The 56377-nt window shown below is 58.3% G+C and carries 53 protein-coding genes, 7 tRNA genes and 1 other RNA gene (2 of these 61 only partly in view); 27 read left to right on the forward strand and 34 right to left on the reverse strand.

From position 1 onward, the window contains the following. The 3 genes in view from eptA to pmrB are tightly spaced (at most 3 nt apart) and all read left to right on the forward strand, a layout consistent with a single transcriptional unit that may run on beyond the window. A protein-coding gene (eptA, locus tag IB144_RS18165) for a phosphoethanolamine transferase EptA (protein ID WP_040216950.1) crosses the window boundary here: on the forward strand, window positions 1-588 show its 3' portion. It extends 1053 nt beyond the left edge of the window; 588 of the gene's 1641 nt are visible here — the last part of the coding sequence; the start codon falls outside the window, past its left edge; its stop codon occupies window positions 586-588. After that, a complete protein-coding gene (gene pmrA / locus IB144_RS18170; protein WP_002895659.1) occupies window positions 588-1259 on the forward strand; it encodes a two-component system response regulator PmrA in 672 nt (223 codons plus the stop codon). Before eptA ends, pmrA begins: the two co-directional genes overlap by 1 nt. A 3-nt stretch (window positions 1260-1262) precedes the next feature. Further along, window positions 1263-2360 (forward strand): two-component system sensor histidine kinase PmrB, encoded by a 1098-nt coding sequence (gene pmrB / locus IB144_RS18175; RefSeq protein ID WP_004179093.1) that lies wholly within the window; start codon window positions 1263-1265, stop codon window positions 2358-2360. Window positions 2361-2608: 248 nt separating this feature from the next. Here the strand turns inward: pmrB and uvrB are convergent, their stop codons facing one another. Next, complete coding sequence (gene uvrB, locus IB144_RS18180; RefSeq protein ID WP_004147678.1) at window positions 2609-4630, reverse strand: excinuclease ABC subunit UvrB; 2022 nt, start codon at window positions 4628-4630, stop codon at window positions 2609-2611. Window positions 4631-5041: 411 nt separating this feature from the next. Between uvrB and IB144_RS18185 the strand changes: the two genes are divergently transcribed. Both IB144_RS18185 and IB144_RS18190 read left to right on the forward strand, forming a co-directional pair. After that, on the forward strand, window positions 5042-5254 hold the full coding sequence (locus IB144_RS18185; protein ID WP_032419759.1) for a hypothetical protein: 213 nt from the start codon (window positions 5042-5044) through the stop codon (window positions 5252-5254). A gap of 86 nt (window positions 5255-5340) precedes the next feature. Next, window positions 5341-6063 (forward strand): ATP-binding cassette domain-containing protein, encoded by a 723-nt coding sequence (locus tag IB144_RS18190; RefSeq protein WP_004152853.1) that lies wholly within the window; start codon window positions 5341-5343, stop codon window positions 6061-6063. On the opposite strand, the gene bioD is transcribed toward IB144_RS18190, so the two are convergent. From bioD to bioB, 4 genes are read right to left on the reverse strand one after another with little or no spacing between them, the layout of a single operon-like run. Further along, window positions 6005-6727 (reverse strand): dethiobiotin synthase, encoded by a 723-nt coding sequence (gene bioD, locus IB144_RS18195; RefSeq protein WP_040216955.1) that lies wholly within the window; start codon window positions 6725-6727, stop codon window positions 6005-6007. The genes IB144_RS18190 and bioD overlap by 59 nt on opposite strands. Beyond that, window positions 6720-7475, reverse strand: a complete 756-nt coding sequence (gene bioC / locus IB144_RS18200) for a malonyl-ACP O-methyltransferase BioC (RefSeq protein ID WP_004142100.1) — start codon at window positions 7473-7475, stop codon at window positions 6720-6722. The genes bioD and bioC overlap by 8 nt, the downstream gene beginning before the upstream one ends. Then, window positions 7459-8616 carry an 8-amino-7-oxononanoate synthase gene (gene bioF / locus IB144_RS18205; protein ID WP_040216957.1) on the reverse strand — a complete coding sequence of 386 codons (1158 nt, stop codon included), beginning with the start codon at window positions 8614-8616 and terminating at the stop codon, window positions 7459-7461. Before bioF ends, bioC begins: the two co-directional genes overlap by 17 nt. After that, window positions 8613-9653, reverse strand: a complete 1041-nt coding sequence (gene bioB, locus IB144_RS18210) for a biotin synthase BioB (RefSeq protein WP_002895580.1) — start codon at window positions 9651-9653, stop codon at window positions 8613-8615. The genes bioF and bioB overlap by 4 nt, the downstream gene beginning before the upstream one ends. 213 nt (window positions 9654-9866) lie before the next feature. On the opposite strand from bioB, the gene bioA reads away from it, so the two are divergent. Beyond that, complete coding sequence (gene bioA, locus IB144_RS18215) at window positions 9867-11156, forward strand: adenosylmethionine--8-amino-7-oxononanoate transaminase (RefSeq protein WP_149358932.1); 1290 nt, start codon at window positions 9867-9869, stop codon at window positions 11154-11156. A 70-nt stretch (window positions 11157-11226) separates the two neighbouring features. Next, window positions 11227-11703 carry a kinase inhibitor gene (locus IB144_RS18220; RefSeq protein ID WP_002895575.1) on the forward strand — a complete coding sequence of 159 codons (477 nt, stop codon included), beginning with the start codon at window positions 11227-11229 and terminating at the stop codon, window positions 11701-11703. Window positions 11704-12480: 777 nt separating this feature from the next. Here the strand turns inward: IB144_RS18220 and IB144_RS18225 are convergent. The 6 genes from IB144_RS18225 to hutI form a co-directional block, all read right to left on the reverse strand. Then, window positions 12481-13863, reverse strand: coding sequence for an amino acid permease (locus IB144_RS18225; RefSeq protein WP_004147672.1), 1383 nt, complete (start codon window positions 13861-13863; stop codon window positions 12481-12483). Between the two features lie 98 nt (window positions 13864-13961). Next, the gene (gene hutH, locus IB144_RS18230; RefSeq protein WP_040216961.1) at window positions 13962-15488 is read right to left on the reverse strand and encodes a histidine ammonia-lyase; all 1527 of its coding nucleotides are present in this window, start codon (window positions 15486-15488) and stop codon (window positions 13962-13964) included. Then, window positions 15485-17173, reverse strand: a complete 1689-nt coding sequence (hutU, locus tag IB144_RS18235; protein ID WP_004179087.1) for a urocanate hydratase — start codon at window positions 17171-17173, stop codon at window positions 15485-15487. Before hutU ends, hutH begins: the two co-directional genes overlap by 4 nt. Window positions 17174-17315: 142 nt before the next feature. Further along, on the reverse strand, window positions 17316-18041 hold the full coding sequence (locus tag IB144_RS18240) for a histidine utilization repressor (RefSeq protein ID WP_002895358.1): 726 nt from the start codon (window positions 18039-18041) through the stop codon (window positions 17316-17318). 61 nt (window positions 18042-18102) lie between these two features. Next, a complete protein-coding gene (gene hutG, locus IB144_RS18245; protein WP_065888899.1) occupies window positions 18103-19059 on the reverse strand; it encodes a formimidoylglutamase in 957 nt (318 codons plus the stop codon). Next, entirely contained in the window at window positions 19056-20375 is a 1320-nt protein-coding gene (gene hutI / locus IB144_RS18250) for an imidazolonepropionase (RefSeq protein ID WP_074440800.1), read from the reverse strand. The genes hutG and hutI overlap by 4 nt, the downstream gene beginning before the upstream one ends. A gap of 154 nt (window positions 20376-20529) precedes the next feature. On the opposite strand from hutI, the gene IB144_RS18255 reads away from it, so the two are divergent. After that, the gene (locus IB144_RS18255) at window positions 20530-21813 is read left to right on the forward strand and encodes a putative acyl-CoA thioester hydrolase (RefSeq protein ID WP_040216967.1); all 1284 of its coding nucleotides are present in this window, start codon (window positions 20530-20532) and stop codon (window positions 21811-21813) included. A 273-nt stretch (window positions 21814-22086) separates the two neighbouring features. Here IB144_RS18255 and IB144_RS18260 read toward each other — a convergent pair whose 3' ends face one another. Both IB144_RS18260 and IB144_RS18265 read right to left on the reverse strand, forming a co-directional pair. Continuing rightward, a complete protein-coding gene (locus IB144_RS18260; RefSeq protein ID WP_019705953.1) occupies window positions 22087-24774 on the reverse strand; it encodes a cation-transporting P-type ATPase in 2688 nt (895 codons plus the stop codon). Window positions 24775-24825: 51 nt separating this feature from the next. Further along, complete coding sequence (locus IB144_RS18265) at window positions 24826-25257, reverse strand: universal stress protein (protein WP_004183465.1); 432 nt, start codon at window positions 25255-25257, stop codon at window positions 24826-24828. Between the two features lie 533 nt (window positions 25258-25790). Between IB144_RS18265 and IB144_RS18270 the strand changes: the two genes are divergently transcribed. Genes IB144_RS18270 through IB144_RS18280 form a run of 3 tightly spaced genes read left to right on the forward strand, consistent with a single transcriptional unit; the run spans window position 25791 to window position 30904 of the window. Next, the gene (locus IB144_RS18270) at window positions 25791-26876 is read left to right on the forward strand and encodes an efflux RND transporter periplasmic adaptor subunit (RefSeq protein ID WP_004147662.1); all 1086 of its coding nucleotides are present in this window, start codon (window positions 25791-25793) and stop codon (window positions 26874-26876) included. Next, window positions 26877-29942, forward strand: coding sequence for an efflux RND transporter permease subunit (locus IB144_RS18275; protein ID WP_117057028.1), 3066 nt, complete (start codon window positions 26877-26879; stop codon window positions 29940-29942). 38 nt (window positions 29943-29980) lie between these two features. After that, a complete protein-coding gene (locus IB144_RS18280) occupies window positions 29981-30904 on the forward strand; it encodes an acyltransferase family protein (RefSeq protein ID WP_072157842.1) in 924 nt (307 codons plus the stop codon). A gap of 16 nt (window positions 30905-30920) precedes the next feature. Here the strand turns inward: IB144_RS18280 and IB144_RS18285 are convergent, their stop codons facing one another. Both IB144_RS18285 and IB144_RS18290 read right to left on the reverse strand, forming a co-directional pair. After that, window positions 30921-31427 carry a hypothetical protein gene (locus IB144_RS18285; RefSeq protein ID WP_004893330.1) on the reverse strand — a complete coding sequence of 169 codons (507 nt, stop codon included), beginning with the start codon at window positions 31425-31427 and terminating at the stop codon, window positions 30921-30923. A 204-nt stretch (window positions 31428-31631) separates the two neighbouring features. Next, complete coding sequence (locus IB144_RS18290; RefSeq protein ID WP_048270521.1) at window positions 31632-31778, reverse strand: hypothetical protein; 147 nt, start codon at window positions 31776-31778, stop codon at window positions 31632-31634. 384 nt (window positions 31779-32162) lie between these two features. Between IB144_RS18290 and IB144_RS18295 the strand changes: the two genes are divergently transcribed. Further along, window positions 32163-32375: a biofilm development regulator YmgB/AriR family protein gene (locus IB144_RS18295; RefSeq protein WP_002895280.1), complete on the forward strand. Its 213-nt coding sequence runs from the start codon at window positions 32163-32165 to the stop codon at window positions 32373-32375. Window positions 32376-32456: 81 nt separating this feature from the next. Next, entirely contained in the window at window positions 32457-33011 is a 555-nt protein-coding gene (locus IB144_RS18300; protein ID WP_149358931.1) for a helix-turn-helix transcriptional regulator, read from the forward strand. A gap of 41 nt (window positions 33012-33052) precedes the next feature. Here the strand turns inward: IB144_RS18300 and IB144_RS18305 are convergent, their stop codons facing one another. Continuing rightward, window positions 33053-33787, reverse strand: a complete 735-nt coding sequence (locus tag IB144_RS18305; protein WP_004176830.1) for a MerR family transcriptional regulator — start codon at window positions 33785-33787, stop codon at window positions 33053-33055. Between the two features lie 155 nt (window positions 33788-33942). Beyond that, window positions 33943-35154 carry a diguanylate phosphodiesterase gene (locus tag IB144_RS18310; RefSeq protein WP_023302151.1) on the reverse strand — a complete coding sequence of 404 codons (1212 nt, stop codon included), beginning with the start codon at window positions 35152-35154 and terminating at the stop codon, window positions 33943-33945. A 330-nt stretch (window positions 35155-35484) separates the two neighbouring features. Between IB144_RS18310 and ycgZ the strand changes: the two genes are divergently transcribed. From ycgZ to IB144_RS18325, 3 genes are all read left to right on the forward strand, one after another. Continuing rightward, a complete protein-coding gene (gene ycgZ / locus IB144_RS18315; protein WP_004151693.1) occupies window positions 35485-35730 on the forward strand; it encodes a regulatory protein YcgZ in 246 nt (81 codons plus the stop codon). Window positions 35731-35857: 127 nt separating this feature from the next. After that, window positions 35858-36163, forward strand: coding sequence for a hypothetical protein (locus IB144_RS18320; RefSeq protein ID WP_004147654.1), 306 nt, complete (start codon window positions 35858-35860; stop codon window positions 36161-36163). A gap of 51 nt (window positions 36164-36214) precedes the next feature. Next, complete coding sequence (locus IB144_RS18325; RefSeq protein WP_002895168.1) at window positions 36215-36481, forward strand: biofilm development regulator YmgB/AriR family protein; 267 nt, start codon at window positions 36215-36217, stop codon at window positions 36479-36481. A 110-nt stretch (window positions 36482-36591) separates the two neighbouring features. On the opposite strand, the gene pgl is transcribed toward IB144_RS18325, so the two are convergent. Next, window positions 36592-37587: a 6-phosphogluconolactonase gene (gene pgl, locus IB144_RS18330; RefSeq protein WP_004183458.1), complete on the reverse strand. Its 996-nt coding sequence runs from the start codon at window positions 37585-37587 to the stop codon at window positions 36592-36594. Window positions 37588-37815: 228 nt separating this feature from the next. On the opposite strand from pgl, the gene IB144_RS18335 reads away from it, so the two are divergent. After that, window positions 37816-38634: a pyridoxal phosphatase gene (locus tag IB144_RS18335; RefSeq protein ID WP_023279692.1), complete on the forward strand. Its 819-nt coding sequence runs from the start codon at window positions 37816-37818 to the stop codon at window positions 38632-38634. Here IB144_RS18335 and modC read toward each other — a convergent pair whose 3' ends face one another. The 4 genes from modC to IB144_RS18355 all read right to left on the reverse strand — a co-directional run bounded on the left by modC (window position 38635) and on the right by IB144_RS18355 (window position 41450). Next, a complete protein-coding gene (gene modC, locus IB144_RS18340) occupies window positions 38635-39693 on the reverse strand; it encodes a molybdenum ABC transporter ATP-binding protein ModC (RefSeq protein ID WP_032413389.1) in 1059 nt (352 codons plus the stop codon). 2 nt (window positions 39694-39695) lie between these two features. Then, a complete protein-coding gene (modB, locus tag IB144_RS18345; protein ID WP_002895159.1) occupies window positions 39696-40385 on the reverse strand; it encodes a molybdate ABC transporter permease subunit in 690 nt (229 codons plus the stop codon). Then, entirely contained in the window at window positions 40385-41158 is a 774-nt protein-coding gene (gene modA, locus IB144_RS18350; RefSeq protein WP_064184499.1) for a molybdate ABC transporter substrate-binding protein, read from the reverse strand. Before modA ends, modB begins: the two co-directional genes overlap by 1 nt. Window positions 41159-41300: 142 nt before the next feature. After that, on the reverse strand, window positions 41301-41450 hold the full coding sequence (locus IB144_RS18355) for an AcrZ family multidrug efflux pump-associated protein (RefSeq protein ID WP_002895156.1): 150 nt from the start codon (window positions 41448-41450) through the stop codon (window positions 41301-41303). Window positions 41451-41602: 152 nt separating this feature from the next. On the opposite strand from IB144_RS18355, the gene modE reads away from it, so the two are divergent. The 7 genes from modE to gpmA all read left to right on the forward strand — a co-directional run bounded on the left by modE (window position 41603) and on the right by gpmA (window position 49446). After that, window positions 41603-42391, forward strand: coding sequence for a molybdenum-dependent transcriptional regulator (gene modE, locus IB144_RS18360; protein ID WP_065888897.1), 789 nt, complete (start codon window positions 41603-41605; stop codon window positions 42389-42391). A gap of 67 nt (window positions 42392-42458) precedes the next feature. After that, complete coding sequence (gene modF / locus IB144_RS18365) at window positions 42459-43931, forward strand: molybdate ABC transporter ATP-binding protein ModF (RefSeq protein WP_004179072.1); 1473 nt, start codon at window positions 42459-42461, stop codon at window positions 43929-43931. Between the two features lie 210 nt (window positions 43932-44141). Continuing rightward, window positions 44142-45158: a UDP-glucose 4-epimerase GalE gene (galE, locus tag IB144_RS18370; protein ID WP_040215839.1), complete on the forward strand. Its 1017-nt coding sequence runs from the start codon at window positions 44142-44144 to the stop codon at window positions 45156-45158. A gap of 9 nt (window positions 45159-45167) precedes the next feature. Next, on the forward strand, window positions 45168-46214 hold the full coding sequence (gene galT / locus IB144_RS18375; protein ID WP_002895147.1) for a galactose-1-phosphate uridylyltransferase: 1047 nt from the start codon (window positions 45168-45170) through the stop codon (window positions 46212-46214). 2 nt (window positions 46215-46216) lie between these two features. After that, window positions 46217-47365 carry a galactokinase gene (gene galK, locus IB144_RS18380; protein ID WP_004176842.1) on the forward strand — a complete coding sequence of 383 codons (1149 nt, stop codon included), beginning with the start codon at window positions 46217-46219 and terminating at the stop codon, window positions 47363-47365. After that, on the forward strand, window positions 47359-48402 hold the full coding sequence (gene galM / locus IB144_RS18385; protein WP_004223707.1) for a galactose-1-epimerase: 1044 nt from the start codon (window positions 47359-47361) through the stop codon (window positions 48400-48402). Before galK ends, galM begins: the two co-directional genes overlap by 7 nt. Window positions 48403-48693: 291 nt before the next feature. Further along, window positions 48694-49446, forward strand: a complete 753-nt coding sequence (gene gpmA, locus IB144_RS18390) for a 2,3-diphosphoglycerate-dependent phosphoglycerate mutase (RefSeq protein ID WP_002895089.1) — start codon at window positions 48694-48696, stop codon at window positions 49444-49446. Between the two features lie 73 nt (window positions 49447-49519). Here gpmA and aroG read toward each other — a convergent pair whose 3' ends face one another. Beyond that, complete coding sequence (gene aroG, locus IB144_RS18395; protein WP_002895086.1) at window positions 49520-50572, reverse strand: 3-deoxy-7-phosphoheptulonate synthase AroG; 1053 nt, start codon at window positions 50570-50572, stop codon at window positions 49520-49522. A 314-nt stretch (window positions 50573-50886) separates the two neighbouring features. On the opposite strand from aroG, the gene IB144_RS18400 reads away from it, so the two are divergent. Together IB144_RS18400 and zitB are read left to right on the forward strand one after the other, a co-directional pair. Continuing rightward, window positions 50887-51252 (forward strand): YbgS-like family protein, encoded by a 366-nt coding sequence (locus IB144_RS18400; RefSeq protein WP_002895084.1) that lies wholly within the window; start codon window positions 50887-50889, stop codon window positions 51250-51252. A 117-nt stretch (window positions 51253-51369) separates the two neighbouring features. After that, entirely contained in the window at window positions 51370-52314 is a 945-nt protein-coding gene (gene zitB, locus IB144_RS18405; protein ID WP_004147641.1) for a CDF family zinc transporter ZitB, read from the forward strand. Here the strand turns inward: zitB and pnuC are convergent. Next, window positions 52311-53030: a nicotinamide riboside transporter PnuC gene (gene pnuC / locus IB144_RS18410; protein WP_004151689.1), complete on the reverse strand. Its 720-nt coding sequence runs from the start codon at window positions 53028-53030 to the stop codon at window positions 52311-52313. The two genes, zitB and pnuC, sit on opposite strands and share 4 nt — an antisense overlap. 35 nt (window positions 53031-53065) lie before the next feature. Further along, complete coding sequence (nadA, locus tag IB144_RS18415; protein ID WP_004214506.1) at window positions 53066-54109, reverse strand: quinolinate synthase NadA; 1044 nt, start codon at window positions 54107-54109, stop codon at window positions 53066-53068. Between the two features lie 69 nt (window positions 54110-54178). On the opposite strand from nadA, the gene IB144_RS18420 reads away from it, so the two are divergent. Continuing rightward, window positions 54179-54328 carry a hypothetical protein gene (locus IB144_RS18420; RefSeq protein WP_032424328.1) on the forward strand — a complete coding sequence of 50 codons (150 nt, stop codon included), beginning with the start codon at window positions 54179-54181 and terminating at the stop codon, window positions 54326-54328. 96 nt (window positions 54329-54424) lie between these two features. Here IB144_RS18420 and IB144_RS18425 read toward each other — a convergent pair. From IB144_RS18425 to cpoB, 9 genes are all read right to left on the reverse strand, one after another. Beyond that, window positions 54425-54530, reverse strand: a non-coding RNA gene (locus IB144_RS18425) — RtT sRNA. 130 nt (window positions 54531-54660) lie between these two features. Further along, a tRNA-Lys gene (locus IB144_RS18430) sits at window positions 54661-54736 on the reverse strand. 133 nt (window positions 54737-54869) lie between these two features. Next, window positions 54870-54945: transfer RNA gene (locus IB144_RS18435), tRNA-Lys, on the reverse strand. Window positions 54946-55091: 146 nt separating this feature from the next. Continuing rightward, window positions 55092-55167: transfer RNA gene (locus IB144_RS18440), tRNA-Lys, on the reverse strand. A gap of 3 nt (window positions 55168-55170) precedes the next feature. Then, window positions 55171-55246 (reverse strand) — tRNA-Val (locus IB144_RS18445). A gap of 149 nt (window positions 55247-55395) precedes the next feature. Continuing rightward, window positions 55396-55471 (reverse strand) — tRNA-Lys (locus IB144_RS18450). Between the two features lie 2 nt (window positions 55472-55473). After that, window positions 55474-55549, reverse strand: a tRNA-Val gene (locus IB144_RS18455). 125 nt (window positions 55550-55674) lie between these two features. Continuing rightward, a tRNA-Lys gene (locus tag IB144_RS18460) sits at window positions 55675-55750 on the reverse strand. Between the two features lie 161 nt (window positions 55751-55911). Next, window positions 55912-56377, reverse strand: the 3' portion of a protein-coding gene (gene cpoB / locus IB144_RS18465) for a cell division protein CpoB (RefSeq protein ID WP_002895071.1). It continues 329 nt past the right edge of the window; the window shows 466 of its 795 coding nt (coding positions 330-795); its start codon lies beyond the right edge, outside the window; it ends in the stop codon at window positions 55912-55914.

Raw genomic sequence — 56377 nt, forward strand, 5'->3', positions numbered from 1 at the left:
GATGGCGAGTGCTACGATGACGTCCTGTTCCATAATCTCGACAGCTATATCGATAACCTGCAACAGGATGGCATTATTGTGCTGCATACCATCGGCAGCCACGGTCCGACGTACTACAATCGCTATCCAGCGGCGTTTCGCAAATTCACGCCGACCTGCGACACCAATGAGATCCAGGGCTGTACCCGGGAGCAGTTGACCAATACCTATGACAACACCATCCTTTATGTCGACTATGTCGTTGATAAAGCGATAAAACTACTGCAATCTAAACAGGATAAATTTACCACTAGTCTGGTTTATTTGTCCGACCACGGCGAATCGCTGGGAGAAGATGGCGTCTATTTGCATGGTCTGCCGTATTCCATCGCGCCGGATACGCAGAAACATGTGCCGATGGCGCTGTGGCTCTCCGCCGACTACCAGCAGCGCTACGGTATTTCCGCGCACTGTCTGCAGCAGCGGGCGCAAAAAGAGAATTACTCGCAGGATAATCTGTTCTCCACCCTGCTCGGCCTGCTCGGCGTCAGCACCCGCGAGTACCAGGCGGCAGATGATATCTTAACGCCATGTAGAGAGGCTGGTTGATGAAAATCTTAGTCATTGAAGACGATGCGCTGCTGTTGCAGGGGTTAATTCTGGCGATGCAAAGTGAAGGATACGTGTGCGACGGCGTCTCCACCGCGCACGAAGCCGCGCTATCGCTGGCCAGCAATCACTACAGCCTGATCGTACTCGACCTCGGCCTGCCGGATGAAGACGGGCTGCATTTTCTCTCCCGCATGCGGCGGGAGAAAATGACCCAGCCGGTGCTGATCCTCACCGCCCGCGATACGCTTGAGGATCGCATTAGCGGTCTCGATACCGGGGCGGATGACTACCTGGTAAAACCCTTTGCCCTGGAGGAACTCAATGCGCGCATTCGCGCCCTGCTCCGCCGGCATAACAACCAGGGCGATAATGAAATCAGCGTCGGCAATCTGCGCCTTAACGTCACTCGCCGCCTGGTGTGGCTGGGTGAAACGGCGCTGGATCTTACGCCGAAAGAGTATGCCCTGCTGTCGCGGCTGATGATGAAAGCCGGTAGCCCGGTGCATCGCGAGATCCTCTACAACGACATTTACAGCTGGGACAACGAGCCGGCGACCAATACCCTGGAAGTGCATATTCACAACCTACGCGAAAAGATTGGCAAATCGCGGATCCGCACCGTCCGGGGCTTTGGCTATATGCTGGCTAACAACATCGACACGGAATAGACCATGGCTCTGTTTGCAACTGAAACCTGGACCATGCGCCACCGGCTGCTGCTGACCATCGGCGCCATCCTGGTGGTCTGCCAGCTGATAAGCGTCTTCTGGCTATGGCATGAGAGCAAAGAGCAGATCCAGCTGCTGGTGGCCAGCGCTATCGAAGGGCACAACAACCAGAAACATGTGGAGCATGAGGTACGGGAAGCGGTTGCCAGCCTGCTGGTGCCGAGCCTGCTGATCGTTGGCCTGGCGCTGTATATCAGCATGCTGGCGGTGCGCAAGATCACCCGCCCGCTTTCACGTCTGCAAAGCGAACTGGAGAACCGCACGCCGGACAACCTCACCCCTATCGTACTCAGCGAATCGGTGCCCGAAGTCACGGCGGTAACCACCGCCCTGAATCAGTTGGTTTCCCGCCTCAATCTGACCCTCGACCGCGAGCGGCTGTTTACCGCCGACGTGGCGCATGAGCTACGCACCCCGCTGGCCGGGCTGCGGCTGCACCTTGAGCTGCTGGCGAAAGTGCATGGCATGGGCGTCGACCCGCTGATCCAGCGTCTCGATCAGATGACCACCAGCATTTCCCAGCTGCTGCAGCTGGCGCGCGTCGGCCAGTCCTTTTCCGCCGGCAGCTACCAGCAGGTGCTGTTGCTGGATGACGTGGTAAAACCGCTGCAGGACGAACTGGAGGCTATGCTGGCGCAGCGTCAGCAGCGGCTGCTGCTGACGGATATCGAAAACGAGACCGTCGTCTCTGGCGATGCGACGTTAATCCGCGTGATCCTGCGCAATCTGGTGGAGAATGCTCACCGCTACAGCCCTGAAGGGTCGACGATCCGCGTGTCGGTGAAAGCAGGCCTGATGCCGGTGATGGCGGTGGAAGATGAAGGGCCGGGGATCGATGAGGCGAAAAGCGGCGAACTCAGTAAAGCCTTCGTGCGCATGGACAGTCGCTACGGCGGCATTGGCCTCGGACTGAGCATCGTCACGCGCATCGCTCAGCTGCATGACGCCCAGTTTTTTTTGCATAACCGACAGCCAGGGCCAGGGGTCCGCGCGTGGGTGCTATTCCCGCAGCGCGGGGGTCAGAACGTCAGCACCCATTGATGGAAGAAGGCAACAATAATGACCAGGGCGGTGGCGACCGCCAGATATTCACGGAAGTTAATTTTTTGCATGGGCGCTATCCTCATCAGGTTGAAGATAGTGTCGCCTGGCGAGATTAAGCAAACATTAAGAAGGCCGCAACGCGGCCTTTTTTCTTCTCAAATGTTTGTTATCTGGCAAGCAGGACGATAAGAGAAGCGCGCCTTCACTATACCCCGCACGTCCACTCCGCCAGTCTGCGCCCAGAATCAGGAGGCGGCGATAAACAGCTCGCGCAGCTGATGCAGCTGGTCGCGTATTTGCGCCGCCTCCTCAAACTCGAGGTTCTGCGCGTGCTGCATCATCTGCCCTTCCAGCTCGTGGATTTTCTGCTGCAGCGCTTTTGGCGTCATATCCACAGCGCTAAGCCCGGCAGGCTCAACGACCTTCGCTTTACCGCGCCCTTTGGCTTTGGTTTTCGCCAGGCCCTGGCCCAGCTGCAGGATATCCACCACTTTCTTATTGAGCCCCTGCGGCACGATGCCGTGCTCTTCGTTGTAGCGCTGCTGTTTCTCCCGTCGACGCTCGGTCTCGCCAATGGCTTTGGCCATGGAGGGGGTGATCTTATCGCCGTAGAGGATGGCCTTGCCGTTGACGTTGCGCGCCGCGCGGCCGATGGTCTGGATCAGCGAGCGTTCAGAACGCAGGAAGCCCTCTTTATCCGCATCCAGGATCGCCACCAACGACACCTCAGGCATATCCAGCCCCTCACGCAGCAGGTTGATCCCCACCAGCACGTCAAACTCGCCAAGACGCAGGTCGCGGATGATTTCCATGCGCTCGACGGTGTCGATATCCGAGTGCAGATAGCGCACGCGCTCGCCGTGCTCCTCAAGGTACTCGGTTAAGTCCTCCGCCATCCGCTTGGTGAGAGTGGTGACCAGCACGCGCTCGTTGATGGCCGTGCGCAGGCGGATCTCTGACAGCAGATCGTCGACCTGGGTCGCCACCGGGCGCACTTCGATGATTGGGTCAAGCAGACCGGTCGGCCGCACCACCTGATCCACAACCTCGCCGCCGGATTTATCCAGCTCATAGGCGCCCGGGGTCGCCGACACATAGATGGTTTGCGGTGCCAGCGCTTCGAATTCTTCAAACTTCATCGGTCGGTTATCCAGCGCCGACGGCAGGCGGAAACCGTATTCCACCAGCGTCTCTTTGCGCGCCCGGTCGCCCCGGTACATACCGCCGATCTGCGGCACCGTGACGTGGGATTCGTCAATCACCAGCAGGCCATCCGCCGGCAGATAGTCGAACAGGGTCGGCGGCGGCTCGCCGGGCCCGCGCCCGGAGAGAAAGCGCGAGTAGTTTTCAATGCCCGAGCAGTAACCCAGCTCGTTCATCATTTCGAGGTCAAACTGGGTACGCTGGGTTAAGCGCTGCTCTTCCAGCAGCTTGTTGTTGGCCAGCAGCACCTTGCGCCGCTCCGCCAGCTCCAGCTTGATCTCTTCCATCGCCTGGACGATGCGCTCCCGCGGCGTTACGTAGTGGGTCTTGGGATAAATGGTATAGCGCGGCACCGTCCCTTCGACGTGGCCGGTGAGCGGGTCGAACAGCGACAGACGCTCGACCTCTTCGTCAAACAGCTCAATGCGCAGGGCGATATCGTCGGATTCCGCTGGGAAGACGTCGATCACCTCGCCGCGCACGCGAAAAGTGCCGCGCTGGAAGGCCTGATCGTTGCGGGTATACTGCAGTTCGGCCAGACGACGCAGGATCGCTCGCTGGTCAATCAGCATACCGACCGTCAGATGCAACATCATTTTCAGATACAGGTCCGGGTCGCCGAGGCCGTAGATCGCCGAGACTGACGCCACCACCACTACGTCGCGCCGCTCGAGCAGCGCTTTGGTGGCCGACAGACGCATCTGCTCAATATGTTCGTTAACCGAGGCGTCCTTCTCAATGAAGGTATCTGAGCTGGGAACGTAGGCTTCCGGCTGATAGTAATCGTAGTAGGAGACGAAATACTCGACGGCATTCTCCGGGAAAAACTCTTTCATCTCGCCGTAGAGCTGAGCCGCCAGGGTTTTGTTTGGCGCCAGCACCATCGTCGGCCGCTGCAGGTCGGCAATCACGTTGGCGATGGTAAAGGTTTTACCGGAGCCGGTAACCCCCAGTAGCGTCTGATGCGCAAGCCCATCCTCCAGCCCCTCTTCCAGGCGGCGGATGGCTTCCGGTTGGTCTCCGGAGGGGCGAAAGGCGGAATGCAGTACAAACGATTTACTCATCAATCAGAACCTGAAAAAAGAATTAGCGGCCGGTGTTTAATTCTACCCCCCGGGCCGTTTTTTGCCAATAAATTATACTGGATATTTAAACAGTGCGTACTTATGATAACGCCACAAAAGGGTCTTATTGGCCGGCAAGCTGGGTGCAAAACGCGCGTCAGACGGAATAATCCTCCGGCCGCCAGGGTTATCCCCAGAAAATTTTACCTTTTAACATTTGTCAAGCGGACGGGTGAAACTTTTATGGCAGCAGATGACGCTTTTCTTACACCCATTGATTTTATCTAACAAGCTGATATTAAAGTGCTTTAACGAAAAGACGCCTTTCGCGCCAATTCAGCCGCAAGCCGCGTACGCTCTAGCTTACCGCAGGTTTTCTAACTCTAATACACAAGGTTATCCACAGGAATAGTGGATAACTGTCCGCAGCCCAAGACCACCGCCGCCCGGCGCCTGCCGCCTTTTGCGGTCAACCGCGTGGCGAAAAATTTTTATCGAACTATTTTTGATAACTATCCGCTTAAAGCCGCTCGATTTTTGCTGCTTTTTGCACCACCCTTTAGCGTCGGGCACCGGAAAAGTGCAGCCCCGGCGCTGACGAGGCCCGATGGTATCGGCGTTTAGCGCTTTTTTCCGAGCGTTCTTTTTCCTGGCAAGAGTTTTGCAGCATCTTTCTGTCGCCCTGACGCCAGGATAAGGAGAAAACGTCCATGTTGAATTTACAGGCAGTAAATCACTTTTACGGCAACCAGCATTCGCTGTGGAATGTCGATCTTGTACTACGCCCGGGAGAGTGCATTGGCGTACTGGGACGCGAGGGCATGGGAAAAACCACCCTGGTTAACTGCATTGCTGGCCACCTGCCGGTGGCCAGCGGCCGGATGACCTGGCATGACATTGGCGCCCCGCCGCAGGATCTCACCCCCCTGTCCGCTCAATCGCGCAGCGCCATTGGTATCGGCTACGTGCCACAAGATAAACGCATTTTTTCCCAACTCAGCGTGGAAGAGAACCTGCACATCGCCCTGGCGGCCGGGAAACCCGGGGCTAACGCCAGCGGCGGCGAGATTTATGAGCATTTTCCCGAGCTCTATGCCCTACGGCAGCGCAAAGGCGCCTCGCTGAGCGACGACGATCAGTACCAGCTGGCGCTGGCCAGGGCGCTGATCGTCCAGCCGCGGCTGCTGATCCTTGATGAACCCTCGCGCGGCAGAGGGCCGCGCTGCCTGCAAAAGCTGGCGGATCTGCTGTTGCGGTTAAATCGCGATATCGGCCTGACGGTGCTGCTCGCCGAGCAGCACCTGCCCTTTATCCGCCGGGTGGCGGATCGCTTCTGTGTCTTGCACCGGGGCCGTAACGTCGCCGAAGGCGATATTATGGCGCTGGATGAGCCGCTGCTGGCGCAGTGGATAACGCCGGATCCAGCGCCCTGAGGTCCAGATACTGGCCGAGATCGTCGCGCTGCGCGATGTCGGCAAGCCACGGTATTTCGCCGAGGAACGGCGCGGCCAGTCGGTTTTTCAGCGTCGCCAGATATTCGGCGTGGCGCTTGCCCGGCGGATGTACGTCATTGGCGATCCACCCCGCCAGCGGTAGTCCCGCCTGGCGTACCGCCTGAGCGGTAAGCATTGCGTGGTTGATACAGCCGAGCTTAACGCCCACCACCAGAATGACCGGCAGCTGTTCCGCCTGCGCCCAGTCGGCGAAGGTCAGGGAATCCGAGAGCGGCGTAAACCAGCCGCCGGCGCCTTCCACCAACACCCAGTCGGCGAGACCTTCCAGCTCACGCAGCCCGCTGGAGAGCCTGGCCGCGGCGATCGGCCGCCCTTCGTCGGCGCTGATGATGTGCGGAGAGGTCGGCTCGGCGAAGGTATAGGGGTTCACCTGGTCGTAACGCAACGCGACCCGACTATGACGCTGCAGCGCCAGCGCATCTTCATTACGCAGCCCATCGCCGGTAAGCTCGCTACCGGAGGCCACCGGCTTATAGCCGGCAGTGTGAAAACCCAGCAGATTAGCCGCCTGCAGCAGGGCGCTGCTGGCGATGGTTTTACCGACTTCAGTATCGGTCCCGGTGACAAAAAAACGTTTAGTCACGCTCAATGACTCCTGTAAAAAGAGAATACGTCAGCGGGCAGATGCCCTGCCGCTGCGGCCAGGCCAGCTGCAGCTCGCGCAGTTTGCCGCGGCCAAGCGGGGCGGCGGTCCGCCCCTGGTGCAAATGGGTGGCGCCGATGCCCTTCAGCGAGCGCATAGCGCTCAGCGCATCGGCGAACGGCAGGCTAATCTGATGAACCTCGCCGGTCGCGCGCAGGCCGCTAAGCGCCGCGCGCACCGCCGCTTCGCTAAGGAAACGGTTGGCATGCGGCCGGTCGTCGATGGCCTGCCACGCCTGATTGAGCTCCGGCAGCGAGTCGGCGAGCAGCGTGCTAAACGCCACTCTGCCGCCGGGACGCGCCACCCGGTACAGCTCGCCAATTGCCGCCCGTAGATCGTCGCACCACTGCACCGCCAGATTGCTCCACGCCAGATCGACGCAGGCGTCCGGCAGCGGCAGCGCCTCAATATCCCCCAGCAGATAATGCTGCGCGGCGTCGTTACGCTGCGCCTGGGCGAGCATCCCGGCGGAGAGATCCAGCGCGGTCACCACGCTGCCCGCCTCACGCCAATAGCGACTCATACTGCCGGGGCCGCAGCCGGCATCCAGCACCTGCGCAAAATCGCGGCGCGCCAGCTGGCGCAGCAGTAGATCGGCGCAGCGCCGCTGCAGTTCATCATGTTGCGTATAGCCGCTGGCCGCCCGGCCAAACGCCGCGGCCACCGCCTGCTTATTCACTGTGGCCATGCAGCACCTCCAGTAAACGGTTAATGTCTTCAGCATGATGGGCGGCTGTCAGGGTCAGGCGCAAACGCGCGCTGCCGACCGGCACCGTCGGCGGACGGATCGCCGTTGCCCAGCAGCCCGCGTCGCGTAGACGGCAGGCCAGGTTCAGCGCCCGGGCGTTGTCGCCAACGATCAGCGGCTGGATCGCGCTGACGGAGTCGGTCAACCCCAGCGACACCTCGCCCATCCCCTCACGGAACTGACGGATGCGGGCGGCCAGGATGTCGCGACGCTGCTGCCCTTCATCGCTGCGAATGATCCCCAGGGCAGCCCTCAGCGCCACCGCCTGGGCGGGCGGCATCGCGGTGCTGTAGATCAGATGACGGGCAAACTGCAGCAGATAATCGGCCATTGCTTCGTCGCACAGCACCGCCGCGCCGCTGACGCCGAAGGCCTTGCCGAAGGTAACCACCAGCAGCTCAGGGCGCACCGCCTGCGCGGCGCAGCTCCCGCGTCCTTCGTCGCCGACCACGCCAACACCGTGAGCGTCATCCACCAGCAACACTGCCCCTGCGGCCTGCGTCGCGGCGTGAATGGCCGCCAGCGGCGCGCTGTCGCCGTCCATGCTGAAAATGCCTTCAGTGACCGCCAACTGTTCGCCCGCCAGCGGCTTAGCCAGCAGTTGCGCGAGCTGCTGCGGATCGTTGTGGGTAAAGCGCCGCAGCTGCGCCGGGCTGAGGCTCGCCGCCTCCAGCAGAGAGGCGTGGCTCAGGCGGTCGGCGACAATCCGATCGTCTTTCTCCACCAGGGCGGCGATCAGTGCCTGATTCGCGGCAAAGCCGGAGATAAACAGCAATGCGCACGGATAGCCCAGCCAGTCGGCGAGCGCCTCTTCCAGCGCGCGGTGGGCTTCGCTATAGCCGCTCACGTGGCCAGAGCCGCCGGCGCCGACGCCATAGCGCGTGGCCCCCTGTTGCCAGGCGGCGATAATCGCCGGATGCTGACTCAGGCCCAGATAGTCATTGCTGGAGAAGTTAAGCCAGCGCTCCCCTTCCCGCTCCAGCCAGCGCCCGGCGCCGTGCGTCACCGGCAGGCGGCGGCGAAAAGCTTCCGCCGCCCGCCGCTCGTCCAGCGCCCGATCGATTCGCTGCTGCCAGCTCATAGCGCCGCCGCGTTGTAATATTCCTCAGTGTCCGGGGTGAGTAAGGCCTGCTCCAGACGTTGCTGCTGCTCATTGTCGCCTTCCAGCACCGCCGTCTGCTGCGGGTTGATCCCCAGCTTGCGGAACAGCTGCAGGTCTTTGTCCTCTTCCGGGTTCGGCGTGGTCAGCAGCTTGCAGCCGTAGAAAATCGAGTTCGCCCCGGCCATAAAGCACATCGCCTGGGTCTGCTCGTTCATCTGCTCGCGGCCGGCGGAGAGACGCACGTAGGAGGTGGGCATCATGATGCGCGCGATGGCGATAGTGCGGATGAAATCGAAAGCGTCGACGTCGTCGTTATCCGCCAGCGGCGTGCCCTTGACCTTCACCAACATGTTGATCGGCACGCTCTCCGGCGGCGTCGGCAGATTAGCCAGTTGCAGCAGCAGTCCGGCGCGATCTTTTACGCTCTCTCCCAGTCCGACGATGCCGCCGGAGCAGACTTTGATCCCAGCATCACGCACTTTGTCCAGCGTATCCAGGCGCTCCTGGTAGGTACGGGTGGTGATGATGTTGCCGTAAAATTCCGGCGAAGTATCAAGGTTGTGGTTGTAGTAATCGAGGCCCGCTTCGGCCAGGCGCTGTGCCTGACTGTCGGTCAGGGTGCCGAGCGTCATACAGGACTCCAGCCCCAGCGCCTTCACCCCTTTCACCATCTGCTCCAGGTAAGGCATATCGCGGTCATTGGGGTTTTTCCACGCCGCGCCCATGCAGAAGCGGGTGGAGCCGGCGTTTTTCGCCTGGCGCGCTGATTCCAGCACCTGCTCAACCTCCATCAGGCGCTCGGCTTCGAGGCCGGTTTTGTAGCGTGCGCTCTGCGGGCAATATTTACAATCTTCCGGGCAGGCGCCGGTTTTGATCGACAGCAGGGTGCTGACCTGCACCTGGCGCGGATCAAAGTGTTGACGATGGATTTGCTGCGCTTCGAATAGCAGATCGATCAGCGGTTTATTAAATAATTCCGTTACTTGCGACATTGTCCAGCGAGGTTGGTGAGCCATTTTCCTCTCCAAAAGGTCGTACACTTCCTATTTCACACAGCCTCTTTGTTGGCGGCACTCGCGCCTCCCAGTCACATAGTGAACTATGCTCCTGGGGATGTTCTCGCTTGCCGCCTCGATGCTGCGCGAAATATTTTGTGTACGTTTCATTGTAAGTAAGTTCAGTGTAGACTTGTAAACCTAAATGTTTTCAAAATGGTTTACAAGTCGCTTATGACACTGGACGATCTCACTTTCGATCGGCGCCACATCTGGCACCCCTACACCTCTATGACTTCCCCCCTGCCGGTCTACCCGGTGGTATCCGCCCACGGTTGCGAGCTGTCCCTCGCCGGCGGCGAACAGTTGGTTGACGGTATGTCTTCCTGGTGGGCGGCGATCCACGGCTACAATCACCCACGCCTCAATGCGGCGCTGAAGGGACAAATTGACCAAATGTCGCACGTGATGTTCGGCGGGATCACCCATCCGCCGGCAGTTGCGCTATGCCGTCAGCTGGTGGCGATGACCCCGGCCTCGCTGGAGTACGTTTTCCTCGCCGACTCCGGTTCAGTGGCGGTAGAGGTGGCGATGAAAATGGCGCTGCAGTACTGGCAGGCTAAAGGCGAACCACGTCGTCGTTTTCTGACCTTCCGCAACGGCTATCACGGGGATACCTTCGGAGCGATGTCGGTCTGCGATCCGCAGAACTCGATGCACAGCCTGTGGCAGGGCTACCTGCCGGATAACCTGTTCGCCCCCGCGCCGCAAAGCCGCTTTGACGGCGAGTGGGACGAGATGGATATGGTACCGTTTGCCCGCCTGATGGCCGCGCATCGTCACGAAATCGCCGCGGTGATCCTCGAACCTATCGTCCAGGGGGCGGGCGGCATGCGGATGTACCATCCGGAGTGGCTGAAGCGGGTGCGTAAAATGTGCGACCGGGAAGGGATACTGCTGATCGCCGATGAGATTGCCACCGGCTTTGGCCGCACCGGCAAGCTGTTCGCTTGTGAACACGCCGGGATTACCGCCGACATTCTGTGTCTGGGCAAAGCGCTGACCGGCGGCACCATGACCCTTTCCGCCGCCATCACCACCCGAACGGTTGCTGAAACCATTAGCAATGGCGAAGCCGGTTGCTTTATGCACGGCCCCACCTTTATGGGCAATCCGCTGGCCTGCGCGGTGGCCGGCGAAAGCCTGCGCCTGCTGGAGAGCGGCGAATGGCAGCCGCAGGTGGCGGCGATTGAAGCCCAGCTGCAGGCCGAGCTGGCCCCGGCGCGGGGATCCGCGCTGGTCGCAGACGTCCGCGTGCTGGGCGCTATTGGCGTGGTTGAAACCCGTCGCCCGGTCAACATGGCCGCCCTGCAGCGCTTTTTCGTCGAGCAGGGAGTCTGGATCCGTCCGTTTGGCCGGCTGATTTATCTGATGCCGCCGTACATCATCACGCCCGAGCAGCTGACCCGCCTGACCCGTGCGGTCAACCAGGCAGTGCAGGACGAAACATTTTTTAGCGAATAAATAGCGGAATTGCGTCGTCGGGAAGGCTACACTTCTTTGTTAATCAGCGCATTATCAATGAGGATGAAGCATGAAACTGATCAGTCACGATCTCCAGGACGGCGGTAAGCTGCCTAATCGTCACGTCTTCAACGGCATGGGCTACGATGGCGACAATATTTCGCCGCATCTGATGTGGGATGATGTGCCCGCGGGAACCAAAAGCTTTGTGGTGACCTGCTACGATCCGGATGCGCCGACCGGCTCCGGCTGGTGGCACTGGGTGGTCGCTAACCTGCCGGCCGATACCCGCGTCCTGCCGCAAGGGGCCGGTTCCGGTCAGGCGGAGCTGCCGGAAGAGGCCGTTCAGACCCGCACCGATTTTGGTAAGGCAGGCTACGGCGGCGCGGCGCCGCCGAAGGGCGAAACCCACCGCTATATCTTCACCGTCCACGCCCTGGACGTCGAGAAAATTGAGGTGGATGCTGAGGCCAGCGGCGCGATGGTCGGCTTTAACGTCCATTTCCATTCCCTCGCCAGCGCCTCCATCACCGCCCTGTTCAGTTAATCTTCCCCGGATAGCGGCTTGCGCCTTATCCGGGCTACCCGCGGCGCCATTTGTTTTCGGGTGGCGCTGCGCTTACCCGACCTACACTACCCCCAGGCCCATGCTAGCGCAGCGCCGCCGGGCGATTGCCGCGGGTACGGAGCCGCTTTTATGCCGGGCGGCGGCTGACGCCTTGCCCGGCCTACGGTGCTATTGCGCGGTTATTTTGCCGGGTGGCGGCTGACGCCTTACCCGGCCTACGGGGTCCAGACCCAGTATGTGAATCGCCGCCGAACATGGGGCCGCTGAAACTGCCGGGGCTGGCGGCCGCAACATCGCTGAGACGTTCCCGGAAGGCCGGGGCAGCCCGCATGAATGCGGGCTGAGGGCCGTGTTTTGCAAGGACGCTGCCTCGGCCCGACCCGAAGTCTGCAGGGATAAGTCGAAGGCACCACGCAGTGGCGATGTTGCTGGCCGAAGCCCGGGGGTACAGGGGGCGGCGGCGACTGGCCGCCCCCTGTGCGCTCCCTGCGCCATGAGTAACATAACGTAGAAGACATTTCGGGAGCGCAATGTGCTCGGAATTAATACAAAACAACTGTTTTTACCGGATTAAAACCGTTACAAGCCGATAGCAGTATCTACAATACCCCCAGGCCCGCGCAAGCGCAGCGCCGCCGGGCGATTGCCGCGGGCACGGAGCCGCTTTTATGCCGGGCGGCGGCTGACGCCTTGCCCGGCCTACGGTCCGTGCCATTTGTAGCCCCGGTAAGCGCAGCGCCACCGGGGAAATTGATCTTACTGTTCAGTGGCTACCTGCAGCGCCGTTTTACGCACCCGCGCATACCACACCACCGTCAGCAGCCCGAGCCAGACCAGGCCGGCGATCAGCGCCATCCGCGTTTCGGCAAACATCCCTAATACGGCGATGACCAGCCCCATAAACAGCAGCGTCAACAGCGGCGCAACCGGCCAGAACGGAATGGGAAAGGCGATCTGGCTGCGCTCTTCGGCAGACAAACCGCGGCGCATGGCAAAATGGGATAGCAGAATCATCAGCCACACCCATACCGTGGCGAATGCCGCCAGCGAAGCAATTAGCACAAATACCTGCTCGGGGATCAGGTAGTTCAATACCACCGCCGCCAGCAGCGCGCCGCCCATGACCACCACCGTCATCCATGGCACACCGTTGCTGGCGATGCGCTGGAAGCTTTTCGGCGCCAGCCCCTCTTTCGACATGCCGTACATCATGCGTCCGGCGCCAAAAATATCGCTGTTAATCGCCGAGATGCTGGCGCTGATCACGATGATGTTAAGGATGGTCGCCGCCGCCGGGATCCCCAGACCGTCGAAAATAAGCACAAACGGACTCCCCTGTTCGCCAAAGCTGTTCCACGGGAAGATCGCCATCAGTACCGCCAGGGTGCAGACGTAGAACAGGATAATGCGCAGCGGAATGGTATTGATGGCCTGCGGGATCACCTTCTTAGGATCCTTCGCTTCCGCGGCGGTGACGCCGATAATCTCCACCCCGCCGAAGGCGAACATCACGATGCCAAGCGAGGCGATAACGCCCTGCCAGCCGTTAGGGGCAAAGCCGCCGTGGCTCCAGAGGTTTTCCAGCCCGGTGGCCGGGAAGCTGTGGCCAAAGCCAAAGAAGATGATCCCCGCCCCCGCCAGCATCATGGCGATAATCGCCACCACCTTCACCAGAGACAGCCAGAACTCCATCTCGCCAAATACCCGCACGTTGCACAGGTTCATCGCGCCGATAAAGAAGATGATGCTGAGGATCCAGATCCAGCGCGGCACATCGGGGTACCACAATCCCATATAGATGCCGAAGGCGGTGACGTCGGCCAGGGCGACGATCACCATTTCAAAGGTGTAGGTCCAGCCGGTAATAAACCCGGCCAGCGGCCCGAGATACTGGCGGGCATAGCTGCCGAAGGAGCCGGAAACCGGGTTGCGCACCGCCATCTCGCCCAGCGCGCGCATGACGATAAACACCGCCGCGCCGCCAATCAGATAGGCCAGCAGCACCGCCGGGCCCGCCGCTTTGATGGCTGAGGCCGAGCCATAGAACAGCCCGGTGCCGATAGCGGAGCCGAGCGCAATAAACCGAATGTGTCGGGCATTGAGCCCGCGCAGCAGATGTGGCTTGTGTTGTTGTTGCATATACAGGTGTCCTGATTTTTTTATATGACGACAAATATGCGGTGTAGGGCGGTCGGGGGAATGACTTCCCCCGACGCGGGTACAGAGAACAACGGTGATTAATGCAGTACGGCAGGCAGCAGACGCGTCAGGTGACGGGCCGCCAGAAGCGCAATGGCGTTATCGATATCCGGGGCGAAGTAGCGATCCTGCGTATAGTGCGGCACGCGTTCGCGCAGCAAGTGACGCGCCTCTTCCAGCAGCGGACTGGTGGTCAGTCCTTCGCGCATATCCAGCCCCTGCGCCGCCGCCAGCCACTCAACGGCCAGCACCCCGCGGGTGTTCTCGGCCATCGCCCACAGGCGGCGACCGGCCGCCGGCGCCATCGAGACGTGGTCTTCCTGGTTGGCAGAGGTGGGCAGGCTGTCAACGCTATGCGGGTGCGACAGCGCTTTGTTTTCACTGGCTAACGCCGCCGCCGTGACCTGGGCAATCATAAACCCGGAGTTGACGCCGCCATTTTTGACGAGGAACGGCGGCAGCTGCGACATATGGCTGTCCATCATCAGCGCGATGCGGCGCTCGGAGAGCGAGCCGATTTCGGCGATCGCCAGCGCGATATTATCCGCGGCCATCGCCACCGGTTCGGCATGGAAGTTACCGCCGGAGATGACGTCATTTTCAGCGGCAAAGACCAGCGGGTTATCGGAGACCGCGTTGGCTTCAGCCAGCAGCACCTCAGCCGCCTGGCGGATCTGCGTCAGGCAGGCGCCCATCACCTGCGGCTGGCAGCGCAGGGAGTACGGGTCCTGCACCTTGCTGCAGTTATGGTGCGACTGCGAGATCGCGCTATCTTCGGTCAGCAGATGGCGATACAACGCCGCCGCATCAATCTGCCCGCGCTGGCCGCGCACTTCATGGATGCGCGCATCAAACGGACGACGTGAGCCCAGCGCCGCTTCGGTGGTTAACGCCCCGCAGACGACCGCGGAGGCGAACAGATCCTCGGCTTCGAACAGACCGCGCAGGGCAAAAGCGGTCGAGGCCTGGGTGCCGTTGAGTAGCGCCAGCCCCTCTTTCGCCGCCAGGGTAATCGGCTCCAGCCCCACCTGACGCAGCGCTTCGGTGGCCGGCAGCCAGTCGCCGCCGCGTACCCGCGCTTTACCTTCTCCGATCAGGGTCAGCGACATATGCGCCAGCGGCGCGAGGTCGCCGGAGGCGCCGACGGAGCCTTTGGCCGGGATCCACGGCGTCACACCGGCATTCACCAGGCCAATCAGCGCCTGGATCACGCTCAGGCGGATCCCGGAGAAACCGCGGGACAGGCTGTTAATCTTCAGCACCATAATCAGCCGCGCCAGATCATCGTCCAGCGGCTCGCCAACGCCCGCCGCGTGGGATAGCACCAGCGAACGCTGCAGGTTCTCCAGATCTTCCGTCGAGATACGGGTCTGCGCCAGCAGGCCAAAACCGGTGTTGATGCCGTAGGCGGTCCGCCCTTCGGCGAGGATGGCGTTAACGCAGGCCACGCTCTCATCAATGGCCGCAAACGCGCTGCTATCAAGGGTAATGTTCAGCGGGTGGCTGTAAACGTCGCGGAGCTGCGACAGGCTCAGTTGCCCCGGAATTAGCGTTAAAGATTTCATTTAGCGTTCCCCTGCGTTGCCGCAACCATCGGAAGATTCAGACCCTGTTCCGCCGCGCATTCAATGGCGATATCGTAACCCGCGTCGGCATGACGCATCACGCCGGTGGCCGGGTCGTTGTGCAGGACGCGGGCGATACGCGCCGCCGCTTCATCGGTACCATCGCAGACGATAACCATCCCGGAGTGTTGCGAGAAGCCCATGCCTACCCCGCCGCCGTGGTGCAGCGACACCCAGGTCGCGCCGCTGGCGGTATTGAGCAGGGCGTTGAGCAGCGGCCAGTCGGAGACCGCATCAGAACCATCGCGCATCGCTTCGGTTTCGCGGTTCGGGCTGGCGACGGAGCCGGAGTCAAGGTGATCCCGGCCAATGACGATCGGCGCGGAGACTTCGCCGCTGCGCACCATTTCGTTAAACGCCAGACCGAGCTTTTGCCGCCACTCCAGACCGACCCAGCAGATACGCGCCGGCAGTCCCTGGAAGCTGATGCGCTCGCGCGCCATATCCAGCCAGTGGTGCAGATGCTGATCATCTTTAATGATCTCTTTCACTTTCGCGTCGGTTTTGTAGATATCCTGCGGATCGCCGGACAGCGCTACCCAGCGGAACGGGCCGATACCGCGGCAGAACAGCGGGCGGATATAGGCCGGCACGAAGCCCGGGAAATCGAAGGCGTTGCTGACGCCCACTTCCTGCGCCATCTGGCGGATGTTGTTGCCGTAGTCGAAGGTTGGGACCCCCATCTCATGGAAGGCCAGCATCGCCTGCACGTGATCGGCCATCGAGCGTTTCGCCGCCAGAATAGTGCCCTGCGGGTCGGATTCGGCTTTCTGCTGATACTCTTCCCAGCTCCAGCCTTTCGGCAGATAGCCATGCAGCGGGTCGTGGGCGCTGGTCTGGTCGGTGACCATATCTGGGCGCACGCCGCGCTTCACCAGCTCCGGTACGATCTCCGCGGCGTTGCCGCACAGCGCGATAGAGATGGCCCGCCCTTCGGCGGTGTATTTTTTGATGCGCGCCAGGGCGTCATCCAGCGAGGTGGCTTGCTCATCCACGTAGCGGGTACGCAGACGGAAATCGATGCGGCTCTGCTGACATTCGATATTCAGCGAGCAGGCGCCGGCCAGCGTCGCGGCCAGCGGCTGCGCGCCGCCCATGCCGCCCAGACCGGCGGTTAATACCCAGCGGCCTTTCAGGCTGCCCTGGTAGTGCTGGCGACCGGCTTCGACGAAGGTTTCGTAGGTACCCTGCACGATGCCCTGGCTGCCGATGTAGATCCAGCTGCCGGCGGTCATCTGGCCGTACATCGCCAGCCCTTTGGCATCCAGCTCGTTAAAGTGTTCCCAGGTGGCCCAGTGCGGGACCAGGTTGGAGTTGGCGATCAGCACGCGCGGTGAGTTTTCATGGGTTTTGAATACACCCACCGGCTTCCCGGACTGCACCAGCAGGGTTTCATCGCTTTCCAGGTTCTTCAGCGCCTTCACGATAGCGTCATAGCATTCCCAGTTGCGCGCTGCGCGACCAATACCGCCATAGACCACCAGCTCGTGCGGGTTTTCGGCGACATCGGGATCAAGGTTATTCATTAACATACGCAGCGGGGCTTCGGTCAGCCAGCTCTTCGCGGTCAGCGTCGTGCCTCTTGGCGCACGGACGTCCAGCTGGCGATATTTGCTTTGCGACATCGGGGTTTCTCCTGACAATGAACGTTGTTTACGTAGATACATATACTTGTCTATACAAGCATGCGCAAGCCAGGATTTAACAGAAATGATACAATTTTGTTATATTGCGTCAGCAATCACGTTTTGCTGACGCCAGCGTGGATCAGGAGCCAAAGCGCCCCTGCAGACGATATCGGCTACCGGGGAACAGCAGGCGCGCGTGGGAGACGATGTGGGTTGTCGACCAGGTGCGGCGACGGATCAGCAGGCACGGATCGTGGGCGTGAATATGCAGCAGCGCGCACTCTTCCGCCGTGGCCTGCACCGCTTCAACAATGTGTTCACCTTCAGTTAACGGCGCGATCAGCGACAAGTAATCATGGGGCGTGGTGGCGGTGTAGTCCTGATGCAGATAGTCCGGGACCACTGCGGCATTGACGCAGCGATCTTCGATTTGCACCGGCACCTCGTTTTCGTAATGCACCATCAGCGAGTGAAAAATGCGGGTGCCTTCCGGGACGCTGAGCGCCGTCGCCTGAATATGATCCGCCCGGGTCTCCTCAAGCAGGAGTACCTCACAGCGGTGCTGATGGTGACGGGCGACAATTTCTGCGGCAATACTGCGCACCTCGAACAGCGCCGACTGCCCTTTCGGCTCGGCGACAAAGGTTCCCACCCCTTGCAACCTGACCAGCAGGCCTTCGTCCGTCAGCTCGCGCAGCGCGCGATTGATGGTCATTCGGCTGAAGCCGAACTGGGCCACCAGCTCAGCTTCCGACGGGATACGGTCATGCGGTCGCCAGACGCCGCTGTGGATCTTTTCGCTGATCGCCTGCTTCACCTTTTCATAGAAAGGCGCGGGCGCGGAACGAGGTTGTTGTGCAAACATGGCCTGGCTTTCCTTATGCGTAATAAGCGGAGCGGCGAAACGAAAATAATAGCGCGGATCGCTAGCGCCACCAATGGGCGATTTGCCATGCCACACGGGCCGCCGTGCGAGCGCCCTGACCGTCAATGTCAAACAGCGGGTTAAACTCCACCAGATCCACCGCCTGCAGCTTACCGCTGCGGCACAGCGGTTCAACGATGCGCAGCAGCGTGGCCAGCGGCACGCCCAGCGCCGCCGGGGCCGACACCGCCGGTATTTCTCGCGCCGGCAGCACGTCGAGATCGATAGTCAGATACAGGCGGTCGAATTGCGCGATATTGCGCTCAAGCTCCGGCAACACGCGAGTTTCGAAGGCTGTCAGCACCTCCAGATCTTCAACGATAGCCACCTGGCGGAGCGCCGCTTCATCCCATAGCGCCTGGGTGTTCGCCGCCCGGCTAACCCCGATGCAGGTATAGTGAAAACCGCGCTGCTGCGCGTCACACTCCAGCGCCAACTGGCGGAACGGCGTCCCGGAGCTGGCGCAGTCGGCAAAGCGCAGATCCAGATGCGCATCGAGATTAATAATGCCCACTTTTTCGCCCGGGAAGGCGTCCAGTACCCCAGCGCCGTGGCCGAAGGCCGTCTCGTGGCCGCCGCCCAGCACCAGCGTGCGTTTACCCGCCCGCTGACAGTCGGCCACCGCCTCGCGCAGCGCCTGATGCGCGACTTCTAACTGCTCGCCGTCGACGCTGATGGTGCCCATATCCACGCAGCGGTCATGACCCTGATGGCTGGCCATATTGGCCAACGCCCGGCGCAGGGTCGCCGGGCCGTCCGCTGCCCCGGTACGCCCCTTGTTACGCCGGACCCCTTCGTCACAGGCGAAGCCGAGCAGCGCGATATCGCCGGGCATCTCCTGCGGCGCGAAGCGTTCCGCGCGGGCGATGGTCTGGAACAGGCGCAGCGCATTGGGCGCTTCCGCGCTGTCGTCGCGTCCCTGCCAGAGACTGGCTGGCGTAGCTTGCCACAGCATCATTGCAATTCTCCTTGAACAACGCGATGCCAGAGCGGACTGCGCCCCGGCTCATACACCATCTCGACGGGATGCTCAGCATCCCAGATGGCGAAGTTAGCGACAAAGCCCGGCGCCAGCTGGCCGTGGCTGGCCTGGCGCCCCAGCGCCCGCGCGGCATGGCGCGTCACGCCGGCCCACGCCTCCTCCGGCGTCAGGCCAAACTTGACGCAGGCCATGTTCATCGCCAGATGCAGGCTGGCGAAGGGGCTGGTGCCGGGGTTGAAATCGGTCGCCACCGCCATCGGCACCTGGTACTTGCGCAGCAGCTCGACCGGCGGTTTACGGGTTTCATTAAGGAAGTAGAACGCGCCGGGGAGCAGGGCTGCCACGGTGCCGCTTTCGCGCATCGCCGCCACGCCCTCTTCCGTCAGATACTCGATATGGTCGGCGGAAAGCCCATGATAGCGGCTCACCAGCTGCGCGCCGCCCAGCGACGAGAGCTGCTCAACGTGGCCTTTTACCGGAATGCCCAGCGCCTGCGCCGCCTGAAAGACGCGCTCAGTTTGCTGCGGGCTGAAGCCGACGTTTTCGCAGAAGACGTCAACGCTTTCAAACAGTCCCTCCTGCCACAGCGTCGGCAAAATGGTCTCGCAGACCAGCGTAATATAGCCGTCAGCATCGCCTTGATATTCCGGCGGCGTGGCGTGGGCGGAGAGCAGCGTCGCCGACAGTTCCACGCCATTATGATCGGCCAGTTGTCGGGCGACCCGCAGCATTTTGCGTTCGTTTGGCAGGTCGAGGCCGTAGCCGGATTTGATCTCCAGGGTGGTCACCCCTTCACGCAGCAGGCGTTCCAGACGCGGCTGGGCCAGCGCCAGTAGTTCAGCTTCGCTGCTGTCGCGCGTGGCGCGCACGGTGGAGTTAATGCCGCCGCCGCTGGCGCTGATGGTTTGATACGACACGCCGTTCAGCCGCTGCTCCCACTCCTGGGCCCGGCTGCCGCCGAAGACGAGATGGGTGTGGCAGTCGATTAATCCCGGCGTTACCAACCGGCCTTCAAGATCGATACTGCGCCCGCTGGGGACGTCATCTTCGGCGACAATCGCCGCGATGCGGCCGTCGTGCACCAGCAGCGCATGGCGCTCCAGCAGGCCGTAAGGTTGAGCGTGATCGGGGTTCAGGGTGGCGAGACGCCCGTTTCGCCAGATAACGAGTTCGGAAGTGGCTTCAGTCATAGCGCTTAACTTGTCATGGGTTGTATAGACATTTATTTTCATAACGCCAGTAAAGTCAACAATAGCGCAGGGAAATGTTATTTTTTTGTGACTAAAGACCATCCGGCAGGGCTGCGCGTTGCGTAAAGACGGTAAGTTTTTCCGTCCACGTCTTCCCGTTTCGTTCAAGTTAGTATAAAACAGCAGGTTTTAAAGGACTTATACCCTGGCGTCTCAGCCGGGGTATTTCACTACGCTTAATTTTGCCCGGAGCAACATGAACACATATTCCGTTTCCCGTCTGGCGCTGGCGCTGGCCTTCGGCGTGACGCTGTCCGCCTGTAGCTCGACGCCTGCCGATCAACAGCCCTCAACGCAGACTGCACCGGGCACTACCGCGCGTCCCATACTCAACGCCGAAGAAGCGAAAAACTTCACGCCGGCGGCCTATTTCCAGTCGCTGGCTCCCAACGCCGCCGCCTGGACGCCGTATGCTATCAGCCTGCCGGCGCAGCCTGACTTTATCGTCGGCCCTGCGGGAACCCAGGGCGTAACCCATACCACCATTCAGGCGGCGGTGGATGCGGCAATTGCCCGTCACTCTAACCGTCGTCTGTATATCGCGATTATGCCGGGCGAGTACCCGGGAACCGTCTACGTTCCGGCGGCGCCGGGCGCCCTGACCCTGTATGGTACTGGCGATAAGCCAATCGACGTGAAAATCAGCGAAGCCATTGATTCCGAGATGGATCGCAACACCTGGCGTCGTCTGGTCAATCCAGGCGGTAAATATATGCCGGGTAAACCGGCGTGGTATATGTTCGACAGTTGCCAAAGCAAATCCGCGGCGACCGTCGGCGTAATGTGTTCCGCAGTCTTCTGGTCACAGAATAATGGTCTGCAGCTGCAGAACCTGACCATCGCCAACAACCTCGGCGACAGCGTTGACGCCGGTACCCACCAGGCGGTGGCATTGCGCAGCGATGGCGACCAGGTGCAGATCAATAAGGTCAATATTCTTGGCCGTCAGAACACCTTCTTCGTGACCAACAGCGGCGTGCAAAACCGTCTGCAGGACAACCGTCAGACCCGCACCCTGGTGACCAACAGCTACATTGAAGGCGATGTGGATATCGTTTCCGGCCGCGGCGCGGTGGTGTTTGATAACACCGATTTCCGCGTGGTGAACTCCCGTACCCAGAAAGAGGCCTACGTCTTCGCGCCGGCTACTCTGAAGAGCGTGACCTACGGCTTCCTGGCGACCAACAGCCGCTTCACCGCCTCCGGGGATAACGTCGCGCAGCTCGGCCGCGCGCTGGACGTCGATGGCAACAGCAACGGCCAGGTGGTGATCCGCGACAGCGCTATCAATGAAGGCTTTAATATTGCCCAGCCGTGGGCGGCGGCGGTAGGCTCCGGCCGCCCGTTCAGCGGCAACACCGGCAGCGCCGATGACAAAGGCAATCTGCAGCGCAACCTCAACGACAACGGCTTCAACCGCATGTGGGAGTACAATAACCGCGGCGTGGGAAGCACCGTGGTCGCCGAGCCGAAACAGTAAAGCGCAACAAGCGTGAACCATAATAAAAGAGAGGGCGATGCCCTCTCTCAAACTGCTGACAATGTGCAATCTTCAGGAATTGCCCGGCGGCGCTGCGCTTGCGCGGCCCTACAGATAACTGCATAACGGTTTGATATTGAAGTCTTTCGTAGGCCGGGTAAGGCGAAAGTCGCCACCCGGCAGAAATGCGAGCACAATGACGAAACAGGTTTGTCGTCAGCCAGAGAGGGGGCGATGCCCCCTCTTTTCTTTTTCGTTCAGCGCTTCACGCCGTCAGGCGGAACGCCATTTGCGGGTCAGCGGTTTTTCCAGTTCCACGATCAGGAACATGGCGAAGCCGATGATAAAGGTGATCACCCAGTAGCGGAACGGCAGCCCGGTGGTGCCGAACAGCATCTGCATAAAAGGCGCGTAGATAATCAGCAGCTGCAGCACCAGCAGTACGCCGCTGACGATCCAGATCCCTTTGTTGGCCAGCAGACCTTTGGTTAACGAGAATCCATCCGATACGCGGCAGTTCAGCATATAGAACCACTGGGCGGTGACCAGAGTCTGCAACAGCACGGTACGGATAAACTCCGGCGAATAGCCGCGCGGCTGCAGCCAGGCTTCGAGAATAAATGCGCTGACCGCAATCATTGACCCCACAAACGCTACGCGCCAGATGGCAAAGCCGTCCATCACGTGAATTTTCGGATCGCGCGGCGGCCGCCGCATAATATTTTTCTCACCTGCTTCAAACGCCAGGCCAAACGACAGCGTGGCGGAGGTGGCCATGTTCATCCACAGGATCAACACCGGCGTGAGCGGCAGTACGTTGCCCGCCAGCAGCGCGATCACGATCAGTAACCCCTGGGCAAGGTTGGTCGGCATGACGAAGAGAATGGTTTTCTTCAGGTTGTCATACACCCGGCGCCCCTCGCGGACTGCGCTGGCGATGGTGGCGAAGTTATCATCGGTCAGCACCATATCGGCGGCCTCCTTGGTCACCTCGGTCCCCTTGATCCCCATCGCCACGCCGACGTCAGCCTGCTTCAACGCCGGGGCATCGTTCACCCCATCGCCGGTCATTCCGACAATTTCTTTCTTACTCTGCAGAGCCTGCACCAGGCGGAACTTATCTTCCGGGCTGGTGCGGGCGAAGATATCAAACTGCTGCGCGGCTACGCTCAGCTGCGCGTCGTCCATCACCTCCAGCTCGCGTCCGGTAATGGCATTTCCCGCATTGCCAATCCCCAGCATCTTGCCGATGCTCATCGCCGTTTGCGGGTGGTCGCCGGTGATCATCTTCACGCGGATCCCGGCCTGCAGGCAGTCGGCAATCGCCGTGATGGCCTCCGGACGCGGCGGATCCATCATCCCGGCGACCCCTAGCAAAATCACCCCTTGCTGCAGATCCTGATGGGTCAGTTCGGTCTGGCCTGCGGCAGCCGGCTTCCAGGCTGCGGCCACCATCCGTAGCCCTTCCCGGGCGTACTCTTCAATTTTGCCTTCCCAGTACGGGAGATCCAGCGGCTGCAATCCGCTGTCGCTCTGCTGATACTGGCACAGGCGGAACAGGACATCCGGCGCGCCAGTGACCAGCACTACCTCCTCTTCACCCAGCCGGTAGAGGGTCGACATGTATTTATATTGCGAATCAAAAGGAATTTTACTGCGCAGTTCGCTGGTCAGCGGCGGCAGAGTGACCTTCGCCGCCAGCACCTTCAGCGCCCCCTCGGTCGGGCCGCCGGTGATTTTCCACAGCCCGCTCTCCTCTTTGATAAGCTGGCTGTCGTTACACAGATCGATGGTGCGCAGATAGCGCTCGAACAGCGAGCCGGGCGCGATCGTGACCGGCGTCGGATCGTCAATGGCGTGGATCTTACCGACCGGCTCATAGCTATCCCCTTCCACCCGATAGACGCTGTCGGCAGTGATCACCGCCTTCACCGTCATTTCGTTCATGGTCAGGGTCCCGGTTTTATCCGAGCAGATAACCGTCATCGCGCCGAGGGTTTCCACCGTCGGCAGCTTGCGGATAATCGCTTTCTGACGGGCCATCGCCTGTACGCCGAGCGACAGAATAATCGAGATAATCGCCGGCAACCCTTCCGGGACCGATGCCACCGCGAGGCTAATCAACGACAGCATCAGTTCGGAGACCGGCATATCGCGGAACAGCAGGCTAAAGACGAACAGCGCCGCCATCATCACCAGAATAAGGATAAAGATGGCTTTGCCCAGCTTGTCCATTTGCACCAGCAGCGGCGTGCGGTGTTTCTCAATGCCCGCCATCATTTGGTTGATATGGCCCAGCTCGGTATCGCCGCCGGTGGCCACCACGATCCCTTTTCCCGCCCCTGAGCTAACGGTGGTCCCGGAAAACAACAGGTTGCTGCGATCGCCGAGCGGTAAATCGCCGCTTAGCGGCTCGGTGGTTTTTTCCACCACCGTCGACTCGCCGGTGAGGATCGCCTCTTCCACCCGCAGGTTGTGCGCCTCAATCACCCGTAGATCGGCGGGGATACGGTCGCCGGCGCGGATCACCACGATATCGCCAGGTACCAGCGAGGTGGTGGGGATGGTTTCATGGTTGCCCTGACGGATCGCCACCGCCTCGCTGGACAGCATATTGCGGATACTCTGCAGCGATTTTTCCGCATTACTCTCCTGAATGAAGCCGATCAGCGCATTGACCACCGCCACGGCGAGGATCACCGCCATGTCGATCCAATGGCCCATCACCGCCTTGAGCAACGCTGCCGCCAGCAGGACGTAGATCAGCACATCGTTAAAATGCGCAATAAAACGCAGCCAGGCGGGTTTACCCGGCTTCTGCGGCAGGGCGTTTTCGCCATACTGCTGCAGGCGCGTAGCCGCCTCTGTTCCGCTAATCCCTTCCGGCGAACTCTGCACGCTGGCGAGAGTCTCCTCGACGGAGCGCTGATAATAGGGCGCCCCCGGTTTATCTGTATTCATACTCTTTCCCTCGATTTCTGAAGCGGAAGTCAGGGCGACATCCCGCCATCATCAGCGCACAACGAACACTGGTACATGGGCATAGCGCACGATATTGGCCGCTTCCGAGCCCAGCAGATGAGTCTGGATCCCCGGATTGCGCGAACCGACAATCACCACATCCGCTTTCAGCTCATCGGCCAGGGCAATCACTTGATCGCGAACATTGCCACTGCGCACATAAAGATGGCTGGCGTCTTCCGCAAGCCCATTTTTCTTCACCAGCTCGCTCAGCTTTTCCTTAGCGGTATTAAGCAAATGGTCTTCCATCTTTCGGGCATCAGAGATAAATCCGCGGGTTAATACAGGAGAAAAGGCCGGAATAACATGGATAAGATGAATTTGCCCGGCAGAATGTTGGGCGAGGAATTTCGCATGAGAGAGCGCTTTGTCGGCCAGGCCCGCATCAAACACGTCAACGGGAACAACGATATTTTTATACATGAGATAATCCTTTTATTACCAATACAATGCGTAGTGATGAATAGCCCCTTACTTGGGGAGGAACGAAATCTCAACAACAGAAGCGGCGAGCGGAATAGATGTTATTAAACGTAGCACAGGAAAATTAACATTAGAAAATGGCGGATTAATAGACTGAAAAATATTATAAAAACCGCATATTCCCTGCGGATCTCCTGCGCTTTCCCCTCAATGCCGCCAACGCTCGCGGCATTCTCTTTTTTAACACTTCATATTTTCTCCGACTATGCTGATTACAAGCAGGCATGCCGCTCCGAATGTCCGGTGGTCACAGTGGGGGCCGAATTCAATGACATTCACGGTTCGGATGGGAGTAAAGGGAGGAAATTATGTTGGGTTATAGCCTGTTACGCCTGGGTTTGTTTGTCGCGCTGGCCATTGTCGCCTGCACAGCGGTGGGGCTCTTCACTTATCTGGTCGTCGCCGCTCTCGCAGAATAAGCAGGCGCCATGTAATAAAAATGTAAAATAAATCCTGAATCTGAGGGGAATATTGTGAACCGTTATTTTTCTCTCATCCCGGTTGTTATTATATTTACAACCGCTTGCGATCAGAAAGCACCCACCGTCGAGTCCGCCCCGCGCATGGTTAAAGTGGCGCAGGTGACCGCCGTGGGCAATACCCAGCAGCGAACGTTTCCGGCACGCATTGAGTCTGGCGATTCCACCGAACTGTCGTTTAAGCGGGGTGGCCAGGTGGAGTCGCTAGATATTCGTCAGGGGGCAAGCGTCGCCCAAGGGCAAACGCTGGCGCGCCTGAATGCCCGCGAGGCCCAGCAACGGGTCAATGAGCGGCAAACGGCGGCCACTCTCGCCCAGCGTCAGTTCGACCGCTTCCAGACTCTGGCCGGGCGCCAGGCGATTTCACAGGCGGAGATGGACGTGCAGCGCGCCAATCGCGATGCCGCCAATGCGGCCTTAAAAATCGCTCGCGAAGAGCTGGCGCAAATGAGCCTCATCGCGCCCTTTAGCGGGATTGCCGCCGGCGTGCATATCCGCAACCATCAGGTGGTCGCCGCCGGCCAACCGGTGATCACCCTGACGCGGACCGACCTGCTGGATGTGGTCTTCAGCATTCCCGAAAATCTGTTCACCTCCCTGGATATCCGCAATACCGCCTACCGTCCCGTCGTCAGGATCAATACCCTGCCGGGCCGCGAGTTTACCGCGGAATACAAAGAGCATACCGGCAGCAGCGACAATAGCACCCTCACCTGGCAGATCGTGTTAACCATGCCGCGGCCAGATGATTTTCCCGCCGTCGGCGGGGTCAGCGGCACCGTGACGGTCAATCTCGGCAATTTACCGGCCAGCGCCGGGCGGGAAACCCTCATTGTGCCAGCGGAGGCGGTGTTTAACCCCGATAACCGGCCAAAGAACGAGCCGGTAGTCTGGGTGGTGAAAGGCGATAACGCGCATCGATATCTTGAGGAGCGTAAGGTCACCGTCGGCGAGGTGACTTCGCAGGGAGTGGCGATCACCGACGGTCTCCGCGCGGGTGAACAGGTGGTTGCGGCGGGCGTGAGCGAGCTGCATGCCGGGCAGCCGGTGCGGGTCTGGACGCGTGAACGAGGATTATAAATGGATATTTCCCGTCAGTTTATTAACAACCCGACCCGCGTCTGGTTAGCCATTTTGCTGTTAGGGGTGGGTGGCCTGTTCGCCCTGCTCAATATCGGCCGCCTGGAAGATCCCGCCTTCACCATCAAAACGGCGGTGATCGTCACCCACTACCCTGGCGCGTCTGCTCAGCAGGTGGAAGAGGAGGTTACCCTGCCGCTGGAAAACGCGATTCAGCAGCTTCCCTCGCTGGATAACGTCAGCTCCATCTCCTCGAATGGCTTATCGCAAATTACGGTGAATATTGCTTCGCAGTACCATTCCAGCGAGCTGCCGCAAATCTGGGATGAGCTACGTCGCCGGGTCGGTGACGCCAGCCGCCTTTTCCCCCCTGGCGTAGTCCCCCCTTTCGTCAACGATGACTTTGGCGATGTGTTTGGCTTTTTCTTCGCTATCTCGGGCGACAGTTTTACCAACCCGGAGCTGGTGCGCTATGCCGAACAGTTGCGCCGGGAGCTGGTGCTGGTGCCGGGGGTCGGTAAAGTCGCTATCGGCGGCGTCATTCCGCAGCAGATCAATGTGGATATCTCGCTGGCGAAGATGGCGGCGCGCGGGATCACCCTCAACCAGCTCGCCGCAATCCTGGCCCGACTCAACGTGGTGTCCAGCGCCGGGGAGATCCGCGTTGGCAGCGAATCGATCCGCCTCCACCCCACCGGTGAGTTTCAGAGCATCGATGAGCTGGGAGATCTACTGGTCAGCCCTCACGGCGCCAGCGCCACCACCCGACTGCGGGATATTGCTACGCTGTCGCGCGGGCTAACCGACTCGCCGGCCAGTATCTATCATGCCAACGGGCGCCAGGCGGTGACCATGGGAGTTTCTTTTATCCCTGGCGTCAACGTTATTGACGTCGGCCACGCTCTCGAGGCCCGCCTCCAGCAGATGGCCGCCGACAAACCGGCGGGCATCAACATCGCTATTTTTTACGATCAGGCAGCTGAGGTCGCCCACTCGGTCAATGGCTTTATTACCAATTTTCTGATGGCCCTGGCGATTGTCGTCGGCGTGCTGCTGGTATTTATGGGGGTGCGCAGCGGGATTATTATTGCTCTGTCGCTGGCGCTCAACGTTCTCGGCACCCTGCTTATCATGTATATCTGGGGGATCGAACTACAACGGATCTCTCTCGGAGCGCTAATCATCGCCCTGAGTATGTTGGTGGACAATGCCATTGTGATTGTCGAAGGGGTGCTCATCGCCCGTCAGCAAGGCTCTCCGCTGCTGGGCGCGATTAACTATGTGATCCGTCGCTCTGCCCTGCCGCTGCTTGGCGCGACGATCATCGCCATCCTCGCCTTCGCGCCGATTGGCCTTTCCCAGGACTCTACCGGGGAGTATTGCAAATCGCTGTTCCAGGTGCTGCTGATCTCCCTGATGCTGAGCTGGTTTTCCGCTCTGACCATCACCCCGGTGCTTATTAAGTGGTGGCTGTTTAAAAACGCCCCGTCGGCCGCCGCCGCGGAGGAAAAGGCCGATCCTTACCGCGGCAGCTTTTACCGTGGCTATCAGCAGGCGCTGCGAATACTGCTGCAGCAAAAGACCCTGACCCTGGTGCTGATGGGTGCGCTGTTAGCCGGAGCGATCTGGGGCTTTACCTTTGTTCGGCAGAATTTTTTTCCGTCATCGAATACGCCTATATTCTTTGTCGACCTGTGGCTACCCTACGGTACCGATATAAACGCCACGGAGAAGATGACCCGGGATATCGAGCGGTCGATAGCCGGTCAGCCGGGGGTGGCCACCACCGTCTCCACCATCGGCCAGGGCAGTATGCGTTTCATTCTCACCTACAGCGGGCAGCGCCAGTACAGCAACTACGCGCAGATTATGGTGCGGATGGATGATCCACGCGGCATCGCCCCTGTCACCCGCCACGTGGAGGACTGGATTGCCAGAAACTACCCGCAGGTTAACGCCAGCACCAAACGCATTATGTTCGGGCCCTCCGGGGATAGCGCGATTGAGGTGCGCATTAAGGGCCCAGACCCGGATACGCTGCGCGCGCTGGCGAGTCAGGTAGGCGATATCCTCGCCGCAGACCCGGCGACCGACAGCGTGCGTAATGACTGGCAGAACCGCAGCAAAGTGATCCGCCCGCAGTATTCCCCGGCGCTGGGACGCGAGCTGGGGGTGGATAAACAGGATATTGATAACGCGCTGGAGATGAATTTCTCCGGGAGTCGCGCCGGGTTATATCGTGAAGGGGCCGATCTGCTGCCAGTGATCGTCCGGCCGCCGGAAGCAGAACGTCAGGATGCCAACCATCTGAATAATGTGCTGGTCTGGAGCCAGAGTCGCCAGCAATATATCCCGCTGAGTAACGTCATCAATGGTTTCGCCCTGGAGTGGGAAGATCCGTTGATCCTCCGCCGGGATCGTACCCGGGTGCTGACGGTCCAGACCGACCCCAGCCCGCTAAGCGGCCAAACCTCGGGTGATATTCTCGCGCGGGTGAAACCGCGCATTGACGCACTGCCGCTGCCCCACGGCTACCGTATCGAATGGGGCGGCGATGCCGAGAACTCCAGTGAGGCGCAGCAGGGACTGTTTACAACCCTGCCGCTTGGCTATCTGGTGATGTTTATCATAACGGTGCTGATGTTCAGTTCGCTGAAAAACGCCGTCGCCATCTGGCTGACCGTTCCGCTGGCGCTGATCGGGGTCACACCCGGCTTTCTGCTTACCGGCATCCCCTTCGGCTTTATGGCCTTAATCGGCTTGCTCAGCCTGAGCGGTATGCTGATCCGTAACGGCATTGTGCTGGTAGAAGAGATAGAGCAACAAAAACAGGAGAAAGATCAACGACAAGCTATTATTGATGCGGCAACCTCTCGTCTGCGGCCGATCCTGCTGACCGCCTTCACCACCGTACTTGGCCTGGCCCCGCTGCTGCGCGATGTCTTTTTCCAGAGTATGGCGGTGGTGATCATGTTCGGCCTCGCCTTTGCCACCGTGCTGACGCTGCTGGTTCTGCCGGTGATTTACGCCTGCTTTCACCATAAGGATATGACGCCTCAACGATGAACAGTACCGGTCTGAGCATTATCAAGACATTAGGCTGTATGACAGCGGTGACCTTTTTCACCATCTATAACACCTGGGATCGCTTTGATTATGACTATCACTGGATCCTCGGGCTGCTGACCTTTATCTCGACCATCGCGACGCCGCTGTTTTTTGTCGTGGCCGGCTATCTTGATGCGCAGACGCGCCACGATGCCAACTGGCAAATTGGTAAAATTAAAAGCGTGGTCATCGTCTTTCTGTTTTGGGTGACGGTCTATTATGTCTGGGAGCCTTACCAGCGCGGCTACCTGATCCAGCCCTGGTTTATTTTCGCCCTGATTGTCATCTATACCTTTCATCCTTTGATCGCCTGGCTCAGCCAGCGGCGCGGGCTCTTTTTCGCCGTGCTCCTGACGCTGCTGTGCTGCTCCTACGGTTACGACCTGCTCTCGGTGATCTACCCGGACAGACATCTTTTCAGTTTGCCGCCGCAGTATCGCCTGTGGACATGGCTACTGTTTTATTTAACCGGGCAGTTGTTTAACGATCCAAAGGTCGCGGGGTGGATACGCAACCCACAGGTGATTAAAGGGTCGATTATCGCCCTGCCCTTTGTCTATTTATTTACCTGGTTTTATGAACGCCATTTCTTCTTCGCCCTGTTTAAAGCAGATCGTAATGCGTTCATTCTCACGGGATCGCAAATTTATATCCTGATCGTCCTGCTGGTGATCGCCGCTAACGCCGTGCAGTTTAAAAAGAACCGCGAGTGGAAAGAGGCCGTGCTGGCGACGGTCAGTAAAGCGATGACCGGAGTTTATATCCTCCACTATTCCGTGTTTCACCTGCTGGTGATGCTCATCCCTGTGCATTCGCTAGCCACCAAGTTGGGGGTAATAGCGCTGACCTTTGTCCTGTCGGTGCTCATTTCCCTTGCCGCGCTCTCCAGTACGCTGCTCAGGAAGGTGATTACCTTGTAACCGACAACGGGACGATTTAGCGGAAGCTCCACTGGATACTAATCACAAACACGCTGGGAATAATAATGCCGCTTTCAACGGCGAAATAATCGGTGAAGTTATACTGGATAGCGTGGTAGATATAGGGTGAAAAGCCGATCCCCGTGGCGTCCTTAAAGTCTTTATAGGAGCCATGATCGCCGCAATGCTCGAAGGCGTCGAAGAAGAATTCGCCGGTATAGCCGTAAACGCCTTTGAAGGTCCACCCGCTGCCGCTGTGGTACCAGTCTCTTCTCACCCCCAGCGCCAGGCAGCGATCGTTGAAGCTGTTATTCATAGTGCCAAGCAGAAGGCTGTATTTGGAGTCTGCAGAGAATTTCCGCTCCACTGAGAAAAAATGATTTTCGAAATTCTCTGTATATTGTCCGTGATTATTGGTCAGATGGTAAACATAGGAACCGGTATTCACCGAATAGAGGTTAAGTTCGTTCGCCTGCGCGAGAGAGACTAACCCGGCCAGGAGCATCACGCTTTTACCGCGCATTTTCCCTCCTCAGTCCTCAAGGCCTGTCCAGGGACAGAAAGCTTTTGCCGTATTTACCGGTCGTGACAGGGGTATAAGACTCGACAGGGAAATGGGGGAAAGATAACGATGCCAAACCGCCGCGTCGTTACCAAAAAGCGTAGCACAGCCCTTATTCGCCAACAAATCGAATGGGCCGTTTACGACATGGCAGACGTTACCCCTTTACCTTACTGTGCAAAAAGCAGACAAAGCCTCATCATATTTTCCGCTATGCTCAGACTCCGACGCGGAAGAAAGCCACCTGTCGACGACAACGTTGCTGTTTACCCCTTCGCGCGTCGGCGCAATTTCATGCATTTCGCCAGCCATGACAGAATTTTCACAATTGGCTTTCTTCTACCATCATCAGCTTCTTCCCGCTGGTTTTACAGCGAAATCCTGCACAACCCGACTTTTCTGTACAAGTTATCACTTAATAAAATCATTATAAATCAACCAATTAAAACACACACAAAAAATAAGCCGTTACGTTGTACATATAGTAATGAAAAAAGTTGTACATAGTGAAATCAGCGTCTATAGTTTTGGAGTGTTAACTGCTTGTTGCGCAACAAAGCGGGGAAGCTTGACGATTGCGCAGCGAGTCGGACGGTGGTTCCTGGTTATACATTTTCTGTTCGTGACTTGGCGCGTACCAACGGTACGCTGCGACTTTTATTGTCTGTTTGCTTTATACGTGGGAGAGTTCGAGCTATGCATATTAAAAATACCATTCCAGCAGAGTTTGTCTTCAATTCGGCCCTGATGAAGAATATTGAGAATACGCTCATTAAGCAGCACAGAACGGTAAATAATGAGCGGATGATTACGGAAATCCAGCATCGTCTGCAAACGGAAAGTAACGAAATACTTTCCGATCTCTATCTGCAGGCGCTGGATATGCTGTACAGCAAACCTCATCATTAAATAAATCCACTGTGCTGGCAGCAGGCTTCGACCTGCTGTACCGGCGCGCCTGGGTCTCTATCGGCTAACTGAGGCAAAAAAATGTCACACCATAATACTTGCTATCGTTCTGAGCATTACGATCTGTGGTTTGATAATGGTTTTCTTCTCTATGGGATGTCGCTGATCCTGAATAGCCTGCCGGCATCTTACTTCCGCAAAAAACATGTTTTCTTCACCAGCGACAATTATTTCGCGGTACTGCAGCACAACTATAATCGGCGGGATACATTATTTATTCTGTTAACCGAAGGCAACGATCTTAATTTTCTTAGTGAACTGCCTATGCTGAGCTTACCGGCCAACTCGACGCCGGAAGAGTTAAAGATATTTCTGCATCAACCCACCCGCTATTACAAAACCCATCCGGCGCCAGGCGCCTCGGTGCAGTTTACCGAGCGGGAAAAGAAAGTTATTCAACTTATCAGCAATGGCGAAGCAGTCGCCAGCATTGGCCGGTCGCTAAACCTGCATATAAAAACCATTTATCAGATCCGGCTGAATCTGATTAAAAAGCTCGGCTGCAGCGGTAGAACCGATTTTTTTAATATCAGCCGCAGCGAAACGTTCAAATCCTGGAGCCAGATTCACCTGTAACCAAGCACTCAAGCCCTGATCCGCACCACGGATCGGGGCGCTTAATTTTGGCCGTGAAAATGGATGCTGAAGCCCTGCTCCTGCCAGTGGCTGAGCAGCTCCTCCTGCAGAGGCGTGGCGGCACGTCCGGTCCAGACGAAAATATGCTGCCCGGGAAATAGCTCAGGCCGCGGCGACTCCAGCGGTTCGGCGAGAACGTTGACATGCCAGCCGCGTTGGGAAAGACGCCATGCCTCCAGCCACAGACGCGTCCTGTCCTCATTGCTCCAGCCCACCAGCAGCGTCTCTTTGCCATTTTTTTTACGCGCTTCGGCGAGAAACAACGCTACGCAGTCAATTAACAGGCCGTCCAGCATGCTGCTAATCACCAGCGAGGTATTCTGATCCAGCTTGAGACGCTGTCGTACCGGCACTAACAGGCTATCGATGAGGGTGTCGACGGGGTGTTGATGACTGAGCGCCATTAATTTGGCGCGGATTCTGGCGGGCTGCATATAACGCAGAATGGACATCATCTCTTCCTGAAGATGCGCGGATTCGTCGCGCGCCGCCGGCAGGTTATCCTCCAGCAGCGCTTTGACTTTCCCTACTGATACACCGCGCTCTATCCAGCGCTTGATCTCTTCGATACGCAGGATATCTTCTTCATCAAATTGTCGATGCCCGCCTTCGCTACGCTGCGGTTTCAGTAGACCGTAACGACGCTGCCAGGCGCGCAGTGTGACCGGATTGATTCCGCAACGTTCGGCGACTTCACCGATACTGTAAAACGCCATAGCAGCCTCACATCAACCTGATACCTTAATACCTAAACTAACGAATTCAGGCATCCTGTACAACTCTATTTTCTTGTACAGATAAAGATATCAGGTTGCGGCTCACAGCGCCCGGGAAAAAAGATGAAAAAATGTTTAGCTGATTTCGCGGTGGTTCATTTTTTCTCCGGCCATGCGACGGCGGGTAGGCCCCCCAGGCGCGCGCTGGCGAACAAATTGCCCTGAAACTGTGAAATACCGGCTGATTCCAGCCACATCCACTCTTCAGCACGCTCAACGCCGACGGCTGAGACCGCAATCTCCAGAGAAGTACAGCATTTGATAATCGCCTGTACAATCGACTGGCGCGGTCCGTCCTGGTAGATATTGCGGATCAGCTCATGGTCGATTTTAATTCTGTCGGGTTGGTATTGCGCCAGCAGCGATAGCCCGGCAAACCCGGCGCCGAAGTGATCGATGGCAAGATTAATTCCCGCGCCCTTCAGTTTGCGCACCGCATCGGTAAAATCGTCCATCCGCGAAATCACTTCCCGCTCAGTGAACTCGACAATAATCTGCTCCGGAATAAGGTCATTGCGACTAATTTCGTCGAGCAGGAAAGCCACCGCATTCGGCGCTTTGACCATGGTCATTGGCAGTAAATTAATGCTTAACGCCTTATTACGTAAACCTAATTTTCCCGCCAGCGACAACGCCACCCGTTTACTGTGCAGGTCAGCGAGATAAATATCGTCCCCGGTCAGCCCGGCAAAATAGGCGCCGGGGGATTGCCCGTCCGGTGTACGCAACAGCGCTTCCCACGAAATAATTTCGCAGGCGAAAGGGTCGACAATCGGCTGGAAGGCAAAGGAACAACCTTCCGTATTATCGATAATCGGGGTATCAGGATAGAACGTCTCCTTATCAGGAATAAAAACCCAACTATCTGCGGAAGGAATCTCAAAATAGTTCGCTTTTTCTGTGGCTTCGACAAAAGTACGGAAAAATTGCAGCGCCCGGTCATCATAGGTGAGCTGATATTTTGACGTCCCCCGGTCCATCACCGCCTGCAGAACTTCCTCGCGATCGTGTTCGCGTAAATCAAACAGTTCCATCCCGACCTTACCAAAACGACGGGACGGCGCATAATCGCAAAGCAACTCCACCAGATTATAGTGGCGAGGATCCTGGCAGATATGCTGATAAATATCCTGAACCTTTTCTTCAGGCCCCTCAATGAGTTGAAAAAAATGCGTCCCGTTAAAAAGTAAAATACCGGTGACGTCCGCCTGCCCATTTCTTTCGTTTGCCCTGGCGACCATGGCCTCGATCGATTTGAATGAGACATTGTCGCAGATATGGCTGCGATAAATGATGGTGGTTAGCATAGTGATTCCAGATGGGAGGGATGAGCATTCACAGTAGCAGTTATCAGGCTAAGGGTCTCGTAAAACTACGTTTTGTCTTAACAAAAAAGATACACTAAAAATCCCTTTTTTGTGCAAGGTTTTCCCTTTTTTTCTTTCCTTGTACAACATGCAACGCTAAACCCCACCTTTACAAGCCAGAACCGCGTCAGGCAAAAAAAAATTAAACGATTAAAAATCATATAGTTAAACTAACATGAATCATTATTGTGCAACTTTGTGTGTACAGGTTAATAATTATTGTATAAGTTTAATGGCAGTTAACAGATGAATGAAATGAAAGGAGCACATATGCAGCAGAATGGTTACATTCCAGATACAGCGAACGCAATTGCCCAGTATTTCAACAAAGCATCTTTGCCTTCCCAGCAGGAAACCCTGGGTCAGATCGTGATGGATATTCTTAACGAAGGGCGTCATCTCAACCGCAAAGCGCTATGCACCAAACTGTTGAGCCGCCTGGACCGCGCTCGCGCGCCGGAGGAAGAGAGCCACTATCAGACCTTAATTGGTCTGCTGTTTGCTGGCCAGGAATAACGTCATCGATCGTCGCCTGTTGCAGCGCCGCAGTAGCAGATGAGGGGCGATCGCTTCCACAAACCTGCTGCTGACCTGAATGCCCGTTCGCCTATTCAGGAAAAGGGTGGCATGCATAGAGACGGTTATGAATAACAGTGAAACTGAGGAAATAACCGATGAAATCATCGGCGAGGCGGTTCTAGCGCTTCTGAAAACGAATCGCCCGATTACCACCCCGACCCTGCTGGTTCGACTTCGGTTAATGCAGGCGACAGAACCAGATCGCCAGCGTAGAAAGATCATCGCTGCCGTGATCGAAGAAATTTGCGCGAAGCTTATCCGTCAGCGGAAGTACGCGCCTTTACAGGTAAAGAAAATCAATGGCCGTTGGGAAACCAGAGGTTCGCTGGCGCCAGACAGCATGCCGTCGGAAGCTAAAAAGATCCACTGATTATCCCAACCATGGTGAATTAAACAGAGTGAGAATGTGATGAGACAGACTATGCATCAGCAACCAGATATTTACGCAAGACTGCAGGACACCGCGCTCTCCGACTATTTCCGTAACGCCGGTGATAAACTGGTTGATGAGTCCGCCGTCATGTCGCTCGCCATCAACAGTATTCTCCAGTCCGAGGGTCACCTGAACAATAAGGCCATTATTTTATGGCTGATTCAGGCGCTGGAAACCACCGATGACGTGGTGACCGCGGACGTGATCCGAAAAACACTGGAGATTGTCGTTGGCTACACCATGGACGATATCTAACGTCGCCACGCTTCTGGCCCGCCAGGACAACGCCTTCTCCGCAGAGCCTGTCCGCTCTGAGCAAAAAAAACCTCGCTAAGGCGAGGTTTTTTCTTTTACCTGATGGCGGTTCAGTGGGCGTTGACCACCACCCACATCGGCCCCTGCCCAACCGCATAGCGGCCTTTCTCCTGCAGCAGTCCCTGCTCACCGACGATGTCGTACACCGCGATATGGTGCGACTTCTGCCCGGCGGCAATGAGATATTTACCGCTGTGATCGAGGTTAAAGCCGCGCGGCTGGGTCTCGGTAGGCTGATAGCCTTCCACCGCCAGCACGCTACCATCTTCCGAAACGCTGAACACCGTGATGATGCTGGCGGTACGATCGCAGGCGTAAAGATGACGGCCATCCGGGGTGATATGAATATCCGCCGCCCAGCGCACGCCGCTAAAATCAGGCGGCATCATATCCAGGGTCTGTACACATTCGATGTTGCCCTTAGGATCTTTCAGCTCCCAGACGTCAATCGAGCTGTTTAGCTCATTGACGCAGTAACCATACTGCTGGTTGGGATGGAATACCATGTGACGCGGACCGGCGCCCTCGACGGTCGTCACTTCCGCGGGCTCCTGTGCCGAGAGGAAACCATCGTCGCTGAGGGTAAACAGGCAAATGCGATCCTGCTTCAGCGCCGGCACCCACAGGGTGCGATTATCCGGGGAGATATTGGCCGAGTGGCAGCCTTCCAGCCCTTCCACCACGGTGATGGTTTCGCCCGGCAGGCCATCGTGCAGCGGGGTCACGCTCACACAGCCCTGATTGTAGGAGGCGCTGAAGACAAAACGGCCATGGTGATCCGTAGAGATATGGGTCGGGCTGCCCGGCAGCGCAGCTTCGCCCGCAAAGGTTAACGCCCCGTTATCCGGCGTGATGCGATAGGCCAGCACGCGAAACTCCGGACGAACGCCAACGTACAGAAATTCCTTGTTGGGGCTGACCACCATCGGCTGGACCTGCCCTGGGGCATCAACCACCTGCACCAGCGTCAGTTTGCCGTCCGCTTCAAGACTCCAGACATGGATTTGTTGGCTTTCCGGGCTGGCGGTATAAACGGTTTGTTTCATGACTACTCCTTCCCTCACTGCACGTGGAATTTTCATTTTCAGGATAACAGCACCCTGAAAATTATAAGACATCCGCCCATGATACTCGCATCGTCCGCCGAATTTCCGCCGGACGGCGGCACAAAGGGCATACAGACATTCACGGCAGATGTGGAAAAATTGGTCCTGACGCCACGGCGGTGTACCATCATGGCCAGGTCACTTTTCAACATCAACCGGAAATAACACATGACAACACGCGTGATTGCCCTGGATTTAGACGGCACCCTGCTTACCAGCAAAAAAACCATTCTGCCCGCGTCGCTGGAGGCGCTGGCCCGCGCCAGAGAGGCAGGCTATCAGGTCATCGTCGTCACCGGACGTCATCACGTCGCTATCCATCCTTTTTATCAGGCACTGGCTCTCGATACACCTGCAATTTGTTGTAATGGCACCTATTTGTATGATTATCACGCAAAAAAGGTTTTGGCCGCCGATCCTATGCCGGTAGAGCAAGCGGTAAGCCTCACTGCCATGCTCGCCAAACAGCAGATCCACGGCCTGGCATATGTGGACGACGCGATGCTTTATGAACACCCCACCGGGCATGTGATCCGCACCCGCAACTGGGCGCAGGCGTTACCGGAAGATCAGCGTCCGGTTTTCGCTCAGGTCGATTCGCTGGCGCAGGCGGTTCGCGAAGTTAACGCGGTATGGAAATTCGCTCTCACCGATGACGACATTCCCCGCCTGCAGCGGTTTGCGCAGCAGGTTGGCGAGACGCTGGGCCTCGAGTGCGAATGGTCGTGGCACGATCAGGTAGATATCGCGCGCGCCGGCAACAGCAAAGGCAAACGCCTGGCGCAATGGGTGGCCGACCAGGGGCTGTCGATGCAGGATGTGGTGGCCTTCGGCGATAACTGCAACGATCTTAGCATGCTGGAAGCGGCGGGCACCGGGGTGGCGATGGGCAACGCGGTGGACGAGGTGAAAGCCCGCGCCAACATAGTCATCGGCGACAATGAGTCCACCAGCATCGCCGAGTTTATCTACCGCCAACTGCTGTAATCAGGCGGCGATCGACACGCTTTTGATCTGGGCAAACACCTGCTGACCTGGCGCTATCGCCAGGTCGTCCCGCGCCCATGGGCTAATCCTGGCCCATAGCAGACGGCCACTCACTCTGAGCTGCACTTCAATCTGTCCGTTGACCTCCAGACACTGAGCCACCTCGGCGCGCAAGATATTGCGGATGCTGGTCCCGGACGGCTGGGCCAGTGTCAGCGAAACGTCCGACGCCTGAATGCGGATCCGTGCGGTGTCGCCTGCGGGACGTTCGAGCCGGTTGACCCACAGCAACTGGTCCCCCAGCGCCAGGGCCGTCATCGCATACTGCGGGTGCTGCGCGGCGACGGTGGCGCTAAGGATCGTACTCTGCTGTTCCGCCGGCAGCCAGGGGTGCATCACGCTGCTGCTCCAGACCTCCTCCAGCGGACCGAAAGCTTTCACCTTACCGGCCTCCAGCACCAGCACACGATCGGCCAGATGCTGGATCTCATCCAGCGAGTGGCTGACGTAGAGCATCGGAATATGGATCTCCTGCGCCAGCCGCTGCAGGTAGGGCAACAGTTCGCGTTTGCGCGGAATGTCCAGCGAGGCCAGCGGCTCATCCAGCAGCAGTAGCTCCGGCGCGGTCAGCAGGGCGCGGCCGATGGCCACTCGCTGCTTTTCGCCGCCGGATAACCGGCCCGGCAGACGATCCAGCAAGGGCGCAATCCCCAGCAGTTCCACCAGCTTATCGAACTGGCTGACCATGGATTTCGCCATCCCATACTGCAGATTGCCGCGCACTTTATAATGGGGAAACAGGCGCGCATCCTGAAAGACATAGCCGATACGGCGCTGCTCCGGCGCCAGGCAGATACGCTGCGCGGTGTCGTTCAGCACCCTGCCGTTGAGCACGATCCGCCCCGCCTGGGGTCGGGTCAGGCCGCTGATGGCGTTAATCAACGAGGTTTTGCCCGCGCCGGAGACGCCAAAGACGGCGGTGATCCCGCTGGCGGGCAGAGTTTCACAGATCTGCAGGCAGTGGCTACCGAGGGTCTGGGTAAAGTCCAGCTCCAGCATCATTATCCTCCCATGCGCTGGCGGCTTACGCGGGCCAGCCATTCCGAAATCAGCAGCGAAACCAGCGCCAGACCGATGGCGATGAGGCAGAGGCGGGCCGCCGCCCCCTCCCCGCCCGGGGTTTGAATCAAGGTGTACATCGCCGAAGGGAGGGTGCGCGTTTCACCGGGAATATTGGAGACGAACGTGATGGTCGCGCCAAACTCCCCTAACGAGCGGGCGAAGGCCAGCACCGTGCCGACAATAATCCCCGGCAGAGTCAACGGCAACGTAATGGTCAAAAATACCCGCCAGCGGCTGGCCCCGAGGGTTCTCGCCGCTTGCTCCAGTTTGACGTCCACCCCTTCCAGCGCCAGGCGAATGGCGCGCACCATCAGCGGGAAAGACATCACCGCCGCCGCCAGCACCGCCCCGCGCCAGCTAAAAGCAAAGCTGATGCCGAACCAGTCATACAGCCAGCTGCCAATAAACCCGCGCCGCCCCATGGCCACCAGCAGCAGGTACCCCACCACCACCGGAGGCAGCACCAGCGGCAGATGGAGAATACTGTCGAGCAGTGCCTTGCCGGGAAAGGTGCGCCGGACCAGCAGCCAGGAAAAAAAGATGCCAAAGGGCAGGCTCAAGGCCACCGCCAGGGAGGAGACTTTCAGGCTCAGCAGCACCGCCTGCCATTCGGGTTCGCTCAGAAACATCAGCGGGTGGTAAATCCGTAACGTTTAAAGATAGCGGACGCTTCCGGCCCTTTCAGGTAGTCATAGAAGGCGCTCACGGCCGCATTGCGGTGCCCATCGACAATCGCCAGCGGGTACTCGACTTTCTGATGCGAGGCTTCCGGGAAGGTGCCGACCACTTTCACCCCCTTGCTGGCCACGGCATCGGAGCCATAGACAATCCCCAGCGGCGCTTCGTTGCGCTCCACCAGCGCCAGCGCACCGCGCACGTCTTCAGCCGGGGCGAGCTTCGGCGACAACGTCTCCCAGGCACCGAGTTTCTGCAGTGCCTCTTTGGCATAGATACCGGCCGGGACATGCTGTGGATCGCCCACCGCCAGACGGCCTCCTTTCAGCAGGCTGGTCCAGTCGGTTTTCTCATCAATGGTTATCGCCCCCTGCGCACTGGCTTTCGGCGCGACCACTACCAGGCTGTTGCCAAGCAGAGTGGCGCGGGTTGCCGGATCGATGGCCTTTTTATCTGCCGCGTAATCCATCCATTTCTGATCGGCGGAGATAAACAGGTCCGCTGGCGCACCCGCTTCTATCTGCCGCGCCAGCGTCGAAGACGAGGCAAACGACGACACGACCTCGACGTTTTTTTCTTTCTTGTACGCCTGGGCAATATCCTGCATCGCGTTGGTTAACGATGCGGCGGCGAAAACGGTCACTTTACCCTCTGCCGCCAGCGCCTGACCCGCGACGCACAGCGTGAATGATACCCCGACAACCCCGCGTAACCAAGAACCTGCCATCTTACTCTCCTGTCAATGCGTTATGTAGTCGATAATATAACGATATGCGAAGCGTTTTTATAGTGATACAGGACAATAAAACGAAGGGAAATGATACAGGAGGGAAATAGCACAGCGCCCGGTTAAACCGGGCGCCGGGAAATCAGTGATTTTGCTGGCTGCGATCTTTGTGGCCTACGCCGGAGAAGAGGTTGAACACTTCGCCAAGACCGTAAATCAGTCCCAGGATGACCGCCATCACCACCGGTACCATGATGACCGCAAAAACCAGACTTTTCAAAAGCTCTAACATGGTTCACTCCAGATAGTATGATTTCCTGATTGTAACGATTTCAGCCGAAAAAACACGTCCCATTTGTGCGGTGGGTAATGACCAACCGCGCAGAGAGGTTTTGCAAGTGGGCGACTATCGGTCACAATACCCTTTTTTGTCAGGAAACGATTATGCAGGCCGAAATTCTTCTTACCCTTAAGCTACAGCAGCGCCTGTTTGCCGATCCGCGGCGGATCGCCCTGCTCAAACAAATTGACCAGACCGGTTCGATAAGCCAGGGGGCGAAGCATGCGGGTATCAGCTATAAGAGCGCTTGGGATGCCATCAATGAGATGAACCAGCTCAGCGAACAGCCGCTGGTGGATCGCGCCACCGGCGGAAAGGGCGGCGGCGGCGCGGTGCTGACCCGCTACGGGCAGCGTCTGATCCAGCTGTACGATCTGCTTGCGCAGATCCAGCAGAAAGCGTTTGATGTACTCAGCGATGACGATGCCCTGCCGCTGGATAGCCTGCTGGCGGCCATCTCGCGCTTTTCCCTGCAGACCAGCGCCCGCAACCAGTGGTTCGGCACCATTACCGGCCGCGATCGCCAGCATGTGCAGCAGCACGTGGAAGTACTGTTGGCTGACGGAAAAACCCGCCTGAACGTCGCCATCACCGCCCAAAGCGCTGAGAAGCTGGGACTCGATGAGGGCCAGGAGGTGCTGGTCCTGCTCAAAGCGCCATGGGTCGGCATCACCCTCGATCCCGCAGCAGCCCGCCAGGCCGATAACCAGCTGTCGGGACGTATCAGTCATATCGAATGCGGGTCCGGACAGTGCGAAGTACTGATGACCCTGGCGGACGGTCAAACCCTGTGCGCCACCCTGCCACAGGCGCAGGCCGCTGGCCTGGCGGAAGGAACGGAGGCGATCGCTTACTTCAATGCCGATCGCATCATTCTCGCGACGTTATGCTGACCCCATTGACATTACGCGCCTGAAGTCGTATCCCTGATGCACATCGCTGCAAAAAATGGGATACATCATGTCATCATTGCAAATTTCGCAAGGCACGTTTCGCCTGAGCGATACAAAGACCTTAAAAATAGACCACCTGAGCGTGGCGGCGGGTGAAAGCTGGGCGTTCGTCGGCAGCAACGGCAGCGGCAAATCCGCCCTCGCGCGGGCCCTGGCAGGCGACCTGACCCTGCTCAGCGGCCAGCGCGAAAGCCACTTCTCCCGCGTGACCCGCCTCTCCTTCGAACAGTTGCAGAAGCTGGTCAGCGACGAGTGGCAGCGCAATAACACCGACCTGCTCAGCCCAGGCGAAGAAGACACCGGCCGCACCACCGCGGAGATTATCCAGGATGAGGTGAAAGATCCTGCCCGCTGCGCGCGCCTGGCCGAACAGTTTGGCATCAGCGCCCTGCTGGACCGCCGGTTTAAATACCTGTCGACCGGGGAAACGCGTAAGACCCTGCTGTGTCAGGCCCTGATGACCGATCCGCAACTGCTGATCCTCGATGAACCTTTCGACGGTCTCGACGTCAACTCCCGCCAGCAGCTGGCTGCCCTGCTGGCCGACCTGCACAGCGCCGGCATCACCCTGGTGCTGGTGCTCAACCGTTTCGATGAGATCCCGGAGTTTGTGCAATTCGCCGGCGTGCTGGCTGACTGCACCCTCAGCGAGACCGGCGAGAAGTCTTCCCTGCTGCAGCAGGCGCTGGTCGCCCAGCTGGCGCACAGTGAAAAACTGGACGGCATCACCCTGCCGGAGCCGGATGTCCCACCGGCCCGTCATGCGCTGGCAGACTCGGCGCCGCGTATCGTGCTCAACGACGGCGTGGTCTCCTATAACGATCGCCCGGTCATCAATCACCTCTCATGGACCGTGAATCCGGGCGAACACTGGCAGATCGTCGGTCCCAACGGCGCCGGTAAATCTACGCTGCTGAGCCTGGTCACCGGGGATCATCCGCAGGGCTACAGCAACGATCTCACGCTCTTTGGCCGCCGGCGCGGCAGCGGTGAGACCATCTGGGATATTAAAAAGCATATCGGCTACGTCAGCAGCAGCCTGCATCTGGACTACCGGGTCAGCACCAACGTCCGCAACGTCATCCTGTCGGGCTATTTTGACTCGATCGGCATTTATCAGGCGGTCTCCGACAAGCAGCATAAGCTGGTGCAGCAATGGCTGGATATTCTCGGCATCGATAAGCGCACCGCCGACGCGCCGTTTCACAGTCTGTCGTGGGGCCAGCAGCGGCTGGCGCTTATCGTCCGCGCGCTGGTGAAGCATCCAACCCTGCTGATCCTCGATGAACCGCTGCAGGGGCTGGACCCACTCAACCGCCAGCTGGTGCGCCGCTTTGTCGACGTGTTGATTGGCGAAGGGGCCACACAGCTGCTGTTTGTCTCGCACCATGCGGAAGATGCCCCGGACTGTATTACCCATCGCCTGGCGTTCGTTCCCAGTGGAGACGGTTACACTTATCAACTCGGCCCCGTGGCCTGACGCCCCCTGCCGGGGATCGAAAGATCCCTGGTATTTTTCAGAAAAATAGCGCCAAACAAACCTAATACATTGAATTAAAATTAAAAATATAAAATTTACGTTATTTATACCCCCAAGTGTAAACGATTCCACTAACTTGCCCTATGTCACACTTTTCACTTCTTTGATATGCTATCTTCCTCACAAACGATAAGCCGAATGGAGCGAATCATGAAAGTTCTGGTTACAGGTGGTAGCGGTTACATTGGAAGTCATACCTGCGTTCAACTGCTGCAGCAGGGACACGAGGTGGTGATCCTCGACAATCTCTGCAACAGCAAGCGCAGCGTACTGCCGGTGATTGAACGTCTCGGCGGCAAAGAAGCCACCTTTATTGAAGGCGATATTCGTAACGAAGCGCTGATGACGGAGATCCTCCACGATCACGCCATTGAGGCAGTGATCCACTTCGCCGGGCTGAAAGCCGTCGGGGAGTCCGTCGCCAAGCCGCTGGAATATTACGACAATAACGTCACCGGCACACTGAAATTAGTCTCTGCCATGCGCGCCGCTGGCGTGAAGAACTTTATCTTTAGCTCCTCCGCTACCGTCTACGGCGATCAGCCGAAAATCCCGTATGTCGAAAGCTTCCCGACCGGCACCCCGCAAAGCCCCTACGGCAAAAGCAAGCTGATGGTGGAGCAGATCCTGACCGACCTGCAGAAAGCCCAGCCGGAGTGGAGCATTGCCCTGCTGCGCTACTTCAACCCGGTCGGCGCCCACCCGTCGGGCGACATGGGGGAAGACCCGCAGGGGATCCCGAACAACCTGATGCCCTACATCGCCCAGGTCGCCGTTGGCCGTCGCGAATCGCTGGCCATTTTTGGTAACGACTATCCGACCGAAGATGGTACCGGCGTGCGCGATTACATCCATGTGATGGACCTCGCCGATGGCCACATCGCGGCCATGGAAAAACTGGCTGACAAAGCCGGGGTGCATATCTACAACCTTGGCGCCGGCGTCGGCAGCAGCGTGCTCGACGTAGTCAATGCTTTCAGCAAGGCCTGCGGCAAACCCATTAACTACCATTTCGCGCCGCGCCGCGATGGCGACCTCCCGGCCTACTGGGCGGATGCTGCCAAGGCCGACCGCGAGCTGAACTGGCGCGTAACGCGCAACCTGGACGAAATGGCGCAGGACACCTGGCACTGGCAGTCCCGTCATCCGCAGGGTTATCCAGACTAAGGAACCTTCATGAGCGTATTTAACCCCGTTGACCATCCACATCGTCGTTATAACCCGTTAACCGGACAGTGGATTCTGGTTTCTCCGCATCGCGCCAAGCGCCCCTGGCAGGGGGCGCAGGAAACGCCGGCAAAACAGACCTTGCCGGCCCACGATCCGGACTGTTTCCTGTGCCCGGGCAACACCCGGGTGACCGGCGACACCAACCCGAATTACACCGGTACCTACGTATTTACCAACGACTTTGCGGCCCTGATGACCGACACCCCGGACGCACCGGAGAGTGACGATCCGCTGATGCGCTGCCAGAGCGCCCGCGGCACCAGTCGGGTGATCTGCTTCTCGCCAGACCACAGCAAAACGCTGCCGGAACTGAGCCTTGAAGCGTTGGAAGACGTGGTTAAAACGTGGCAGGAACAGACCGCGGACCTCGGGAAAAGCTACCCGTGGGTGCAGGTTTTTGAAAACAAAGGGGCAGCGATGGGCTGCTCCAACCCTCACCCGCATGGTCAGGTGTGGGCCAACAGTTTCCTGCCCAATGAAGCGGAACGGGAAGACCGTCTGCAGAAAGAGTATTACGCCGCACAGGGCCAGCCGATGCTGCTGGACTATGTGCAGCGCGAACTGGCCGACGGCAGCCGCACGGTGGTGGACACCGAGCACTGGCTGGCGGTGGTGCCCTACTGGGCCGCCTGGCCGTTCGAAACGCTGCTGTTGCCGAAAGCGCACGTGCAGCGCATAACCGATCTCACCGACGCCCAGCGCAGCGATCTGGCGCTGGCGTTGAAAAAGCTGACCAGCCGTTACGACAACCTGTTCCAGTGCTCATTCCCCTACTCCATGGGCTGGCACGGCGCGCCGTTTAACGACGAAGACCATAACCACTGGCAGCTTCATGCCCACTTTTATCCGCCGCTGCTGCGCTCCGCGACGGTCCGCAAGTTTATGGTTGGTTATGAGATGCTGGCCGAAACTCAGCGCGATCTGACCGCCGAGCAAGCTGCCGAACGACTGCGCGCCGTCAGCGACGTCCATTTTCGTGAATCCGGAGTGTAATGATGAGTCTGAAAGAGAAAACCCAAACCCTGTTCGCTGACGCCTTCGGCTACCCGGCCAGCCATGTCATTCAAGCGCCAGGCCGCGTCAACCTGATCGGCGAGCATACCGATTACAACGACGGTTTTGTGCTCCCCTGCGCTATCGACTACCAGACGGTGATCAGCTGTGCGCCGCGCGACGATCGTACGGTGCGGGTGATTGCCGCTGATTACGACAATCAGACCGATGAGTTCTCTCTCGACGCGCCGATTATCAGCCACGACACCCAGCAGTGGTCGAACTATGTCCGCGGCGTGGTAAAGCATCTGCAGCAGCGGAACAGCCACTTTGGCGGCGCGGATCTGGTGATCAGCGGCAATGTACCGCAGGGTGCGGGGTTAAGCTCCTCAGCCTCGCTGGAAGTCGCCGTCGGCACCGTGTTCCAACAGCTGTATCATCTGCCGCTGGATGGCGCGCAAATCGCCCTCAACGGCCAGGAGGCGGAAAACCAGTTCGTCGGCTGCAACTGCGGCATCATGGATCAGCTGATTTCAGCGCTGGGCAAAAAAGACCACGCGCTGCTGATCGACTGCCGTTCGCTGGGCACCAAAGCCGTCTCGATGCCGAAAGGCGTGGCGGTGGTGATCATCAACAGCAACTTTAAGCGTACCCTCGTCGGCAGCGAGTACAACACCCGTCGTGAACAGTGCGAAACCGGCGCGCGCTTCTTCCAGCAGCCCGCCCTGCGCGATGTCACCCTTGAGCAATTTAACGCCGTCGCCCATGAGCTGGATCCGGTGGTCGCGAAGCGCGTACGCCATGTGCTGACGGAGAATGCCCGCACTGTGGAAGCCGCCAGCGCCCTCGAAAAAGGCGACCTGAAGCGGATGGGTGAGCTGATGGCAGAGTCCCACGCCTCGATGCGTGATGATTTCGAGATCACCGTCCCGCAGATCGACACCCTGGTGGAGATCGTTAAGGCCGCGATCGGCGATAAGGGCGGCGTGCGCATGACCGGCGGCGGCTTTGGCGGCTGCGTGGTAGCGTTAATCCCGGAAGAACTGGTCGATACCGTTCAGCAGGCCGTTGCCAACGAGTATGAAGCGAAAACCGGTATTAAAGAGACATTCTATGTCTGCAAACCGTCGCAGGGGGCTGGCCAATGCTAACGCAAACCACCGCGCTGGCCCCGGACGGTCAGCCATGGCAGCAGGTGACCCTGCGCAATAAGTCGGGGATGACCGTCACCGTGGCGGACTGGGGCGCGACGCTGCTCAGCGCCGAGGTGCCGCTGGCCGATGGCAGCCTGCGCCGACCGCTGCTGGGCTGCGCAAAGCTAGAAGACTATGCTCGCCAGGCCGCATTTCTTGGCGCCTCGGTAGGCCGCTACGCCAACCGTATCGGCCACAGCCGCTTCCCGCTTGACGGCCAGGTCGTCAACGTCACGCCGTCAAACGACGCGGGCCACCAGCTCCACGGCGGCCCGGAAGGGTTTGATAAGCGCCGCTGGCGCATTGTCCGCGCCGACGAGCAGGAAGTGCTGTTCGCCCTGACCTCGCCCGATGGCGATCAAGGCTTTCCGGGCACCCTGCAGGCCACCGCGCACTATCGTCTGAGCGACGACAACCGCATCGCGATTACCTATCGCGCCACCGTGGACCAACCCTGCCCGGTGAATATGACCAATCACGTCTATTTCAACCTCGACGGTGAGCAGGGCGATGTGCGCCAGCATCAGCTCCAGATCCTCGCCCAGAGGTATCTGCCGGTGGAAAGCGACGGTATCCCGGGTGGCGAACTGAAAGATGTTGCTAACACCAGCTTTGATTTCCGCCAGCCGAAAACCATCGCCGCCGACTTCCTCGCGGATGCCGATCAGCAAAAGGTGAAGGGATACGATCATGCCTTCCTGCTGGATGCCAAAGGCGACGCCAGCCAGCCTGCGGCACAGGTCTGGTCGCAGGATGGCAAGCTGCAGATGACGGTCTATACCTCCGCTCCGGCGCTGCAGTTTTACTCCGGCAACTATCTCGGCGGCACCCCGTCGCAGACGACGGAGCCCTACGCCGACTGGCAGGGACTGGCGCTGGAGAGCGAATTCCTGCCGGATTCGCCGAACCATCCGCAATGGCCGCAGCCGGACTGTGTATTACGTCCGGGCCAGGAGTACGTCAGCCTGACGGAATATCAGTTTATCGCCCGATAATCGCCAGCGCCCTCCATCAGGGGGCGCTGCTTTTCGTCCCCGCCCTCCTCTCTGCCGCCTCTTTTTTCAGCAACCTGCTCTATTTTCCGTCACCAAAGGACAAAAAAATAACCTGTGTATTACAAGCACCTTACACTGCGCCACTATTTTCGCTATGGTTAGGGATAAGCATTGCCGTGCGCCAAATCACGGCAATATAATGAGAATAGTTATCAATCAATAACACATACACCATCACATTCAGCGCGCCGTTCGCGGCGCGAGGGATGGCGTGTAGAGAGGAGTGAGAGAATGGCTGTAACTAAGCTGGTACTGGTTCGTCATGGCGAAAGCCAGTGGAACAACGAAAACCGCTTCACCGGTTGGTACGACGTGGATCTGTCCGAGAAAGGCGTTAGCGAAGCGAAAGCAGCGGGTAAGCTGCTGAAGGCTGAAGGCTTCAGCTTTGATTTTGCTTATACCTCCGTGCTGAAACGTGCCATCCACACCCTGTGGAACGTGCTGGACGAACTGGATCAGGCCTGGCTGCCGGTTGAGAAATCCTGGAAGCTGAACGAACGTCATTACGGCGCGCTGCAGGGCCTGAACAAAGCGGAAACCGCTGAGAAATATGGTGACGAGCAGGTTAAACAGTGGCGTCGCGGCTTCGCTGTCACTCCGCCGGAGCTGACCAAAGACGACGAGCGCTACCCGGGCCACGATCCGCGCTATGCAAAACTGACCGACGCCGAACTGCCGACCACTGAAAGCCTGGCGCTGACTATCGACCGCGTCGTGCCTTACTGGAACGAAACCATTCTGCCGCGCCTGAAAAGCGGTGAGCGCGTGATCATCGCCGCTCACGGTAACTCCCTGCGCGCGCTGGTGAAATACCTCGACAACATGGGCGAAGACGAGATCCTCGAACTGAACATCCCGACCGGCGTACCGCTGGTATATGAGTTCGATGAAAACTTCAAGCCGATCAAACATTACTATCTGGGTAACGCGGAAGAGATCGCGGCGAAAGCTGCTGCCGTCGCCAACCAGGGTAAAGCGAAGTAATTTCTCCTGGTGAGAACAAAAAAGCGTGGAAATCTCCACGCTTTTTTTATGACCTGCGCTAGCGCGGAGTAGCTTAGCCGCGGCGGGTTTTCACCGCTTCCGCCAGCTGACGCAGGATCGTTTCGGTATCCTCCCAGCCGATGCAGGCGTCGGTGACGCTCTTGCCGTAGGTCAGCGGTTCACCGCTCTCGAGGCTCTGGTTGCCTTCCACCAGATGGCTTTCAATCATCACGCCCATAATGGCGCGCTCGCCGCCGGCGATCTGCTGGCATACGTCGGCGCCCACTTCCATCTGCTTCTTGAACTGCTTGCTGGAGTTGGCATGGCTGAAGTCGATCATCACCTGGGCCGGAAGACCCGCTTTCGCCAGACCGATTTTCACCTCCGCCACGTGCTTCGCGCTGTAGTTAGGCTCTTTGCCGCCGCGCAAAATAATATGGCAGTCGCCGTTACCGCTGGTATTCACGATGGCGGAGTGGCCCCACTTGGTGACCGACAGGAAACAGTGCGGCGCGCCGGCGGCGTTAATCGCATCGATAGCCACCTTGATGGTGCCATCGGTACCGTTTTTAAAGCCCACCGGGCAGGAGAGTCCGGAGGCGAGCTCACGGTGCACCTGGGATTCGGTGGTCCGCGCGCCAATGGCGCCCCAGCTCATCAGATCGGCGACATACTGCGGGGTGATCATATCGAGGAATTCCCCCGCCGCCGGCAGGCCGCTGTCGTTAATGTCCAGCAGCAGTTTGCGCGCGATGCGCAACCCGTCGTTGATGCGGAAGCTGTTATCCATATGGGGATCGTTGATGAGCCCTTTCCAGCCGACGGTGGTGCGCGGTTTTTCAAAATAGACCCGCATGACGATCTCGAGCTCGCCCTTCAGCGCCTCGCGCAGGGTCAGCAGGCGGGCGGCATACTCTTTCGCCGCTGCCGGATCGTGAATAGAACAAGGCCCAATCACCACCAGCAGACGGTCATCGTCGCCTTTGAGGATCTGATGGATCGCTTTGCGAGCATGTGCAACGGTGTTTGCAGCATTTTCGGTAGCAGGGAATTTTTCCAGGAGCGCAACGGGAGGTAATAATTCGTTGATCTCTTTAATGCGTAAATCGTCGTTCTGATAATTCATCTTCTTTCCAGCGTTGCCATACTTATTCAATGAAATGCAATCCCTCCAATCTATCTCTTCGCTGAAATAGTGTAAACGTGATTTTACAGTAGTGATGGAATAATCCTGGAAATAGGCAAAAATACGCCATAAAGTAGCGAAACCAGGCTCATGAACTACAATATTTAACTGTTAAAGCTAATTAAGTCTTACGTTTCAGGATAATATAGTGACACTGCGATCGTCTGCGGAGTCTTAAACCATAGCGAGTCAGATTCCTGGCACACTCACCGCGGGAAGCGCATTTCCCCTTCCCGGCTTAACAGGAGTATCCGATGAATATGAAAAAACTGACGACCCTTTTGCTCACCGCCACCTTAGGTCTTGCCAGCGGCGCGGCCCTGGCGGCAGACACCGGTGCCCAGTCCAATAATGGCCAGGCCAACTCTTCCGCGGATGCCGGTCAGGTGGCGCCGGATGCCCGTGAGAACGTGGCGCCGAACAACGTGGACAATAGTCAGATCAACTCTGGCTCTGGGGGCACCACGGGCTCGACGATGACCCAGGATAATATGTCGAGCGATGAGGTACATAAAAACTCGATGTGTAAAGACGGCCGCTGTCCGGACACCGGTAAAAAACTGGACAACGGCGGCAATACGACCCAAGACAACAGCAAAACCGACGGCACCACCCAGTAACACATGAGGTGGGCAGATCGAAGAAAAGGCGAGCCGGTCTCGCCTTTTCTTCGTTTTTTATCGCTCTCTGTTTATGATGTCATAGCGTAATAATGATAACTATTAAGGGACGACACTATGGCGCACTCGCATTCGCACTCCTCTGTCCAGGCTCCGGATAACAGCAACGCCCGCCGGCTGCTATGGGCGTTTATCGTCACCGCCGGCTTTATGCTGATTGAAGCCGTCGGCGGCGCGATCTCCGGCTCGCTGGCCCTGCTGGCGGATGCCGGCCATATGCTCACCGACTCCGCCGCTCTGCTGTTTGCGCTGCTGGCGGTTCGCTTCGCCAGCCGCCCACCAAATGCCCGCCATACCTTTGGCTGGTTGCGTTTAACCACCCTGGCGGCGTTTCTCAATGCTATTGCTCTGGTGGTGATCACCATGCTGATTGTCTGGGAGGCGATTCAGCGCTTCCAGCATCCGCAGCCGGTAGCCGGCGTGACGATGATGGTCATTGCAGTCGCCGGTCTGCTGGCCAACGTGCTGGCGTTTTGGATCCTACATCGGGGTAGCGAGGAGCGGAATCTTAACGTACGCGCCGCAGCGCTACACGTGCTTGGCGACCTGCTGGGCTCGGTCGGCGCGATCGTGGCGGCCGTGGTGATCCTCACCACCGGCTGGACGCCTGTCGACCCGATTCTTTCCGTGCTGGTTTCCTGCCTGGTATTACGTAGTGCCTGGCGATTACTGAAAGAGAGTCTGAATGAATTGCTGGAAGGCGCGCCGCGTTCGCTGGATGTGGCGGCCCTGCAGCGGGATATCCGTCGCTCTATCCCGGAGGTACGCGATGTTCACCACGTCCACGTCTGGCTGGTGGGGGAAAAACCGGTGATGACGCTCCATGTACAGGTCGTTCCACCGCACGACCATGACGCGTTACTCAACCGCATCCTGCATTTCCTGGAACATAAATATGAAATTGCGCATGCCACGGTGCAGATGGAGTACCAGCCCTGCAGCGGCCCGGAGTGCCATCTCAACACGATGCACGCCGGGCACGATCATCACCACCACCATTAGCCAGAAAACGCGTGAGAACCTCGCTCACGCGCGCTGTTTATCCACATCCGGCTGCCGTTCAACGCAATGAACGTCAGCAAGAGGTATTCCAGCGACATGGCATAGACGCCCTGACGGGCAAAAATCACCACGCTTATCACGTTGACGATCACCCACAGCAGCCAGTTTTCAACATACTTGCGGGTCATTAAGATCATCGCCACCACCGACAGCACCGTCATACAGGAGTCCCAGAACGGGAAAGCATCCGGCTGCAGTTCCGGCATAGTGACCTGCAAACCGAGCGCTTGCATCAGGCTGACCGCGATCCGCGTCAGGAAAGCAAAGAACGGGTTGATAAACAGGGTCAGCAAGCCGATCGCTACCACGCAGGCCGCCAGCCAGCCCAGCGCTTTGCTGCGCGGCAGCCAGCGGATCTGCAGCTCAGCCTCATGGTTGCTGCTTTGTCGCGACCATGCATACCAGCCGTAAACGTTAGCGGCAAAAAAGAACAGCTGCAGCAGCAGGCTGGCGTAAAGCTGGATCTGAAAGAAGATGATGGCGAACAGCGTGACGTTGACCAGCCCGAAAGCATAGTTACTGATCTTCTCCAGGCTCGCCAGCCAGATACACAACAGCCCGGCAATCGTCCCCACGGCCTCTATCCAGGAGAGATCGTACCCCCCAGCGCCGATGGGTATATGTACTAAAATATTCTGCGTGCTAAAAAAATCCATTTCCTCCCCTCAGCGTCTGGCGACGCGACAATAGGTTATCCCCGTAGTGTAGCCGCAAAATCCAGCATCCGGTTAAGGGGAATTAATGCGCCGGTTCGCAGCGCTTCGTCGACATGGATTTCATGTTCGGCGCCGCCCTGCTCGAGACCCTCGGCAATGGCTTTCAGGCCATTCATCGCCATCCACGGACAATGCGCGCAGCTGCGGCAGGTCGCCCCTTCGCCGGCGGTGGGCGCTTCCAGCAGCGTTTTCTCCGGCACCGCCTGCTGCATTTTATAGAAAATACCGCGATCGGTGGCCACGATCAGCTGGCGCTGGGGCAGGCTTTTCGCCGCCGCAATCAGCTGGCTGGTGGAGCCTACGGCATCGGCCATCTCAACGATCGCCTGCGGCGACTCGGGATGGACCAGCACGGCGGCTTCGGGATGCAGAGCCTTCATCCGCATCAACGCCTGGGTTTTAAACTCGTCGTGCACGATGCACGCCCCCTGCCAGCACAGCACGTCTGCGTCGGTCTGACGCTGAACGTAGCGCCCAAGGTGGCGGTCCGGCGCCCAGAGGATCTTTTGACCAAGACTATCCAGATGGTCAATGAGTTCCACGGCGATGCTGGAGGTCACCACCCAGTCGGCGCGGGCCTTCACCGCGGCGGACGTATTGGCATAGACCACGACGGTGCGGTCAGGATGGGCGTCGCAAAAGGCGTTGAATTCCTCAATCGGACAGCCCAGATCCAATGAACACTCGGCGTTCAGTGTCGGCATCAAAATGGTCTTTTCCGGGCTGAGGATTTTGGCGGTTTCCCCCATAAAACGCACCCCGGCGACCAGCAGCGTGGAGGCCGAATGGCGGGCGCCAAAGCGCGCCATCTCCAGCGAGTCGGCGATACAGCCGCCGGTCTCTTCCGCCAGCTGTTGAATTTCAGGATCGGTGTAGTAATGCGCCACCATCACGGCATCGCGCTCGCGCAGCAGGCGCTTGATTTTTTCGCGGTAAAACTGCTTTTCGTCGACGGTCAGCGGCTGCGGTTTAGCAGGGAAAGGATAAATCGCCGTTTCAGGATCAAACATTACGCTCATCATGCAATCTCGTTTTACTGGCTTAACTCTACAACCGTCAGTATGGCCTGTCGGCGGCTTAATACGGTCATGGTGTTTTATATGCTAAACAAGATAGCCGATTACGAGCTAAAAGTCGTGATGAATTTTGTACATCAAACCCTATTCCCGGGGACGGTGCTGCGCATCTGCCCGAACGACCGGTTCGTATCCTGTGCAGGCACGATAAGCGCAGCGTGACCGTGGGAAAATGATGAATTAAGAAAGTATTAACATTGATGAGTGGCAGGGAAATGCAGATAGCAAAAAGGCGCCTTTTTACATTGGTGGGTCGTGCAGGATGACTCGGCTTCGCCTCGCCCTGCGGGCCGTCGCCGCAAGCGGCTCCGTTGTCTCACTACGTTCGACCCGAACCTGCTGCAGAGAAACTCGTCTCATCCTGAGACTCGCCCTGCGGGCCGTCGCCGCAAGCGGCTCCGTTGTCTCACTGCGTTCGACCCGAACCTGCTGCAGGTTCGAATCGTTGAGTTCTGCGCATAGCAAAAAGGCGCCTTTAGGGCGCCTTTTTACATTGGTGGGTCGTGCAGGATTCGAACCTGCGACCAATTGATTAAAAGTCAACTGCTCTACCAACTGAGCTAACGACCCCTTGCGGGATTTTACTGCTGCCATCATTCAGGATGGTGGGTCGTGCAGGATGACTCGACTTCGCCTCGCCCTACGGGCCGTTGCTGTCGCAACGTTATCCTTCACGTTCAGCATCTGGGTTAAATGCTGAAATTGGTGGGTCGTGCAGGATTCGAACCTGCGACCAATTGATTAAAAGTCAACTGCTCTACCAACTGAGCTAACGACCCGCTCTGGTACTACCTGAATAACTTCACTCGACACCAATTCAGAAATTGGTAGGTCGTGCAGGATGACTCGGCTTTGCCTCGCCCTTCGGGCCGTTGCTGACGCAACGTTATCCTTCACGTTCAGCATCTGAGTTAAATGCTGAAATTGGTGGGTCGTGCAGGATTCGAACCTGCGACCAATTGATTAAAAGTCAACTGCTCTACCAACTGAGCTAACGACCCGAGTGGTGGGTGATGACGGGATCGAACCGCCGACCCCCTCCTTGTAAGGGAGGTGCTCTCCCAGCTGAGCTAATCACCCGAAACTGCGCTGGATACTACCGATACTGCGTCCACCTACCCCATCATAAAAATGATTGGAGTGCAGGATGACTCGCTTCGCTCGCCCTTCGGGCCGTAGCTGAAGCAACGTTATCCTTCACGTTTAACACCGACGTTCGATGTTAAAGATGGTGGGTCGTGCAGGATTCGAACCTGCGACCAATTGATTAAAAGTCAACTGCTCTACCAACTGAGCTAACGACCCGGTGGTGGGTGATGACGGGATCGAACCGCCGACCCCCTCCTTGTAAGGGAGGTGCTCTCCCAGCTGAGCTAATCACCCGATACTACGCTGGATACTACTAAGCGGTGGGTCGTGCAGGATGACTCGGCTTCGCCTCGCCCTACGGGCCGTTGCTGACGCAACGTTATCCTTCACGTTTTACTATCGCGTTCCACCAGAACGATTGGTGGGTCGTGCAGGATTCGAACCTGCGACCAATTGATTAAAAGTCAACTGCTCTACCAACTGAGCTAACGACCCACTCTGGCATTGCTTTGGGCTTGTTTGATATCCCTTGGCAACGGCGGCATATATTACTGATTTCAGAATTCAGCGCAACTAAAATTTCGATAAAGATCACTTAACTGCTGGCGATTCAGGCGACAAGACCAGAAATGACGCGATTTCTGGTCATGCCGTAATCAACCAAGAGCATTAAGTCGTTTTTGCGCTTGTTTCGCACCGTCGGTGCCGGGGAATTTATTGATCACCTGCTGGTAAACCGCTTTCGCTTTCGCGGTATCACCTTTGTCCTGCATGATCACGCCGACTTTAAACATCGCGTCAGGCGCTTTTGGCGATTTCGGGTAGTTCTTCACCACCGAAGCGAAGTAAAACGCCGCGTCGTCTTTTCTCCCCTTATTGTAGTTCAACTGCCCGAGCCAGTAGTTAGCGTTTGGCTGGTAGGTTGAATCCGGGTACTTTTTGACGAAGTTTTGAAACGCCACCATCGCGTCATCCTGGCGTGAGGCATCCTTCACCAGGGCAATAGCGGCATTATAATCGGTGTTCGCATCGCCGGTCATCGCCGGGGCGCCTGAGGTGGCCGCTGGCGCTGCGCTGGTGGCAGCCGCGCTCTGATCGCCAGAAGACGACGGAGCCTGCGCA

This window comes from Klebsiella sp. K4, assembly GCF_014596785.2.
In the GTDB taxonomy this organism is placed as follows: Bacteria; Pseudomonadota; Gammaproteobacteria; order Enterobacterales; family Enterobacteriaceae; genus Klebsiella; species Klebsiella pneumoniae.

Excerpts from the sequence above, each read along its gene's own strand:
- IB144_RS18260 (WP_019705953.1), bottom strand. The coding sequence starts at position 24,774 with ATGAATACAGATAAACCGGGGGCGCCCTATTATCAGCGCTCCGTCGAG.
- IB144_RS18420 (WP_032424328.1), top strand. The coding sequence starts at position 54,179 with ATGGTGTTTTATATGCTAAACAAGATAGCCGATTACGAGCTAAAAGTC.
- IB144_RS18400 (WP_002895084.1), top strand. The coding sequence starts at position 50,887 with ATGAATATGAAAAAACTGACGACCCTTTTGCTCACCGCCACCTTAGGT.
- IB144_RS18300 (WP_149358931.1), top strand. The coding sequence starts at position 32,457 with ATGTCACACCATAATACTTGCTATCGTTCTGAGCATTACGATCTGTGG.
- IB144_RS18240 (WP_002895358.1), bottom strand. The coding sequence starts at position 18,041 with ATGTTTGCACAACAACCTCGTTCCGCGCCCGCGCCTTTCTATGAAAAG.
- IB144_RS18275 (WP_117057028.1), top strand. The coding sequence starts at position 26,877 with ATGGATATTTCCCGTCAGTTTATTAACAACCCGACCCGCGTCTGGTTA.
- galE (WP_040215839.1), top strand. The coding sequence starts at position 44,142 with ATGAAAGTTCTGGTTACAGGTGGTAGCGGTTACATTGGAAGTCATACC.
- hutH (WP_040216961.1), bottom strand. The coding sequence starts at position 15,488 with ATGAAATCTTTAACGCTAATTCCGGGGCAACTGAGCCTGTCGCAGCTC.
- hutG (WP_065888899.1), bottom strand. The coding sequence starts at position 19,059 with ATGATGCTGTGGCAAGCTACGCCAGCCAGTCTCTGGCAGGGACGCGAC.
- IB144_RS18295 (WP_002895280.1), top strand. The coding sequence starts at position 32,163 with ATGCATATTAAAAATACCATTCCAGCAGAGTTTGTCTTCAATTCGGCC.
- IB144_RS18305 (WP_004176830.1), bottom strand. The coding sequence starts at position 33,787 with ATGGCGTTTTACAGTATCGGTGAAGTCGCCGAACGTTGCGGAATCAAT.
- pgl (WP_004183458.1), bottom strand. The coding sequence starts at position 37,587 with ATGAAACAAACCGTTTATACCGCCAGCCCGGAAAGCCAACAAATCCAT.
- IB144_RS18265 (WP_004183465.1), bottom strand. The coding sequence starts at position 25,257 with ATGTATAAAAATATCGTTGTTCCCGTTGACGTGTTTGATGCGGGCCTG.
- IB144_RS18310 (WP_023302151.1), bottom strand. The coding sequence starts at position 35,154 with ATGCTAACCACCATCATTTATCGCAGCCATATCTGCGACAATGTCTCA.
- IB144_RS18290 (WP_048270521.1), bottom strand. The coding sequence starts at position 31,778 with ATGGCTGGCGAAATGCATGAAATTGCGCCGACGCGCGAAGGGGTAAAC.
- IB144_RS18225 (WP_004147672.1), bottom strand. The coding sequence starts at position 13,863 with ATGCAACAACAACACAAGCCACATCTGCTGCGCGGGCTCAATGCCCGA.
- pnuC (WP_004151689.1), bottom strand. The coding sequence starts at position 53,030 with ATGGATTTTTTTAGCACGCAGAATATTTTAGTACATATACCCATCGGC.
- pmrB (WP_004179093.1), top strand. The coding sequence starts at position 1,263 with ATGGCTCTGTTTGCAACTGAAACCTGGACCATGCGCCACCGGCTGCTG.
- IB144_RS18220 (WP_002895575.1), top strand. The coding sequence starts at position 11,227 with ATGAAACTGATCAGTCACGATCTCCAGGACGGCGGTAAGCTGCCTAAT.
- hutU (WP_004179087.1), bottom strand. The coding sequence starts at position 17,173 with ATGTCGCAAAGCAAATATCGCCAGCTGGACGTCCGTGCGCCAAGAGGC.
- galT (WP_002895147.1), top strand. The coding sequence starts at position 45,168 with ATGAGCGTATTTAACCCCGTTGACCATCCACATCGTCGTTATAACCCG.
- aroG (WP_002895086.1), bottom strand. The coding sequence starts at position 50,572 with ATGAATTATCAGAACGACGATTTACGCATTAAAGAGATCAACGAATTA.
- IB144_RS18285 (WP_004893330.1), bottom strand. The coding sequence starts at position 31,427 with ATGCGCGGTAAAAGCGTGATGCTCCTGGCCGGGTTAGTCTCTCTCGCG.
- bioB (WP_002895580.1), bottom strand. The coding sequence starts at position 9,653 with ATGGCTCACCAACCTCGCTGGACAATGTCGCAAGTAACGGAATTATTT.
- nadA (WP_004214506.1), bottom strand. The coding sequence starts at position 54,109 with ATGAGCGTAATGTTTGATCCTGAAACGGCGATTTATCCTTTCCCTGCT.
- IB144_RS18325 (WP_002895168.1), top strand. The coding sequence starts at position 36,215 with ATGCATCAGCAACCAGATATTTACGCAAGACTGCAGGACACCGCGCTC.
- IB144_RS18320 (WP_004147654.1), top strand. The coding sequence starts at position 35,858 with ATGAATAACAGTGAAACTGAGGAAATAACCGATGAAATCATCGGCGAG.
- pmrA (WP_002895659.1), top strand. The coding sequence starts at position 588 with ATGAAAATCTTAGTCATTGAAGACGATGCGCTGCTGTTGCAGGGGTTA.
- gpmA (WP_002895089.1), top strand. The coding sequence starts at position 48,694 with ATGGCTGTAACTAAGCTGGTACTGGTTCGTCATGGCGAAAGCCAGTGG.
- zitB (WP_004147641.1), top strand. The coding sequence starts at position 51,370 with ATGGCGCACTCGCATTCGCACTCCTCTGTCCAGGCTCCGGATAACAGC.
- uvrB (WP_004147678.1), bottom strand. The coding sequence starts at position 4,630 with ATGAGTAAATCGTTTGTACTGCATTCCGCCTTTCGCCCCTCCGGAGAC.
- IB144_RS18190 (WP_004152853.1), top strand. The coding sequence starts at position 5,341 with ATGTTGAATTTACAGGCAGTAAATCACTTTTACGGCAACCAGCATTCG.
- modF (WP_004179072.1), top strand. The coding sequence starts at position 42,459 with ATGTCATCATTGCAAATTTCGCAAGGCACGTTTCGCCTGAGCGATACA.
- modC (WP_032413389.1), bottom strand. The coding sequence starts at position 39,693 with ATGCTGGAGCTGGACTTTACCCAGACCCTCGGTAGCCACTGCCTGCAG.
- hutI (WP_074440800.1), bottom strand. The coding sequence starts at position 20,375 with ATGGTCTTTAGTCACAAAAAAATAACATTTCCCTGCGCTATTGTTGAC.
- bioF (WP_040216957.1), bottom strand. The coding sequence starts at position 8,616 with ATGAGCTGGCAGCAGCGAATCGATCGGGCGCTGGACGAGCGGCGGGCG.
- IB144_RS18355 (WP_002895156.1), bottom strand. The coding sequence starts at position 41,450 with ATGTTAGAGCTTTTGAAAAGTCTGGTTTTTGCGGTCATCATGGTACCG.
- IB144_RS18280 (WP_072157842.1), top strand. The coding sequence starts at position 29,981 with ATGACAGCGGTGACCTTTTTCACCATCTATAACACCTGGGATCGCTTT.
- IB144_RS18335 (WP_023279692.1), top strand. The coding sequence starts at position 37,816 with ATGACAACACGCGTGATTGCCCTGGATTTAGACGGCACCCTGCTTACC.
- ycgZ (WP_004151693.1), top strand. The coding sequence starts at position 35,485 with ATGCAGCAGAATGGTTACATTCCAGATACAGCGAACGCAATTGCCCAG.
- bioC (WP_004142100.1), bottom strand. The coding sequence starts at position 7,475 with ATGGCCACAGTGAATAAGCAGGCGGTGGCCGCGGCGTTTGGCCGGGCG.
- galK (WP_004176842.1), top strand. The coding sequence starts at position 46,217 with ATGAGTCTGAAAGAGAAAACCCAAACCCTGTTCGCTGACGCCTTCGGC.
- IB144_RS18255 (WP_040216967.1), top strand. The coding sequence starts at position 20,530 with ATGAACACATATTCCGTTTCCCGTCTGGCGCTGGCGCTGGCCTTCGGC.
- galM (WP_004223707.1), top strand. The coding sequence starts at position 47,359 with ATGCTAACGCAAACCACCGCGCTGGCCCCGGACGGTCAGCCATGGCAG.
- modA (WP_064184499.1), bottom strand. The coding sequence starts at position 41,158 with ATGGCAGGTTCTTGGTTACGCGGGGTTGTCGGGGTATCATTCACGCTG.
- bioA (WP_149358932.1), top strand. The coding sequence starts at position 9,867 with ATGACACTGGACGATCTCACTTTCGATCGGCGCCACATCTGGCACCCC.
- modE (WP_065888897.1), top strand. The coding sequence starts at position 41,603 with ATGCAGGCCGAAATTCTTCTTACCCTTAAGCTACAGCAGCGCCTGTTT.
- modB (WP_002895159.1), bottom strand. The coding sequence starts at position 40,385 with ATGTTTCTGAGCGAACCCGAATGGCAGGCGGTGCTGCTGAGCCTGAAA.